General features: G+C 69.7%; 58 protein-coding genes and 1 pseudogene (2 of these 59 running past the window's edge). 27 read left to right on the top strand and 32 right to left on the bottom strand.

The features are described from left to right. A protein-coding gene (locus ACIQF0_RS38340; RefSeq protein ID WP_401038240.1) for a PadR family transcriptional regulator crosses the window boundary here: on the bottom strand, positions 1–414 show its 5' portion. The gene continues 174 nt to the left of window position 1, outside the view; 414 of the gene's 588 nt are visible here — the first part of the coding sequence; its start codon is at positions 412–414; the stop codon falls past the left edge of the window. 49 nt (positions 415–463) lie between these two features. Here ACIQF0_RS38340 and ACIQF0_RS38335 point away from each other — a divergent pair, with 49 nt between their 5' ends. Together ACIQF0_RS38335 and ACIQF0_RS38330 are read left to right on the top strand one after the other, a co-directional pair. Further along, positions 464–1,162, top strand: coding sequence for an SDR family oxidoreductase (locus ACIQF0_RS38335; protein WP_401038237.1), 699 nt, complete (start codon positions 464–466; stop codon positions 1,160–1,162). A gap of 57 nt (positions 1,163–1,219) precedes the next feature. Further along, positions 1,220–1,849: a class I SAM-dependent methyltransferase gene (locus ACIQF0_RS38330; RefSeq protein ID WP_401038234.1), complete on the top strand. Its 630-nt coding sequence runs from the start codon at positions 1,220–1,222 to the stop codon at positions 1,847–1,849. Here the strand turns inward: ACIQF0_RS38330 and ACIQF0_RS38325 are convergent. The 3 genes from ACIQF0_RS38325 to ACIQF0_RS38315 are packed head-to-tail and all read right to left on the bottom strand — an operon-like array spanning position 1,846 to position 4,651. Beyond that, positions 1,846–2,772, bottom strand: a complete 927-nt coding sequence (locus ACIQF0_RS38325) for an isopenicillin N synthase family dioxygenase (RefSeq protein ID WP_401038231.1) — start codon at positions 2,770–2,772, stop codon at positions 1,846–1,848. The two genes, ACIQF0_RS38330 and ACIQF0_RS38325, sit on opposite strands and share 4 nt — an antisense overlap. A gap of 41 nt (positions 2,773–2,813) precedes the next feature. Further along, positions 2,814–3,563 (bottom strand): ZIP family metal transporter, encoded by a 750-nt coding sequence (locus ACIQF0_RS38320; RefSeq protein WP_401038229.1) that lies wholly within the window; start codon positions 3,561–3,563, stop codon positions 2,814–2,816. 2 nt (positions 3,564–3,565) lie between these two features. Then, a complete protein-coding gene (locus ACIQF0_RS38315; protein WP_401038227.1) occupies positions 3,566–4,651 on the bottom strand; it encodes an epoxide hydrolase family protein in 1,086 nt (361 codons plus the stop codon). A 52-nt stretch (positions 4,652–4,703) separates the two neighbouring features. Between ACIQF0_RS38315 and ACIQF0_RS38310 the strand changes: the two genes are divergently transcribed. Further along, positions 4,704–5,648: a helix-turn-helix transcriptional regulator gene (locus ACIQF0_RS38310; RefSeq protein ID WP_401038225.1), complete on the top strand. Its 945-nt coding sequence runs from the start codon at positions 4,704–4,706 to the stop codon at positions 5,646–5,648. 2 nt (positions 5,649–5,650) lie between these two features. Beyond that, positions 5,651–5,917: a hypothetical protein gene (locus ACIQF0_RS38305; RefSeq protein WP_401038222.1), complete on the top strand. Its 267-nt coding sequence runs from the start codon at positions 5,651–5,653 to the stop codon at positions 5,915–5,917. Here the strand turns inward: ACIQF0_RS38305 and ACIQF0_RS38300 are convergent. Both ACIQF0_RS38300 and ACIQF0_RS38295 read right to left on the bottom strand, forming a co-directional pair. Then, positions 5,865–8,774 carry an NACHT domain-containing protein gene (locus ACIQF0_RS38300; RefSeq protein ID WP_401038219.1) on the bottom strand — a complete coding sequence of 970 codons (2,910 nt, stop codon included), beginning with the start codon at positions 8,772–8,774 and terminating at the stop codon, positions 5,865–5,867. The genes ACIQF0_RS38305 and ACIQF0_RS38300 overlap by 53 nt on opposite strands. Positions 8,775–8,802: 28 nt before the next feature. Next, positions 8,803–9,354, bottom strand: a complete 552-nt coding sequence (locus tag ACIQF0_RS38295) for a cadmium resistance transporter (protein WP_401038580.1) — start codon at positions 9,352–9,354, stop codon at positions 8,803–8,805. A gap of 94 nt (positions 9,355–9,448) precedes the next feature. Here ACIQF0_RS38295 and ACIQF0_RS38290 point away from each other — a divergent pair, with 94 nt between their 5' ends. Both ACIQF0_RS38290 and ACIQF0_RS38285 read left to right on the top strand, forming a co-directional pair. After that, the gene (locus ACIQF0_RS38290; RefSeq protein ID WP_401038216.1) at positions 9,449–10,315 is read left to right on the top strand and encodes an SDR family NAD(P)-dependent oxidoreductase; all 867 of its coding nucleotides are present in this window, start codon (positions 9,449–9,451) and stop codon (positions 10,313–10,315) included. A gap of 9 nt (positions 10,316–10,324) precedes the next feature. Then, positions 10,325–10,885 carry a TetR/AcrR family transcriptional regulator gene (locus tag ACIQF0_RS38285; protein WP_401038213.1) on the top strand — a complete coding sequence of 187 codons (561 nt, stop codon included), beginning with the start codon at positions 10,325–10,327 and terminating at the stop codon, positions 10,883–10,885. Here the strand turns inward: ACIQF0_RS38285 and ACIQF0_RS38280 are convergent. The 3 genes from ACIQF0_RS38280 to ACIQF0_RS38270 are packed head-to-tail and all read right to left on the bottom strand — an operon-like array spanning position 10,874 to position 13,031. Next, positions 10,874–11,671 (bottom strand): LLM class flavin-dependent oxidoreductase, encoded by a 798-nt coding sequence (locus tag ACIQF0_RS38280; protein WP_401038210.1) that lies wholly within the window; start codon positions 11,669–11,671, stop codon positions 10,874–10,876. The two genes, ACIQF0_RS38285 and ACIQF0_RS38280, sit on opposite strands and share 12 nt — an antisense overlap. Positions 11,672–11,708: 37 nt before the next feature. Beyond that, on the bottom strand, positions 11,709–12,509 hold the full coding sequence (locus ACIQF0_RS38275; RefSeq protein WP_401038208.1) for an LLM class flavin-dependent oxidoreductase: 801 nt from the start codon (positions 12,507–12,509) through the stop codon (positions 11,709–11,711). A 24-nt stretch (positions 12,510–12,533) separates the two neighbouring features. Further along, the gene (locus tag ACIQF0_RS38270; RefSeq protein WP_401038205.1) at positions 12,534–13,031 is read right to left on the bottom strand and encodes a DinB family protein; all 498 of its coding nucleotides are present in this window, start codon (positions 13,029–13,031) and stop codon (positions 12,534–12,536) included. A 616-nt stretch (positions 13,032–13,647) separates the two neighbouring features. On the opposite strand from ACIQF0_RS38270, the gene ACIQF0_RS38265 reads away from it, so the two are divergent. The 5 genes from ACIQF0_RS38265 (at position 13,648) to ACIQF0_RS38245 (ending at position 18,955) form a co-directional block, all read left to right on the top strand. After that, a complete protein-coding gene (locus tag ACIQF0_RS38265) occupies positions 13,648–14,625 on the top strand; it encodes a tyrosine-type recombinase/integrase (protein ID WP_401038577.1) in 978 nt (325 codons plus the stop codon). Positions 14,626–14,754: 129 nt separating this feature from the next. Beyond that, complete coding sequence (locus ACIQF0_RS38260; protein WP_401038202.1) at positions 14,755–15,576, top strand: Ku protein; 822 nt, start codon at positions 14,755–14,757, stop codon at positions 15,574–15,576. Next, positions 15,577–17,022 (top strand): non-homologous end-joining DNA ligase, encoded by a 1,446-nt coding sequence (gene ligD, locus ACIQF0_RS38255; protein ID WP_401038199.1) that lies wholly within the window; start codon positions 15,577–15,579, stop codon positions 17,020–17,022. Continuing rightward, positions 17,009–17,884: a non-homologous end-joining DNA ligase gene (gene ligD, locus ACIQF0_RS38250; protein ID WP_401038196.1), complete on the top strand. Its 876-nt coding sequence runs from the start codon at positions 17,009–17,011 to the stop codon at positions 17,882–17,884. The genes ligD (ACIQF0_RS38255) and ligD (ACIQF0_RS38250) overlap by 14 nt, the downstream gene beginning before the upstream one ends. Positions 17,885–17,917: 33 nt before the next feature. Beyond that, positions 17,918–18,955: a GrpB family protein gene (locus tag ACIQF0_RS38245; RefSeq protein ID WP_401038194.1), complete on the top strand. Its 1,038-nt coding sequence runs from the start codon at positions 17,918–17,920 to the stop codon at positions 18,953–18,955. Here ACIQF0_RS38245 and ACIQF0_RS38240 read toward each other — a convergent pair. After that, positions 18,933–19,904: a GlxA family transcriptional regulator gene (locus ACIQF0_RS38240; protein ID WP_401038191.1), complete on the bottom strand. Its 972-nt coding sequence runs from the start codon at positions 19,902–19,904 to the stop codon at positions 18,933–18,935. The two genes, ACIQF0_RS38245 and ACIQF0_RS38240, sit on opposite strands and share 23 nt — an antisense overlap. Positions 19,905–19,957: 53 nt before the next feature. On the opposite strand from ACIQF0_RS38240, the gene ACIQF0_RS38235 reads away from it, so the two are divergent. Further along, on the top strand, positions 19,958–20,347 hold the full coding sequence (locus ACIQF0_RS38235) for a cupin domain-containing protein (protein ID WP_401038188.1): 390 nt from the start codon (positions 19,958–19,960) through the stop codon (positions 20,345–20,347). Positions 20,348–20,389: 42 nt separating this feature from the next. Here ACIQF0_RS38235 and ACIQF0_RS38230 read toward each other — a convergent pair whose 3' ends face one another. After that, complete coding sequence (locus ACIQF0_RS38230) at positions 20,390–22,513, bottom strand: choice-of-anchor P family protein (protein ID WP_401038186.1); 2,124 nt, start codon at positions 22,511–22,513, stop codon at positions 20,390–20,392. Between the two features lie 157 nt (positions 22,514–22,670). On the opposite strand from ACIQF0_RS38230, the gene ACIQF0_RS38225 reads away from it, so the two are divergent. Beyond that, positions 22,671–25,394, top strand: coding sequence for a BTAD domain-containing putative transcriptional regulator (locus tag ACIQF0_RS38225; protein WP_401038183.1), 2,724 nt, complete (start codon positions 22,671–22,673; stop codon positions 25,392–25,394). 684 nt (positions 25,395–26,078) lie between these two features. Here ACIQF0_RS38225 and ACIQF0_RS38220 read toward each other — a convergent pair. The 4 genes from ACIQF0_RS38220 to ACIQF0_RS38205 are packed head-to-tail and all read right to left on the bottom strand — an operon-like array spanning position 26,079 to position 31,065. After that, on the bottom strand, positions 26,079–27,611 hold the full coding sequence (locus tag ACIQF0_RS38220) for an ATP-binding cassette domain-containing protein (RefSeq protein ID WP_401038180.1): 1,533 nt from the start codon (positions 27,609–27,611) through the stop codon (positions 26,079–26,081). After that, positions 27,608–28,441 carry an ABC transporter permease gene (locus tag ACIQF0_RS38215; protein WP_401038177.1) on the bottom strand — a complete coding sequence of 278 codons (834 nt, stop codon included), beginning with the start codon at positions 28,439–28,441 and terminating at the stop codon, positions 27,608–27,610. Before ACIQF0_RS38215 ends, ACIQF0_RS38220 begins: the two co-directional genes overlap by 4 nt. After that, positions 28,438–29,343 (bottom strand): ABC transporter permease, encoded by a 906-nt coding sequence (locus tag ACIQF0_RS38210; RefSeq protein ID WP_401038575.1) that lies wholly within the window; start codon positions 29,341–29,343, stop codon positions 28,438–28,440. Before ACIQF0_RS38210 ends, ACIQF0_RS38215 begins: the two co-directional genes overlap by 4 nt. 45 nt (positions 29,344–29,388) lie before the next feature. Next, the gene (locus tag ACIQF0_RS38205) at positions 29,389–31,065 is read right to left on the bottom strand and encodes an ABC transporter substrate-binding protein (RefSeq protein ID WP_401038175.1); all 1,677 of its coding nucleotides are present in this window, start codon (positions 31,063–31,065) and stop codon (positions 29,389–29,391) included. 125 nt (positions 31,066–31,190) lie between these two features. Here ACIQF0_RS38205 and ACIQF0_RS38200 point away from each other — a divergent pair, with 125 nt between their 5' ends. After that, positions 31,191–32,018: a M55 family metallopeptidase gene (locus tag ACIQF0_RS38200; protein WP_401038172.1), complete on the top strand. Its 828-nt coding sequence runs from the start codon at positions 31,191–31,193 to the stop codon at positions 32,016–32,018. A gap of 1 nt (position 32,019) precedes the next feature. Here ACIQF0_RS38200 and ACIQF0_RS38195 read toward each other — a convergent pair whose 3' ends face one another. After that, positions 32,020–32,169, bottom strand: coding sequence for a hypothetical protein (locus ACIQF0_RS38195; RefSeq protein ID WP_401038169.1), 150 nt, complete (start codon positions 32,167–32,169; stop codon positions 32,020–32,022). Between the two features lie 35 nt (positions 32,170–32,204). Between ACIQF0_RS38195 and ACIQF0_RS38190 the strand changes: the two genes are divergently transcribed. Next, complete coding sequence (locus ACIQF0_RS38190; protein ID WP_401038166.1) at positions 32,205–33,491, top strand: M20/M25/M40 family metallo-hydrolase; 1,287 nt, start codon at positions 32,205–32,207, stop codon at positions 33,489–33,491. Here the strand turns inward: ACIQF0_RS38190 and ACIQF0_RS38185 are convergent. The 3 genes from ACIQF0_RS38185 to ACIQF0_RS38175 all read right to left on the bottom strand — a co-directional run bounded on the left by ACIQF0_RS38185 (position 33,468) and on the right by ACIQF0_RS38175 (position 35,526). Further along, positions 33,468–33,968, bottom strand: coding sequence for a pyridoxamine 5'-phosphate oxidase family protein (locus ACIQF0_RS38185; RefSeq protein WP_401038573.1), 501 nt, complete (start codon positions 33,966–33,968; stop codon positions 33,468–33,470). The genes ACIQF0_RS38190 and ACIQF0_RS38185 overlap by 24 nt on opposite strands. Before the next feature lie 63 nt (positions 33,969–34,031). After that, the gene (locus tag ACIQF0_RS38180; protein ID WP_401038163.1) at positions 34,032–34,607 is read right to left on the bottom strand and encodes a pyridoxamine 5'-phosphate oxidase family protein; all 576 of its coding nucleotides are present in this window, start codon (positions 34,605–34,607) and stop codon (positions 34,032–34,034) included. Continuing rightward, positions 34,600–35,526 carry a helix-turn-helix transcriptional regulator gene (locus ACIQF0_RS38175; RefSeq protein WP_401038162.1) on the bottom strand — a complete coding sequence of 309 codons (927 nt, stop codon included), beginning with the start codon at positions 35,524–35,526 and terminating at the stop codon, positions 34,600–34,602. The genes ACIQF0_RS38180 and ACIQF0_RS38175 overlap by 8 nt, the downstream gene beginning before the upstream one ends. 63 nt (positions 35,527–35,589) lie before the next feature. Here ACIQF0_RS38175 and ACIQF0_RS38170 point away from each other — a divergent pair, with 63 nt between their 5' ends. Next, positions 35,590–36,675 carry an epoxide hydrolase family protein gene (locus ACIQF0_RS38170; protein ID WP_401038159.1) on the top strand — a complete coding sequence of 362 codons (1,086 nt, stop codon included), beginning with the start codon at positions 35,590–35,592 and terminating at the stop codon, positions 36,673–36,675. 4 nt (positions 36,676–36,679) lie between these two features. Here ACIQF0_RS38170 and ACIQF0_RS38165 read toward each other — a convergent pair whose 3' ends face one another. Together ACIQF0_RS38165 and ACIQF0_RS38160 are read right to left on the bottom strand one after the other, a co-directional pair. Then, positions 36,680–37,258, bottom strand: a complete 579-nt coding sequence (locus ACIQF0_RS38165) for a DinB family protein (protein WP_401038156.1) — start codon at positions 37,256–37,258, stop codon at positions 36,680–36,682. 5 nt (positions 37,259–37,263) lie between these two features. Continuing rightward, positions 37,264–37,863, bottom strand: a complete 600-nt coding sequence (locus ACIQF0_RS38160; RefSeq protein ID WP_401038153.1) for a DinB family protein — start codon at positions 37,861–37,863, stop codon at positions 37,264–37,266. Between the two features lie 131 nt (positions 37,864–37,994). Here ACIQF0_RS38160 and ACIQF0_RS38155 point away from each other — a divergent pair. Together ACIQF0_RS38155 and ACIQF0_RS38150 are read left to right on the top strand one after the other, a co-directional pair. Continuing rightward, positions 37,995–39,221, top strand: a pseudogene (locus ACIQF0_RS38155) (M14 family metallopeptidase); the annotation flags it as partial. Beyond that, complete coding sequence (locus tag ACIQF0_RS38150) at positions 39,198–39,626, top strand: proprotein convertase P-domain-containing protein (RefSeq protein WP_401038572.1); 429 nt, start codon at positions 39,198–39,200, stop codon at positions 39,624–39,626. The pseudogene ACIQF0_RS38155 and the gene ACIQF0_RS38150, both read left to right, overlap by 24 nt. Before the next feature lie 9 nt (positions 39,627–39,635). Here ACIQF0_RS38150 and ACIQF0_RS38145 read toward each other — a convergent pair whose 3' ends face one another. After that, positions 39,636–40,838, bottom strand: coding sequence for an FAD-dependent monooxygenase (locus tag ACIQF0_RS38145; RefSeq protein WP_401038150.1), 1,203 nt, complete (start codon positions 40,836–40,838; stop codon positions 39,636–39,638). A gap of 86 nt (positions 40,839–40,924) precedes the next feature. Between ACIQF0_RS38145 and ACIQF0_RS38140 the strand changes: the two genes are divergently transcribed. Then, positions 40,925–41,455 (top strand): TetR/AcrR family transcriptional regulator, encoded by a 531-nt coding sequence (locus tag ACIQF0_RS38140; RefSeq protein ID WP_401038147.1) that lies wholly within the window; start codon positions 40,925–40,927, stop codon positions 41,453–41,455. Here ACIQF0_RS38140 and ACIQF0_RS38135 read toward each other — a convergent pair. After that, complete coding sequence (locus ACIQF0_RS38135; protein WP_401038144.1) at positions 41,452–42,417, bottom strand: sulfite exporter TauE/SafE family protein; 966 nt, start codon at positions 42,415–42,417, stop codon at positions 41,452–41,454. The two genes, ACIQF0_RS38140 and ACIQF0_RS38135, sit on opposite strands and share 4 nt — an antisense overlap. A gap of 104 nt (positions 42,418–42,521) precedes the next feature. Here ACIQF0_RS38135 and ACIQF0_RS38130 point away from each other — a divergent pair, with 104 nt between their 5' ends. Both ACIQF0_RS38130 and ACIQF0_RS38125 read left to right on the top strand, forming a co-directional pair. After that, positions 42,522–42,671: a hypothetical protein gene (locus tag ACIQF0_RS38130; protein WP_401038141.1), complete on the top strand. Its 150-nt coding sequence runs from the start codon at positions 42,522–42,524 to the stop codon at positions 42,669–42,671. Positions 42,672–42,714: 43 nt separating this feature from the next. Continuing rightward, positions 42,715–43,479, top strand: a complete 765-nt coding sequence (locus ACIQF0_RS38125) for an alpha/beta hydrolase (RefSeq protein ID WP_319980564.1) — start codon at positions 42,715–42,717, stop codon at positions 43,477–43,479. A gap of 14 nt (positions 43,480–43,493) precedes the next feature. Here ACIQF0_RS38125 and ACIQF0_RS38120 read toward each other — a convergent pair whose 3' ends face one another. Next, positions 43,494–44,420, bottom strand: a complete 927-nt coding sequence (locus tag ACIQF0_RS38120; protein ID WP_401038138.1) for an SDR family NAD(P)-dependent oxidoreductase — start codon at positions 44,418–44,420, stop codon at positions 43,494–43,496. 62 nt (positions 44,421–44,482) lie between these two features. Here ACIQF0_RS38120 and ACIQF0_RS38115 point away from each other — a divergent pair, with 62 nt between their 5' ends. After that, positions 44,483–45,043: a TetR/AcrR family transcriptional regulator gene (locus ACIQF0_RS38115; RefSeq protein ID WP_401038135.1), complete on the top strand. Its 561-nt coding sequence runs from the start codon at positions 44,483–44,485 to the stop codon at positions 45,041–45,043. Here ACIQF0_RS38115 and ACIQF0_RS38110 read toward each other — a convergent pair. From ACIQF0_RS38110 to ACIQF0_RS38095, 4 genes are all read right to left on the bottom strand, one after another. Beyond that, entirely contained in the window at positions 45,040–45,585 is a 546-nt protein-coding gene (locus ACIQF0_RS38110; RefSeq protein ID WP_401038132.1) for a TetR/AcrR family transcriptional regulator, read from the bottom strand. The genes ACIQF0_RS38115 and ACIQF0_RS38110 overlap by 4 nt on opposite strands. 13 nt (positions 45,586–45,598) lie before the next feature. Continuing rightward, a complete protein-coding gene (locus ACIQF0_RS38105; protein WP_401038130.1) occupies positions 45,599–46,684 on the bottom strand; it encodes an agmatine/peptidylarginine deiminase in 1,086 nt (361 codons plus the stop codon). Between the two features lie 76 nt (positions 46,685–46,760). After that, the gene (locus ACIQF0_RS38100) at positions 46,761–47,549 is read right to left on the bottom strand and encodes a pentapeptide repeat-containing protein (protein WP_401038127.1); all 789 of its coding nucleotides are present in this window, start codon (positions 47,547–47,549) and stop codon (positions 46,761–46,763) included. A 7-nt stretch (positions 47,550–47,556) separates the two neighbouring features. Then, on the bottom strand, positions 47,557–47,961 hold the full coding sequence (locus tag ACIQF0_RS38095; RefSeq protein WP_401038125.1) for a helix-turn-helix domain-containing protein: 405 nt from the start codon (positions 47,959–47,961) through the stop codon (positions 47,557–47,559). A 47-nt stretch (positions 47,962–48,008) separates the two neighbouring features. Here ACIQF0_RS38095 and def point away from each other — a divergent pair, with 47 nt between their 5' ends. Further along, complete coding sequence (gene def, locus ACIQF0_RS38090; RefSeq protein WP_401038123.1) at positions 48,009–48,593, top strand: peptide deformylase; 585 nt, start codon at positions 48,009–48,011, stop codon at positions 48,591–48,593. Here def and ACIQF0_RS38085 read toward each other — a convergent pair. Next, on the bottom strand, positions 48,533–49,708 hold the full coding sequence (locus tag ACIQF0_RS38085) for a hypothetical protein (protein ID WP_401038121.1): 1,176 nt from the start codon (positions 49,706–49,708) through the stop codon (positions 48,533–48,535). The genes def and ACIQF0_RS38085 overlap by 61 nt on opposite strands. Before the next feature lie 302 nt (positions 49,709–50,010). On the opposite strand from ACIQF0_RS38085, the gene ACIQF0_RS38080 reads away from it, so the two are divergent. Next, positions 50,011–50,220 (top strand): hypothetical protein, encoded by a 210-nt coding sequence (locus ACIQF0_RS38080; RefSeq protein ID WP_401038119.1) that lies wholly within the window; start codon positions 50,011–50,013, stop codon positions 50,218–50,220. A 1-nt stretch (position 50,221) separates the two neighbouring features. Here ACIQF0_RS38080 and ACIQF0_RS38075 read toward each other — a convergent pair whose 3' ends face one another. Further along, on the bottom strand, positions 50,222–51,481 hold the full coding sequence (locus tag ACIQF0_RS38075) for an ArgE/DapE family deacylase (RefSeq protein WP_401038118.1): 1,260 nt from the start codon (positions 51,479–51,481) through the stop codon (positions 50,222–50,224). A 103-nt stretch (positions 51,482–51,584) separates the two neighbouring features. On the opposite strand from ACIQF0_RS38075, the gene ACIQF0_RS38070 reads away from it, so the two are divergent. Further along, complete coding sequence (locus tag ACIQF0_RS38070; protein ID WP_401038115.1) at positions 51,585–52,022, top strand: Lrp/AsnC family transcriptional regulator; 438 nt, start codon at positions 51,585–51,587, stop codon at positions 52,020–52,022. A 3-nt stretch (positions 52,023–52,025) separates the two neighbouring features. On the opposite strand, the gene ACIQF0_RS38065 is transcribed toward ACIQF0_RS38070, so the two are convergent. Then, complete coding sequence (locus ACIQF0_RS38065) at positions 52,026–52,517, bottom strand: MarR family transcriptional regulator (RefSeq protein ID WP_360036588.1); 492 nt, start codon at positions 52,515–52,517, stop codon at positions 52,026–52,028. A gap of 58 nt (positions 52,518–52,575) precedes the next feature. On the opposite strand from ACIQF0_RS38065, the gene ACIQF0_RS38060 reads away from it, so the two are divergent. Next, positions 52,576–53,769, top strand: a complete 1,194-nt coding sequence (locus ACIQF0_RS38060; protein ID WP_401038113.1) for an FAD-dependent oxidoreductase — start codon at positions 52,576–52,578, stop codon at positions 53,767–53,769. A 37-nt stretch (positions 53,770–53,806) separates the two neighbouring features. After that, a complete protein-coding gene (locus ACIQF0_RS38055; RefSeq protein ID WP_401038110.1) occupies positions 53,807–54,997 on the top strand; it encodes an epoxide hydrolase family protein in 1,191 nt (396 codons plus the stop codon). Here the strand turns inward: ACIQF0_RS38055 and ACIQF0_RS38050 are convergent. Further along, positions 54,975–55,107, bottom strand: the final stretch of a protein-coding gene (locus ACIQF0_RS38050) for a M15 family metallopeptidase (protein WP_401038108.1). The gene runs 602 nt beyond the window's last position; only the last 133 of its 735 coding nucleotides appear in the window; the start codon falls outside the window, past its right edge; it ends in the stop codon at positions 54,975–54,977. The genes ACIQF0_RS38055 and ACIQF0_RS38050 overlap by 23 nt on opposite strands.

Below are 55,107 nucleotides of genomic sequence, written 5' to 3'. Positions count from 1 at the left end.
CAGCGCGGTGAGCTGCTCGGCCACGGCGGCCTCACGGCGCTGCACGACCTCCAGCGCGTCCGCCGGCGGCAGCAGCCCGACCATCGAGATCCCGGCCTCGAAGCGCGGGTACTCCCTGACCGGTTCGGCGATCAGCGAGCGCAGCCAGTCGTGCAGTTCCGCCGTGCCCGCGTCGGTGACGGCGTAGACGGTGCGCTCGGGCCGGTTACCGGCCTTCTGCACGGCCGAGGCGGTGATCAGCTCGTGGCGGGTCAGGGACTCCACCACGGTGTAGAGCGAGCCGTAGTTGAGCTTGATGACCTCCTCCTGGTGGCGTTCCCGCATGGTCTGCGCCATCTCGTAGGGGTGCATGGGCCGCTCCGACAGCAGCGCCAGCACCGCGAGGGCCAGGGGGTTCGTGCGCTTGAACGTCATATCCGCTCCCGTATATCCGGCGCCGAGTATACGGGTTAGGGTGGGTGGCATGACAACGGTGATCACCGGGGGAAGCCGGGGTATCGGTGCCGCGACCGCGCGCAGGCTCGTGCGAGACGGGCACCGGGTCGTGATCAGCTACCGCCAGGCCGCCGACGAGGCCCAGGCGCTGGAGAAGGAACTAGGCGTGCTGGCCGTGCGGGCCGACACCGCCGACGAGGACGACGTGGCGCGTCTGTTCGACGCGGCCGGCGACGACATCACGGGCGTGGTCAACAACGCGGGCATCACCTCCCCGTCCGGCCCGCTGGCCGAGCTGCGCACCGAGGACCTGCGCCGCGTGGTCGACGTCAACGTCATCGGCGCGTTCTTCGTCGCACGGGAGGCGGCGCGGCGGATGACCGGCGGCTCGATCGTGAACGTGTCCTCGGGAGCGGCGACGCTGGGCAGTCCGGGGGAGTACGTGCACTACGCCGCCACCAAGGCCGCCGTCGACGCGCTCACGATCGGACTGGGCAAGGAACTCGCGCCGCGCGGGATCCGGGTCAACTGCGTGCAGCCCGGCACGATCCGCACCGACATCCACCAGCTCTCCGGTCAGCCCGACCGCCCCGACCGCGTCGCCTCCCGGATCCCGCTCGGCCGCCCCGGCGAGGCCGACGAGATCGCGAACGCCATCGCGTGGCTGCTCTCGGATGAGGCGTCCTACGCGACGGGCACGATCCTGCGGGTTGCCGGCGGCATGTGAAGGTGTGGCCTTTCGCCTCTGCGGGCGGTGTTCGCGCTGCCCGTAGGCTTCTCCGTCATGTCCGCGCCCACGCTCACCGACTTCGTGCTCGCCAACACGACGCTGGCCCCGGTGCCGCTGGTGCCCGAGGTGCTGCTGCACAGCGCGGCCGAGGCGATGGACCTGTGGGAACTGACCCACCACGACCAGCCGCCGTTCTGGGCGTTCCCGTGGGCCGGCGGCCAGGCCCTCGCCCGGCACGTGCTCGACCACTCCGGACTGGTGCGCGACAAGAAGGTGTTCGACCTGGCCTCCGGTTCCGGGCTGGTCGCGATCGCCGCCGCCATCGCCGGGGCGGAGGTCGTGACCGCGAACGACATCGATCCCCTGGCGCTCGCGGCCGTGGAGCTCAACGCGGTGGCCAACGTCGTCACGGTCAGCACCCTGGGCGGTGACCAGCTCGACAGCGACGCCCACGGCGCCGACGTGGTGCTGGCCGGCGACGTCTTCTACGACGCGGAGATCACCGCGCTGGTGTTGCCGTTCCTGACCAGGGCCGCCGCACGGGGCGCGCTCGTGCTGCTCGGCGACCCGGACCGCGCGCACCTGCCCCGCGACCTGTTCACCGCGCAGGCCCGCTACGAGGTGCCGGTGCCGTTGACGCTGGAGAGCACCGAGACCCGCAGCGCCACCGTCTGGCGGGTCTAGCCGATCGAGATGGCGTCGAGCTTGGCCCGCAGGTACTCGCCCCCGCCCACCTCGGGGTAGCGGCCGTCGAGTGACACGATCCGCGCGTCGTGGTCGGTGTTGTAGAAGAAGATCAGCGACACCAGGTCCTCGTCGGGCGCGGAGGCGTCGGGTGGCAGGACGCGGTGCGGGGTGGAACGCCACCGGTCGGAGGTCCAGCGGGCCATCAGGTCGCCGATGTTGACGGTGAAGGCGGCCGGGTCGAACGGCGCGTTCTCCCACACCCCGTCGAGGGTGCGGACCTGCAGGCCGCCCACGCCGTGCTGGCGGTCCAGGATCGTGACGGTGCCGAAGTCGGTGTGCTCGCCGATGCGGAACTGCCCCGGCCCGGCGGGCCCGACCTGCCGCAGCGGCGGGTAGTGGTTGACGTTGAGCGTGTACGAGGCGTTGCCGGTGTGGCGGGTGAACAGGGTCCCGGGATCGCCCAGGGCGACCGCGAAGATCGTCAGCAGCTCGTCGGACAGCGCCCGCATCCGCGCCACGTACTCCGTCACGGCCGCCTCGAGGCCGGGGACCTGGGTGGGGAAGACGTTGGGGCGGAAGAAGAACGGGTCACCGCCCGCCGGGTCGTCCGAGCCGAACGCCAGCGTCTCCTTCAGGTCCGGTGGTGCCATCGCCCCGTCGGCGCGTCCGGTCGCCTGCTCGTCGGGCGGCAACCAGCCTCGCCCGCCCGTGCGCACCGCGTAGGGCTGCTTGTCCGGGGTGGGCAGGGCGAAGAACTCCCGGGTCAGCGCTCGGGTCCGTGCGCGCAGGTCGTCCGGGACGCCGTGCCCGGTGATCAGCAGGAACCCCGACTCGCGCAGCGCCGCGTCGACGCGGCCCGCCACCTCGGCACGGCGCGTGCCGTCGAACCATCCGGACAAGTCCACCAGCGGAACACCCATGACCGCACTCCTACCGCCACTGCGGGCAGCGCGCCAGCCGGTCAGCCGAGCCGTTCCACCACGAACGCCGTCAGGAACCCGGCGGTGGTGCACAGCCCGGTGTAGAGGCGGGCGCGTTCGTAGGCCTCGGGGATCATGGTGTCCGCGATCATCGCCAGGATCGCTCCCGCCGCAACGGCCGTGATCACGGCGATGAGCTGCGGCGACGCGCCGTCGAGCAGCAGATTGCCGAGCGCGGCGGACAGCCCGCTGGCGACCGCGATCGCACCCCACACCCCGAACACGTACCGGGGTCCGCGCCCGGCCTGCTTCATGCCGGCGACACTGGAGAGGCCCTCGGGGACGTTCGAGATGACCACCGCCGCGAGCATCGCCACCCCGACCCCGCCGCCGCTGAGCAGGGACACGCCCAGCACGACCGACTCGGGAACGCCGTCGAGCAGCGCGCCCACGGCGATCGCGGTGCCGCTGCCGGCCTGGTCGGCCTCGGTCGGCTGGTTGCTGCTGCGCTTGCGATGCCGCCCACCACGCCGAGCCAGCAGCAGGTTCGCCAGCACGTAGCCGACCGCGCCGCCGAGGAACCCAGCGGAGGTGGCGAGCAGGCCGCCGGTCTTCTCCGCCTCGTCCATCAGCTCGAACGCCGCCGCCGCGGTCAGCACCCCGGCGCCGAACGCCATTACCACGGCCACGACGTCGCGGGGCACGCGCAGGAACCAGGCGACGAGCGCGCCCGCCACGAGCGCCCCGCCGCCTGCCAGTCCCCAGATCCCTGCTTCCACCCACTGCGGCACCGCTACATCTTGGCGAAGAACACCTTCAGGTCGCCCGCCAGCAGCTCCGGCGAGTCGTGCCCGGAGTAGTGCCCGCCCGTCTCGAACTCCGACCAGTGCACCAGGTTGTGGTGATCGCGCTCGGCGAAGCGGCGGATGGTCTGGAAGTCGTCGGGGAAGATCGCGACGCCCATCGGCACCGTCGTCGGCTCGGCCGGCTGGTCCTCGCGGTGCGCGTCCTCGAAGTACAGCCGCGCGCTCGACCCGGCGGTCGCGGTGAACCAGTAGATCGCCACGTTCGCGAGCAGGAAGTCCTTCGTGACGGCCGGTTCGCCCATCAGCTGCATCGTCCAGGCGAGCTGACCGACGGGGGAGTCCGCGAGCGCGAACGCCACGTTCTGCGGCCGCGCCTGCTGCAGCTTCGCGTACCCGGACATCGTCTCCCAGAAGTTCTGCAGCACGCCGAGCCGGCGGTGGTCGTCCTCGGTCAGGCCCTCCATCTCGGCCGGGTCACCCGAGGGGAACGAGAAGATCTGCGTCACGTGCACGCCCACGACGTGCTCGGGGTCGACCTGCCCGAGCTGCGGCGCGATGATCGCCCCCGCGTCGTTGCCGTGCACCCCGTAGCGCTGGTAGCCCAGCCGCGCCATCAGCTCCGCGAACGCCTTCGCGATCCGCCCGGAGTGCCAGCCCGTCTCGGTGGTCGGCCCGGAGAACCCGAAACCGGGGATCGAGGGGATGACCAGGTGGTGGTCCTCGCGCAGGTGCTCCACGACGTCCACGAACTCCATGACCGAGCCGGGCCAGCCGTGGATCAGCATGATCGGCAACGCGTCCGGGTTCGGGCTCGTGACGTGCAGGAAGTGAACGTTCGTGCCGTCGATCTCGGTGACGAACTGCGGGAAGGAGTTGAGCCGCGCCTCCACGGCCCGCCAGTCGAACTCCCCGGCCCAGTACCGCGCCATCTCCTTCACGTCCGCGACGTCGTCGCCGTAGAGCGACCCGGCCCCCGGCACCTGGTCGGTCCACCGCGTCCGCGTCAGACGAAGCCGCAACTCGTCGATGTCGGCGTCGTCGATCGCGATGTGGAATTCCCTGATCTCCGTCATAACCCAAGGCTAACGACGCTTGCGGCCAGCCTCTGTCCTAAAGTGTCCGTCCATGTTGGAAACCTCGGCGCGCCTGCTGCGCCTGCTCGCCCTGCTGCAGTCACGCCGCGACTGGCAGGGCAGCGAACTGGCCGACGAACTGCGCATCAGCCCCCGCACAGTCCGCCGCGACGTCGACCGCCTGCGCGAACTCGGCTACCCCGTCAACGCCACCACAGGTTCGTTCGGCGGCTACCGCCTCGGCGCCGGCGCCGAACTCCCACCCCTGCTGCTCGACGACAACGAGGCCGTAGCCGTAGCGGCCGCCCTGCGCACCAACGCCGTCACGGGCCTGGAGGAGGTCTCCCTGCGCGCGCTGCTCAAGCTCGAACAGGTCCTCCCGTCCCGCCTGCGCCACCGCGTCTCCGCCCTGGAACAGATCGAATCCGTCCCCCGAGACTCCCCAGCCCCGGCTCTCGATCCGGAGCTGCTGACGGTCCTGGCCGCGGCCTGCCGCGACAGCGACACCCTGCGCTTCGACTACCAGGCCCACGACGGCACCCCGACCCGCCGCCGAGTGGAACCCCACCGCCTCGTCAACTGGGGCCGCCGCTGGTACCTCGTCGCCTGGGACGCCGACAAACAGGACTGGCGCAGCTTCCGCGTGGACCGCATCACCCCACCCCAACCACCTTTCGGCCCGCGCTTCACCCCACGAGACTTCGACGCCACCACCTACGTCGCCTCCCGCGTGAACCAGGCCGCCTGGCGCTTCCAGGCCCGAGTCGTGGTCCGCGCCCCGGCCGACGTCGTGGCCGCCCGCATCAACGCCTACATCGGCACCGTCGAAGCCGTGGATGACGCGTCCTGCGTGCTCGTGACCGGCTCCGACTCCGTCGAAACGCTCGCCGTGTGGATCGGCGTGCTCGGCTTCGACTTCGAGGTCACCTCGCCACCGGAGCTGGTGGCACACGTTCGCTCTCTTGCGGCCCGCTACGCCCGAGCCGTACAAGACTGACCATGGCCATCACCGGACGGGACATCGAGCACCTGCTCTACACCGAGACGCCCGACCCGGTCCTGGTCGTGCACAACGGGGAGGCGGAGATCGTGTCCGCCGCGGACCTCGGGCAGCGGCCTGGGGCGATCGTCGTGTGCTCGCGGCGGGAGTTGCTGCGGCGGGTGGGGGAGCGCGACCTGAGCGAGCAGGAGCTTGAGGCGCTGGCCGCCGAGTTCACCACGTCAACGCGACCCCCAGTTCCTCCGCCGCCCGCCTGGCCCGCTTGACCAGATCAGGTCGCAGCTCCCGAACGGAATCCTGATTGAAACGTTCCAGGTTGCCCGCAAGACCGAACCGGGCGGGGTTGATGGCGCTCCCGTCCACCCCAAGATCGTGAAGCTTCAGCAGCCCTCCCACCGAGTCATTGATGTTCGCGACAAAGATTCCCTCCGCGAACTGCCGCATCAGCTCGACGTCATCGCCACCAGCGCCCAGCCTCGCGAAGAACTCACGCCAGAACAGCGACCTGCCGCCCGTGAGCGCGTAAAGCCGGTTGAGAGCGGGCAGGCACCTCTCGACCGGAGTCGACATCAAGTCGATCAGCGTTGCTGCCACGGCGATGCCGTGCTGGGACGTCAGTGGCATCACTGCGTCTCGCAGCGTCATGCTGACTTCGTCCAACGTCACGTACGGCTCCGACATCAGAAGCCACTCGGCGTGGATTTCACGTTCGTGCTTGCTCAGGCTCACCGCGAAGTGCCGGGTGGTGTCGCGATCGACCCAGAACCACAGCACCACGTTCGCCCACTCGCTCGACGACAGCCGCGATTTCCAGAACAGGGTCAGCCGCTGCCAGTCGTCCACGCTCACGCCCAGCTCGTCGGCGAAGAGCCGTTCCCGCAACGCCAATGCCAGCACCACGAGGTTGAGCGAGTACTTCGCGTCCCGCACTGAGTCGGGCAACGCCACCAGCGTGTAGTCGCCACGCGACTTCCTCGTCTCATCTCGGGCCGCGAACAAGCGCGAGACCAGGTCGAACAGCCCATCCCGGTCAGACGTCGCCGCAAACTCCCGCAGGAAGTCCAGCACCGGTTTGCTCGTCACGAGCGCCATGTAGGACAGCACGGCGTAGAGCTCGGTGTCGTCCGCCGAGGCCTTGCGCTTCGACCGGGCCCGGTCCTCCTCCCGCAGTTCCGTGAATCTGTTCCAGACGAATCGCGCCACGAGGTACTCGCCGAAGGTGGCGTGCAGGAACTCGTAGGTCCGCAACGTGGTCTTGTCCTCGCGAACGGCCTCGGTCTTCTGCACGAAGAAGAACCGGCCCAGCACCGTCTCACCGGCCGACAGGCGGGTGTGGGTTCCCACCAGCCTGTCCGGGGAGTCGATTCCGAGCAGCGCGACGAGGTCCGCCGTCACCTCCTGCTCGGCGATCCACTGCACACCGCGGTTGAACATCGCGAGCGCCACCACCGACAACCGGTCCAGCTCGAACTCGACGTCCCGGTCCAGATCGGCAGGGGAGCGGGACTCACCGCTCTTGGTCACCTCGCGCCGGGCGAACAGGTCGAGCAGGCGCTTGTACAGCTGCCCGCGGCTCAGGCTCAGGTGGTCGCGCTGGAAGGATGCGTCGACCGCGTCGTACAACGCCAGCATCAGCAACAACAACGGCTGCGCGGCGAGATCCCGGTAGCGCAACACGGTCTCGGCAGGCAGCGTGCGGTTGACCGCGTTCCACACGTCCAACCAGGAGCGGACCTGGCCGTCGTCGAACGGCAGCAGCCGCACGACCTGCGTGCCCAGCGGCATCTCCAGGCCCGCGCACACGCTCAACCGGCTCGTCACCACGAACACCGCCGGCCTGCCCATGTCCTCGAAGCGCTGCTGGAGCTCGGCGATCTTCGTCAGGTACTGGGTCTGGCTGACGCCGGTGGCCTGCAACAGTTCGTCAAACCCGTCCAGCAACACCAACGGCAACGCGCCACCGGTGTGGCGGGAGAAGTCCGCCCAGCTCACCGGTTCCTGTAGCAGCGTGTGCAGGCCGCACTCGATCTGGTGCACCAGATCGGCGTCCGAAGGTGTGCAGCGGAGCTCCACCCGCACGACGGCGAAGTCCGACTCCGGTAACCGCGCCGCGAGCATTTCGGTCAGCACCGACTTGCCCGAACCCGGATCACCCAGCACGAGCAGAGGAGCCGCCAACGCCTCCGGCGAGGTCAGGTACCCCGCCAGGTAGGCGTAGAGATCGTCACGGACGGGTACCTCGTCCCACCACGCGAGCACGGACGGCGCCAGGGCCCGGTCCGTGTCGGTCACGACCTGGAACCGGGGATCGACGTAGGCGTCGGACAGGCTCGGAATCCGCACGCCGTCGGGCACCTCGGTCGACTTCACCAACAGCCGCCGCAACGCGCCGCGATAGGCGCCGGCCAGCTCGGCCAGCCGCACCTCGGGCTTCAGGTCGGTGGTGGTCTCGCTGAGCACGTCCTCCAGTCGTGCCAATGCCTTGCGCGCCGATCGTGCGTCCTCGATCGCGCACCAGAACCTGATCTCGGGAAACTCGGCGGCGAGCTGCCCGAGCAACTCCTGGTACCGCTCCAGCGCCCGTCCCACGACGCGATAAACCGCGCTGTGCACTCGTGCCTGTTCGGTCCTGTCGAGGCCATCCCAGAACGCCAGACTCCTGACCACGGCGCACAGTTCAGAGGAGAGCATGTCGTAAGTGCGTTCCAGAACGACCAGGTTGTCTTCGTAGGAACGTCCCACCGATGGAAGCGGCAGTTCCAGCTCCCACGGGTTGAACTTCGCAACTAGGTCGCGGTCCTCTCTGGTGAGCTTCACGTGGGGCTGCTGTTCGTCGAACGCCTCGAAGTACGCCGTCATCACCAAGACCGCGTGCGCGGCGTGCAGCTGCTGTGTGCGGGTGTAGCGGCTCACGCCTCGACGCTTCTGGGAGACCTTGGAGATCAGCTCGTTGCTCAGGCGGAGGAAGTCCGGCTTGGCGTCGAAGAGGGACAGCACCTCCCACATGCCCAACGAACCCAGGAGCAGCAACCCGCCCAGGACCTTGTCCATGGCGGCGACGATCGGGTGCTCCTTGCCGCCGAGGATCTTGACGGCCTCGTTGTAGCTGTAGGTCTTTCGCACCCGAAATGTGTACCTGACCGCCGCTTGATCAGGCCGAGAACAACACCAAAAGACCAATGGCGATCAGTACGACCGGAAGAGCGATGTGGCCCCACTTGGCCAGGGCTCGTGCCACCACCTGACGGGAGGCCAGGAACCAGCCCGCCAGGCACCACACGCCGACCAGGAGCAGGAACACGGCGACGTAGACCCACAGCGAGTCCGCCACGGCGAAGACCGGGACGTAGATGCCGATGTTGTCGCCGCCGTTCGCGAGGGTCACGCCGGCCATCGCGAGGACGCCGGGAGCGGCGGCCGGTTCGTCATCGTCGTCGGAGCCTCGCCACAGGGACCAGGCGGCTTTGAGGCCCAGTGCCAGGGGGATCAGGCCCAGCCACGGGCGGAACTGGGCGGGGAGCAGGGACGCGCCCAGGGCGCCGATGACGGCTATCGCGAGGATGGCGGTGAAGCCCAGGTACTGGGCCGTCACGACCTGCCAGGCCGACTTCGCCCGCGCGAAGAACAGCGCGAGGAGCACCAGGTCGTCGACGTTCGTCACCGCGAACATGCCTGCCGCCTGGCCGATCACCCCAAGATCCACGGCGGCATTCTTGCTCACCTTGAAGCGGATAGCTCATCCGGATGTGTGCTAGCGTCGATCTCAAGCGGATCAGCTATCCGGATTGGGGATTGTCATGGCACGCAGAGCAGTGGTCACCGCGGGGACCGGCGGCATCGGGCTGGAGACGGCGCTCGGACTCGCTCAGGCGGGGTTCGCCGTCACCGTCGTCGGGCGCAACGCCGAACGTGGCGCGCGGGCCGTCGAGAAGATCAACGCCGGGGGAGGGGAGCCCGCGCGGTTCCTGCAGGCCGACCTCGCCTCGCTCGACGAGGTGCGTGCGCTCGCCACGCGGATCGCCGCGGAAGGGGAGGTGGAGGTGCTGGTCAACAACGTCGGCGCCATGTTCGCCGACCACACCGAGATCGACGGCCTCGAAGCGTCCTTCGTGGTCAACCACCTCTCGCCCTACCTGCTCACCGAACTGCTGCTGCCGACGCTGACCGGGCGAGTCGTCAACGTGACCTCCGGGTCGATCGCGACCGCCAAGAAGGTGTTCGACGAGGTCGAGCCGTCCGGCGGCTACTACGGGTTCCACTGGTACGGGCGCGCCAAGCTCGCGAACCTCGCCTACACCCTCGACCTCGCCCAGCGGCAGACCAAGGTGGCCGTGCTCGCGGCCGACCCCGGCGGCGCGGCCACCGACATGACCGACGGCACGTTGCGCACACCCAAGATCGTGTCACCTGGACTGCGGCTGCTGTGGCCGCTGGTCCGCCGCACCTTCGAACGGGCCACCTCCGGACCCGCCTCCGTCGCCGCCCGGCCCTCGATCCTCGCCGCCACCGACACGACGCTGGCCTCAGGCACCGTGATCGGACGACGCGCCACCCCCGTCTCACCCAACCGCGCGGCCACAGACCCACGCGTCCAACAGGCCGTGCGCAAGCTCAGCGAGAGGCACGCGCCACTCGTCCACGTTCCGGATGGCGTATCCAATTAAGCTGGAGACATGACGCCGCAGCGAAAGGACGCCGCCCGCAACTGGGAGCACATCCTCACCGTCGCCAGAGAACTCGTCGACGAAGGCACCCCGCTGCAGCTCAACGACGTCGCCCGCCGCGCAGGACTGGGCGTCGGCACGGTCTACCGGCACTTCCCGACCACCGAAGCGCTCCTCGAAACCGTCGCCACGCCCTGCCTCGAAGCACTCGCCGGCCACGGCGAACAAGCCCTCACCCACGACGACCCGTGGAAAGCCTTCGCCGACTTCCTCACCAGGCTCGTCGAAGGCCAGGTCACCGACCCCGCACTCGTCAAGGTCGCCGCCACCACCGAAGACGTGCTGCCACGCACCACCGAACTCAAAGCACAGATCCTGGCCACCGGCGCCAAACTGCTCGCCCGCGCCCGCGACGCCGGAACCGTCCGCCCCGACGTGCACGACGACGACCTCGTCCCGCTCATGTGCGGCATCTCCTACGCCACCTACGTGCACAGCGCCGGCCCAGCCGACCGGCTCGCCACCGCACGCCGCTACCTCGAAACCCTGCTCCGCGGCCTACACGCCTGACCGCGGCGGACCCGCCGCCACGAACGCCCGCAACTCATCAAGCCCCCGCGCGCCGCCATCGGTCAGCATCCACGTCACACCAGCGTCCGCGTACTCCTTCACCTCCTCCGGCAACACGCCGCCACCCCACAGCACGACATCACCGTCGGCACGGCCGCCCGACGCCACGAAGTCCGCCTTCAACCGAGCGGCGTCGTCAGGGGAGAGCACCACCAGGCCGTCAGGGCCGAACGTCGCCGGCACCACACCCGCCGCATGCTCCGCCGCACGAAACGGCGTCGAACGCGGCCAGTTCCCGCCGACCCAGATCGGCACCTCCACCGGCGCGAACCGCACACCCGACACCTCGAACAACGCACCCCGATGCTCCACCTCGGCACCCGACAACAACGCCCGCAGCAACTCGACGCCCTCCGACATCGCACCGGCACGCGACGCACGCTCGCCGAAGGGGGAGTAGTCCTGCGGCACACCCGCACCCACCCCGAGCACCAACCGCCCACCCGACAACCGCTGCAGGGTCGACGCCTCCAACGCCACCTTCCACGGCCGCCGACGCCCCAGCGACGTCACCAACGGCCCCAGCCGAAGCCTCGACGTCCGCGCCGCCACCGCCCCCAACGTCACCCAGACATCAGCCACCACAGGCTCCTCCGGCACCACCACGTGATCCCACAGGAAGAACCCGTCCCACCCTGCCTCCTCAGCCTCCACAGCCAGCGACACCAGCACCGAAGGATCACCGAGAGACGAACCGAACGAAGGAACATAGATCGCGTAATCCATGCCCCTCAGTGTGGCAAGCACCCCCGACAAGATCGTTCTAACGCGGCGGACCAGCGGAAACGTACGAACGCAGCTCCGAAAGCGACGCCTTCCACCCATCCAGCAACAACCACGTCGCCCCGGCATCCGCGAACTCCGACACCTGCGCCACCGACGGCCGCGCCCCACCACCCCAGATCGCCAAATCCCCGTCCACCGGCCCACCCGCGGCCACGAACTCAGCCTTCATCAACGCCGCCTGCTCAGCAGACGCCACCGCGAACCCACCCGACCCGTCCTGAATGATCGGAAACAACCCCGACGCCCGCGCCGCCGCCAGGAACGGCACCTTCCGCGGCCAGATCCCCGACGTCCACACCGGCACCTCCACCGGCGCCAACCGCACCCCGGACGCCTCGAACACACCACCCCGATGCTCCACCGGCTCACCCGAGAGCAACTCCTGCACCAACTCCACACCCTCGGTCAACCGCGCCGCACGCGACCGCGCATCCGACGCCTCACCGAACGACGTGTAATCCCGAGGCACACCCATCCCCACCCCGAGCACCAACCGCCCACCCGACAACCGCTGCAAGGTCGACGCCTCCACAGCCAGCTTCCACGGACGACGCCGGGGGACAGGCGTGATCATCGGCCCCAACGTGATCCGCGACGTCCGCGCCGCCACCGCCCCCAACGTCACCCACGGATCAGCCACCAACGGCTCCGCCACCAGGTGATCCCACATGAAGAACCCGTCCCAGCCGGCCGCCTCGGCCTCAACGGCCAGCGACACCAGAACAGACGGATCGCCATAGGTCTCGCCATAACAAGGCACGTAGATCGCAAAACGCATGCGGGGGAGTCTGCCCCAGCACCCTCACCAGCGCCCCTCACCGGTCGCGCCGTCGATCTGCTCCCGCAGGATGTCCGCGTGCCCCGCATGACGAGCCGTCTCCGTCAGCACGTGCACAAGAATGTTGAACAACATCACGTCCGGACGCGGCCACCACGGCACATGCCCAGGGGAGTCCACCGCAAGCGCAGAGATCGTCGCGTCCGAATGCGCCCACACGCGCCGATAACGCTCCACGATCTCCTCACGCGACTCAGACTCGGTCGCCCGCATGTCCAACCCACGCGCCGCCAAGTCGTCCCACCGCGGCATCGGCTCAGGAAACGGCCGCCCGAACACCTCACCGAAATACCGCGACTCCGACAACGTCAGATGCTTCACCAACCCCAGCAGGTTCGTCCCGGACGCCACGAGCGGACGCCGTACCTCCGACTCGGCCAACCCGTCCAGCTTCCACACCAGCGCCTCGCGCAACTCACGCAGATCGCTGTGCAGGTATTCCTTGGCGAACTCATCGATCATGACATCGAGGATGCCAGCCGAGCGCGGTCCGGTTCCCGCGAACCTTTATCGCCACGGTGACGTAAGACCGAACGCGGCGGAGCAGCAGAGCGGACCTTCAGGACGCTCCGCTGGTGTGTGCCCACAGGATCACCGCGAGCGCACCACCGACAGCAGCGTCGCCGAGCCGAGGCGCAACGGACGCGTGCGCCGGTCGTGAAGAGAAGAACAGATCCAAGCCACGACAGACCAAGGGACAGGGCGCGGGAGAGTCGCCGGAGCGGCCCAGATCTCCGTTACTTGACATAATGTAGATTATCGGCGAAACGGCGACCTGCGAAGATCGTCTCAGAAGGGGCTGAAACGCCCGTGTTGGCGCGTCTGCAAGTCACAGCCAACGGGCAGGCCGGCTGCGCTTGCAGACGCCACAACATCAGATCCACGGCGATGTCGGAGCGCGGTCGACACCGACGTGTCGTCAGTGAGACGTACGTGGCGGGGCGCCATTACGTTCGCGATCCCCACCAAGTGACGCCACCTGGTCCAGCGGCTTCCTCCGCCACGTCGAATCCCGGCGAAACGGACATTTCATGCATAATCGCCATTATCCAGCACAGTGCGCGGAATTGTCGGTGGTGTGCGGTACAAGATCCATATGCACGTGCTCGCCGCCCAGGACGCCTTCTTCCTCGCCCGCCGGACCCGCAAGGACTCCCCGCACACCACAGCGGCCTACCAGCGGGATCTCTCCGGCGTGAACACACTCCTGGCCGAGGCCCTCCTCTCCCCCGTCGAGGAACTAGTCATGGGCCAGCTCACCGGGGCGAACCTCCGTCAGGCTTTCGGGTTGTTCGCGGACACCCACGCCAAGAGTTCCGTGCTGCGGGCCTGGTCCACGTGGAATCAGTTCCTGACGTTCTGCGTGGCCGAGGACCTCATCGCCGGCAACCCGATGGGCGCTATCGCCCGGCCGAAGACGCCTCCGCTCGTGCCCAAGCCGCTGCGTGGTGAGGACACGCCCGAGCAGTTGCTCACGGCCGCGGCGGAGGGTGCGAGCAAGGGGCGTGATCCGTGGCCCGAGCGGGACGTGCTGGTCATCGCGCTGGGGCTGGTCGCGGGGCTGCGGAGTGCGGAGATGCGGACGCTGACGTTGGCGAGCGTGGTCGGGCGGGAGGGTGATCAGCGGTTGCACGTGAAGGGCAAGGGCAACCGGGACCGCAGTGTCCCCATCGAGCCGCCGATGGAGCGGATCGTGGACGCCTACCTCAAGAGCTGCAGGCAGCGTTTTCCTCAGGGGCGGTTCGATCGTGAGTCGGCGTTGCTGCGGGATCGCCACGGTGAGCCGATCGGGCGGGGTGGGCTGGAGTACCTGGTCAAGTCGTGTTTCCGGTGGGCGGGGTTGAACGACCGCGTGCCGACGGGCGCGAGTCTGCACGCGTTGAGGCACACGTTCGCGACGCGGCTGGCCGAGGACGGGGCGAACGCGAGCGAGATCATGGCGTTGCTGGGGCACGCGAGTCTGGCGACGAGTCAGAACTACATCGAGGCGACGGCGCGTGAGAGACGGGCCGCGGTGGCCAGCAACAGGACGTATCGGGCGCTCAAGGACATCTAGCGGTGCTCCACCGGGATGCGGCACGCTCGGCTATGACGCTTGTGCCGGGGGTCGCCCGGTTGCCGGATCGTTAGGCCAAGTGGGTGACCTGATAGTGCGAAAACCGCATTTCAGGGGTACCCAATGAGAATGAGATCCGTGTGGCGTGGGGCCATCTCCTTCGGGTTGGTGACGATCGCCGTGCGCCTCTACACGGCTGTCGAGGAGCACGACTTCCGTTTCAACCAGGTGCACCGGGAGGACGGCGGGCGCATCAAGTACAAGCGCGTCTGTTCGGTGTGCGGCGAAGAGGTCGAGTACGGCGACATCACCAAGGGCTATGAGTTGGACGACGGCCGGATGGTGATCATGGAGAACGAGGACTTCGACAAGTTGCCGGTGAAGACGGACAAGTCGATCGACGTTCTGGAGTTCGTGCCGGCGGAGGAGATCGATCCGATCTACTTCCAGAAGACGTACTACCTGGAGCCGGACAAGGCGGCGGCACGACCGTACGTGCTGTTGCGGGACGCTCTCGTCAAAACCGGTCAGTTGGCGGTCGTGAAGATCACGATCCGGCAGAAGGAGACGCTGGCGACGATCCGGGCGCGGGATGACGTGCTGGTGATGCACACGATGTTGTGGCCGGACGAGATCCGCAAGGCGGAGTTCGACTTCCTGGACCAGGACGTGGAGGTGCGGCCGCAGGAGTTGAAGATGGCGACGTCGCTGGTGGAGTCGATGGCGGGTGACTTCGATCCGGACACGTTCACCGACGACTACCGGGACGCGCTGGAGAAGGTGATCGCGGCGAAGGCGGAGGGTGCGGAGTTGCCCGAGCAGCCGGAGGCCGAGGACAAGGGCGATGTCATCGATCTGATGACGGCGCTGGAGCGCAGTGTGGAGAAGGCGAAGGCCGGGCGGAAGAGCGAGAAGAAGGCGCCGCCGAAGAAGAAGGCCTCGTCGGCGTAGATGGCCGGGCTCGACGAGTACCGGCGCAAGAGGGATCCGGCCAGGACGCCGGAGCCCGTTCCGAGCGCGGACGAGTTGCCGAAGGGTGACAACGACACGTTCGTGATTCAGGAGCATCACGCGAGCAGCCTGCATTGGGATGTGCGGTTGGAGCGTGATGGGGTTTTGGTGTCGTGGGCGGTGCCGAAGGGTTTGCCGTCCACGACTGATGTGGTGCGTCTGGCTGTGCACACCGAGGATCATCCGTTGGAGTACGCGCAGTTCTCCGGGGAGATTCCGAAGGGTGAGTACGGCGGCGGTGAGATGGTCATCTGGGACCGGGGCCGCTATGAGACGGTGAAGTGGTCGGACCGTGAGGTGGACGTTGTTCTGCACGGTCATCGGGTGCAGGGTCAGTTCGTGTTCTTCCGGTCGGGCAAGGACGAGAAGAACTGGATGATGAAGCGCCGGCACGCTGCGGCGCGTCCGGACTGGAAGACCTTGCCGGAGCAGCTGAAGCCGATGCTCGCTGTTCCCGGTCCCCTCCCCCAGGACGATGATGATCTTTGGGCTTACGAGTTCAAGTGGGACGGCGTCCGGGCGATCCTGAGGGTCGAGGGTGGCCGTGTGCAGGCGTGGTCGCGGCTGGGCAACGACATCACGGTCGCCTATCCGGAGCTGCAGGGCGTGGGTGAGCAGTTGGGGTCGACGGAGGCGCTGCTCGACGGGGAGATCGTGGCGTTGCAGAACGGCAGGCCGAGTTTCAGCGCGTTGCAGAACCGGATGCACGTGACGAAGTCGGAGGCCGCGCGGCGGGCGGCGAGGCAGTTTCCGGCCACGTTGCTGTTGTTCGACCTGCTGCACCTGGATGGCAGTTCCACGATGCCTCTCCCCTTCCGGCAACGTCGTGATCTGCTCCGAAGCCTGGAGTTGAAGGGCTCGAACTGGCTGACTCCCCCGTCCTACGACGAGGACGGTGCCGCGGTGCTGGCGGCGAGCCGTGAGCAGGGCTTGGAAGGCGTGGTGGCGAAGCGGCTGGATTCGGCGTATCAGCCGGGGACGCGCAGTCCGGTGTGGCGCAAGATCACGGACCTGCTGGCGCAGGAGGTGGTGATCGGCGGCTGGCGGATGGGTGAGGGCAAGCGTGCGGGTGTGGTGGGGGCGCTGTTGCTGGGTATCCCCCAGGACGGCGGGCTGGCGTTCGCCGGGTCGGTGGGCACGGGGTTCAACGACGCGGAGCTGGCGGTGTTGACGCCGCGGTTGAAGGCGTTGGCGCGCAAGGGTTCGCCGTTCGTGACGGAGATGCCGCGGGAACGGGCGAAGGGTGCGTTGTGGGTGGAGCCGGAGTTGGTGGCGGAGGTGGTGTTCCGGCAGTGGACGCCGGACGGGCGGATGCGGTTTCCGGCGTGGCGCGGGTTGCGGCCGGACAAGACGCCGGAGGAGGTGCGTCGGGTTGACCAGCAGTGACGCGACCGTGAGGGTCGAGGACCGGGTGTTGAAGCTGACGAACCTGGACAAGTTGTTGTATCCGGAGTTCGGGTTCACCAAGGGTGAGGTGATCGATTACTACACCCGGATCGCGCCGGTGCTGTTGCCGCATCTGAAGGACCGTCCGGTGACGTTGAAGCGTTATCCGAACGGGGTGGACGGGAAGTGGTTCTTCGAGAAGAACGCGCCGGAGCATCGTCCGGACTGGGTGCGGACGATGCGGCTGGAGTCGCCGGGCAGTTCGAAGGGCAACGAGACCGTCAACTACGTGATGGTGGACGAGCTGGCGACGTTGGTGTGGCTGGCGAACCTGGCGGCGCTGGAGTTGCACGTGCCGCAGTGGACGGTGGGGCCGCGCGGGGGCAAGCGGGATCCTGACCTGCTGGTGTTCGACCTGGATCCGGGTGCGCCGGCGTCGGTGGTGGAGTGTTGCCGGGTCGCGGAGCAGGTGCGGGTGGTGCTGGACGACGACGGCGTGGACTCGTGGGCGAAGACGTCGGGCAACAAGGGCATGCAGGTGTACGCGTACGCGCCGGCGAAGGACACGTCGGAGTACGCGAAGGCGGTGGCGCAGCGGTTGGCGCAGGAGCATCCGGAGCTGGTCGTGTCGACGATGGCGAAGGCGCAGCGGCCGGGGAAGGTGTTCATCGACTGGTCGCAGAACAACACGGCGAAGACCACCATCGCGCCGTATTCGTTGCGGGCTCGGGAGCGGCCGGCGGTGTCGGCGCCGGTGACGTGGGACGAGGTCGAGGACTGCGAGGTCGTGGAGGACCTGGTGTTCACGGCGGACGAGGTGCTGGAGCGGGTCGAGTCGGCGGGTGATCTGTTCGGGAGTTGATATTCTGGCCGACTGCCTATGTGGGGGTTTGCCGTGAACATCGAGCTTGCCGAGTACGACTCCGCCTGGCCTGGTCTGTACGAACGGGAACGGGCGCGGATCCTGGTGGCGTTGCCGGGTGCCGAGTTGGAGCACGTGGGGTCGACGTCGGTGCCGGGGTTGTGCGCGAAGCCGGTGATCGACCTGATGCTGGTGGTGGACGACCCGCTGGACGAGGTGTCGTACGTGCCGGCGTTGGAGTCGGCCGGGTATCGGGTGACGGTGCGGGAGGACGACTGGCACGACCACCGGATCCTCAAGGGCCCGGACACGAACATCAACCTGCACGTGTTCCCGCGTGGGTGTGCGCAGGTGCGGCGGCATCTGCTGTTCCGCGACTGGCTGCGTGACACCGCCGAGGACCGCGAGTTGTACGCGTCGACCAAGCGTGCGCTGGCGTCGCGTGCCTGGGACCGGGTGCAGGACTACGCCGACGCGAAGAACGAGGTCGTGCTGGACATCCTCGAACGCGCATACCTGGCGCGGCCGGTGGAGCCGGGTGAGGTGGAGTTCGTGACGGAGACGCCGCCGCACAACGCCCCGGTGGTGCTGGAGGACTACAACCCGGACTGGCCGCGGTGGTACGCCGTCGAGGAGGCGAAGATCCGGGCGGCGCTGGGCGGGAAGGTCGTGCGGGTGGAGCACGTGGGGTCGACGTCGGTGCCGGGGCTGGCGGCGAAGCCGTTGATCGACATCATGCTGATCGTGCCGGACTCGGCCGATGAGGACGCCTACGTGCCGGCGTTGGTGGAGGCGGGCTACTACCTGCGGCTGCGCGAGCCCGTGTGGCACGGGCACCGGTTGCTCAAGGGTGTGGAGCCGAACGTGAACCTGCACGTCTACTCCCCCAGGTGCGAGGAGCTCGATCGGATGCTGGCCTTCCGCGACCGGCTGCGCGACCACCCGGAGGATCGGGAGGAGTACGAGCGCACGAAGCGGGAGCTGGCGGGGCGGACCTGGAAGCGGGTGCAGGACTACGCCGACGCGAAGACGCGGGTGGTGGAGCGGATCATTCTGCGGGCTCTGGGCTGAAGCGGCGCCGGTAGTCCGACGGGGTGAGGCCGGTTTCGCGGCGCATCAGGGCGCGGAGGTTGGCGGCGGTGCCCAGGCCGGTGCGGCGGGCGACGACGTCGAAGCGCCGCTCCCCCAGTTCGATCAGCCGGCAGGCCAGCGTGACGCGTTCGCCGGTCAGCCACGCCAGCGGTGTGGTGCCGAGTTGTGCCTGGAAGCGGCGGTGCAGCGTGGCGGGGCTGACCGCGGCGCGGGCGGCCAGCGTGAGGACGGTCAGCGGGGTGTCGAGGTGTTGCTGGGCCCAGGCGAGGACGGGGGCGAGTGACTCGTCGGGCAGGTCGGGTACCGGGCGTTCGACGAACTGGCGCTGGCCGCCGTCGCGGTGGGCGGCGAAGACGAGGCGGCGGCTGACGGAGTTGGCGATCTCGGCGCCGTGGTCGCGGCGGACGAGGTGCAGGCCGAGGTCGAGGGCGGCGGCGCTGCCGGCGGAGGTGAGGATGTCGCCGTCGTCGACGAACAGGACGTCGGGTTCGAGGTGCACGGCGGGGAACCGGGTGCGGAAGTCGTCGGCCCACTGCCAGTGGGCGGTGGCGCGGCGGCCGTCGAGGACTCCGGCTTCGGCGAGGGTGAAGGCGCCGCTGCAGAAGCCGACGAGGCGGGCGCCGCGGGTGTGGGCTCGGCGGATGGCGTCGAGGACCTCGGGGCGTCTGGGGACCTCGACGTTGGGGCGGTTGGGGACGATGAGGGTGTCGGCGTGCTCGGCGGCTTGGAGGCCGTGCACGCCGGTGAGGGTGAAGAAGCCGTCGCGCATCGCCGTGTGCGGCTGTGGTGAGCAGAGGCGGAAGTCGTAGAGGTGGCCGCCGATCTCGGGGCGGTGCAGGCCGAAGATCTCGGTGGCGCAGCCGAGTTCGAACGGGTTGGAGTTCTCGTCCACGATGACGACGACGCGGTGCGAGGATTCTTGCGGCATGTGCGATTCCTAGCACTCACGCCCAGGTGCCGCCACCGGCCAGGCTCGACGGCATGAACGAACCCATCGCCCTGGACCAGGCTCTGGCCTCCTTCGACGCCCTGTGGAGCCCTCGGATCGTCACCCGCGTCAACGACTACGACGTGCGCGTCGCGAAGGTCGAGGGTGAGCACGTGTGGCACGTCCACGACGACACCGACGAGTTCTTCCTCGTGCTGGACGGCGAACTGCACATCGGGCTGCGTGAGTCCGGTGGCGAGCGCACGGTCGTGCTCGGCAAGGGCGAGGTGTTCACCGTGCCGCGCGGGACGTTCCACAAGCCGGTGGCCCCGCACGGTGCGCGGATTCTGTTGTTCGAGCCCTCCGGGACGTTGACCGTGGGTGATCGGCACGAGGAGGTGCCGGCGTATGTCGACGTGACGACCGGGCACGAGCTGGGGTGAGGCTGGGAGGGGGCGTGGTCCCTCCCAGCCTCACTCAGAAGGTCAGCCCAGGCGGCAGGCCGACACGATGATCTCCTGGCCGAGCAGCGTGCGGACCCGGACGGCGTTCTGGATCAGCTGGCCGTTCGGTCCGGTCGCGGTCTCGTTGAGGTGCACGGTCGCGACACCGGGGATGCCGATGGTGGCGGGGCCGGTGCCGATGGGCTGGCCGTTGAGCGTGCCGACCTTCGACGAGCCGGTGACGCCGTTGGCGTCACTCACGCACTTGGCCTCGATGGCGTTGAGCGTGATCGCTCCTCCCAGCAGTGAGGCTCCCTCCACCCGTGCCGACGCGACGGTGCGGCCGGTGTTCGCGTCGAGGGCGCAGTCGGCGTGCAGTGCGTTCACCGAGGCCAGGCCCAGGACGTTGACCGAGGCGACGGTCTTGTCCTCGTTGGGCGGGCACTGGGCGTGTGGCGTCTTGGCGACGGTGATCAGGCCGGTCGCGTTGAGCGCCCACGCCTCACCGCGCAGGTAGACGACGACCTTCACGACGGCGGTGGCCGAGGCGCCGTCGTCGTCGGTCACCTTCACCAGGACGTTGTGCGCGCCGAGCGCGGTGAACGTGCGTGAGGCGGTGCAGGTGCCGCTACCGGCTCCCTGGGCGACGGTGCCGTTGACGACCGGGCTGCCGTCGTCGAAGTCGAGGGTGCAGGTGTGCTTGTCGTTGGTGGCGATGTCGGTGAACGGCGCGGAGAAGTTCACGGTGGTGCCACGGGTGACGAGCGTCTTGTCGGCGTTCAGGGCGACCTGCGGGGCGACGTTGGACAGCGTCAGCGTCGTGGACACCGCGACGGGCGGGTTGACGCCGTCGTTGCCGGTCAGCGTCAGCTGCCACACGCCGTCATCGGTGCACTTGACCGTCGTGGTCTGGGCGGCGGCGTTGCCGAACGAGCAGGTCGCGCCCGCGTCGACGCCGGACTGCGGGGCCGCGGTCCACGCCGTGGTCAGCGACGGGCCGTCCGGGTCGGTCACCAGTCCCGCGAGATCGACGTCGGTGCCTTCCTGACCGGCGTACGGGCCGCCGGGCTTGACCACGGGCGGGGCGTTGACCTTGACGGTGACGCACTCGGTCACGCCACCGGCTCCGCCGCCATCGGTGCCGCGGGCGGTGACGCACAGCTCGTGCGTGCCCGCGGTCAGCGCCGGGGTGTTGACCGTGTAGTCGACCGTCGCGGGCCCGTCCTGCGGCAGCCCCGGCGTGATCGAGGTGATCGGGAGGTCCGCGCCGCCGTCGACCTTCAGCGTCAGCTCGGTGAGCTTGGAGGCGATGACGCCGGGCACGACGTCGGGCAGCTGGGAGACGTCCGGGACCTCGGTGCAGGTGCCGCCGGTGGTCTCGGCGATCTTGCGCAACGAGTTCGCGGCGTTCGCCGCGCCGCAGGCGACGCCGTTGGACACGGCGAAGGTGAAGATCTTGATGCCGGCGTTCACCGCCTGCTGCAGCTGGGCGTCGACGGAACCGGAACCGGCACCGTCGGACAGGAAGATCATCAGCTTGCGCTGCTGCGGCGCGGCGGTGGCCGAGGCGAGACCGGCGGTCAGGCCCGCGGTGTAGTTGGTGCCGGAGGCGAAGCTGTGCGGGGTGAAGAGCTGCACGTTGCCGATGTGGGCGCTGCCCAGTGCTTCGGAGATGTCGGGGGTGCCGTTGCCGTTGGCGTCGGTGGCGGGCCCGGTGACCTTCTGGTCACCGGCCGCCGGGCCGACGTCGACGGTCGCGCTGTCCGAGCCGAACACGGCGGCGCCGACGCTGCCGACGACGGTGTTGGGGACCGCGGCCTTGGCGTTGAGGGACCGGGCGGCGGCGATCTCGCAGTCGAGGATCGTCGCGGGGTTGCCGTCGCCGTTCTGGTCGCCGCCGCAGCCCGCGGTCACGGTGCCGCCGGTGGAACCGGACACGTCGAGCACATAGGTCAGGGCGGTGTCGACGACCGCGGCGCCGGTGCCGATCGAGGCCTTGCCGGTCACCGTGACCGGGCCGGGTACGACCACGGCGTTGTTCGCCGGGCCGGTGATGGTCACCCCGATGGAGGTGCCGCCGGGCAGGTTGCCGGTGGCCGCGTGCGCAGGGATGGCGAGTGCCACGGTGGCCGCTAGCGCGGCGCCGACCGTGATGCTGGGTCTCATGGTTCTCCGCTCGTTGGTTCGTCCCCGACCGAACGGAAGGAGACCGCACGTGGCGGAGCTGATACGCCCGGTCACCGAAATGCATCGATAGTCGACCTATTCGGACCAAGGCCGGTTCCGGTCTCGTGGATCTTGTGACTCGGGAAGAATCAGCCTGGTGACGTTCGGGGTGCTCGGTCCGGTGCTGGTCGACGGCGTGGAGGTCGCGGCGCCACGGCAGCGCGCCCTGCTGGCGATGCTCGTGCTCGACGCTGGGCGGATCGTGGGGCACGACCAGCTGATCGGCGGCTTGTACGCCGAGCCGCCCGCCGGTGCGGCCAACGCGCTGCAGTCGCAGGTCTCGCGGCTGCGCCGGGTCGTGCCGGGGCTGGTGATCGAGCACCACCCGGCCGGCTACCGGCTCGTCGCCGAGCCGTCGGACGTGGATCACCTGCGGTGCGTCGAACTGCTCGAGTCCGGTCGGGCCGCCGACGCGCTGGCGTTGTGGCGCGGACCGGCGTTGGCCGATGTCGACGCGCCGTTCGTGCCGGGGGCGAGGCAGCGGCTGACCGAGGTGCTCATCCGCTGCGTCGTCTCCGGCGGGAGCAGCGAGCAGTTGCGTGACCTGGTGGCGGAGCATCCGTTGCGCGAGGACGTGCGGGCGGCGTTGATGCGGTCGCTGCACCGCGAAGGCCGCCAGACCGAGGCTTTGGACGTGTTCGCGCAGGGCCGGGCGCTGCTGGCCGACGAGCTCGGTGTCGATCCCTCCCCCACGCTCGCGGCCGCGCATCTGGAGGTGCTGCGGGCCCAGGCGCCGCACCGGGGCGTGCCCGCGCAGCTCACCAGCTTCGTCGGCCGCGCCGAGGACCTGCGGCGCGTGTCGAAGTGGCTGCGCGACAACCGGCTGGTCACGCTGATCGGCCCCGGCGGGACCGGTAAGACGCGGCTGGCCGTCGAGGTCGCGCACCGCGAACCGGGCGAGGTGGCGTTCGTCGACCTCAGCGCCACCACCGACGTCGCCCGCGCCCTGCTCGACGGCCTCGGGATCCGCGAGGCCGGACTGCTGACGGCCGGGCCGCTCAGCGTCGAGGACCGGCTGCGCGCCGCGCTGGCGACACGGGAGGTCGTGCTCGTGGTGGACAACTGCGAACACGTCATCGACGACGCCGCCCGCGTGCTCGGCGGCATCCTCACCGCCTGCCCGGACGTACGCGTGCTCGCGACCAGCCGCGAACCGCTCGGCATCACCGGCGAGACCCTCAGCCCCGTCACCGCGCTGGACGCCGAGGCCGCCACCCGCCTGTTCCTCGACCGAGCCCAGGCCGTCAAACCGGGCTTCCACGCCGATCCGGCCGTCATCGCCGAGGTGTGCCGGCGACTGGACGGGATCGCGCTCGCCATCGAACTCGCCGCCGCCCGCGTCCGGTCGCTGCCCCTGGACGAGATCGCGGCCCGGCTCGACGACCGGTTCCGGTTGCTGTCCAAGGGCAGCCGCACCGCCGCACCCCGCCACCGCACGCTGCACGCCGTCGTCGAGTGGAGCTGGGACCTGCTCACCGACGCCGAACGCGACCTCGCCGCCCGCTTCACCGTGTTCAGCGGCGGCGCGGGACTCGACACCGCCACCGCCGTCTGCCAGTCCGATGTGGACACTCTGACGTCGTTGGTGGACAAGTCACTCGTCGAGGCGGCCGACGACCGCTACCGCATGCTCGACACCATCCGCGCGTTCTGCGCCACCCACGCGCCCGACCTCCGACGCGAGCACGCGCGGTGGTTCCTCGACCGCGCCCAGCAGGCCGAACCGCACCTGCGCGCCCACGACCAGATCCGGTGGCTCGCCAGGCTCGCCGCCGACCACGACAACCTCGTCGCCGCCGTCACCTGGGCCACCGCCCACGACCACGAACTCGCCCTGGAACTCGTCGCCGCGCTCGCCACCTACTACTGGTTCCGCGGCCTGCGCACCGAAGCCGCCCAGCAGGCCGACGCTGTGCTGCACGCGTGCGGCGAAACCCCGCCACACGGCCGCGAGCAGGAGTACGCGCTGTGCCTGCTGATCGCGTGGCCGGTCGCGACCGGGGACCAGAGCGCCCGCATCCGCCAGGCCGACACGTTGATGGACAAGCTCGTCGACCCGCCGCGCTACCCGATCATGACCATGATGTGGGGCATGGCGCTCGGCGCGCCCGAGGACGACTCACAGGTGTGGCACCGCCGCCACCGGCTGCTCGGCCACGACCCGTGGAGCGCCGCTCTCGCGTTGGTCGGCGACGCACTCGTCGCGCGCATGGGCGGCGACCCGGCCACGGGCGCCGAGCTGCTGCACCAGGCCGCGGCGGCGTTCACCGAGGTCGGCGACCGGTGGGGCGCGGCGCTCGCGTTCAACCAGCTCGGCGAGATCGCACTGGATCAGGGCGACGCCGCGAACGCCCTGATCCACATCGAACGCGGCCGGGGCCTGCTCGACGAGCTCGGCGCCACCGAGGACACCGCCGAGGCCGTCATCGCCCGCGCCCAGGCCACCCTGATGACCGGCGACCTCGACGGAGCGCGCACCGACTTCCTGCTCGCGCTGACCCTGTCGCGGCGTGCCGGAGCATTGGTGGTGCAGGCGGGCGCCCACCTGGGGCTGGCCGAACTCGCCCGCGTCACCGGGGACTACGCGACCGCCTACCGGGAGTGCGACCAGGCGTGGGAACGGTGTCCCGGCGGCTGGTACGGGCCGGATGAGATGCGCTGCCACATCGCCGTGCAACGCGGCCGCGTCGCGAAGGCCGAAGGCGATCCCGGCAAGGCCCGCCGGCACTTCGAGGAGGCGCTGCGCCGGGCCGTCGGACAGCGCAACCTCGTAACCGAGACCGCCGTGCGCGCGGAACTCGCCGCCCTGGCCGTGCCCTGAGCCGCCGCCACCACAACCACGCCGGCAGCCTGCGGTGCTCGATGAACGTCCACAGGTCGTCCTCGGCCACCTCGTCGGGGTGCCGGCGCAGCACCTCCAGGCACTCCCGCGACACCACCCCGTGGATCCGGGCCACGTGCGCCAGCGCCGTCGCGCCCTGCCGGCGCACCTCGATGCGGTTGTGGTCCAACGCGCGAGCGACGCGGCGTAAGGCGACCAACGGGTCCGGATGCGACATCGCCAGGCCGATCACCGCGACACCGACCATGTCCTCGCCGCGGTCGAACGCCGCGTCGACCTCCTCGGGGCGGCCGATGCCCATCAGGGCGGTGTAGTCGTGCCAGTTCACGCCCTCACCGCGCATCGCCCGGTCCAGCAGGAACCGCTGCCGGCCGTCGGAGCGTTCACCGGTGCGTTCCCAGTCCGCGGCCAGGTAGCGCCACACCGCGGCGGTGTCGGCACGCGAGGTCGAGGCCAGGATCCGGCACAGCTCCCGCACGTGCCCGGGTTCGCTGGCCTGCGCAAGCTCACCCAGCACACCGGCCGGGCAGCCCAGGTCGTGCCACGCCAGCCTCGCCAGCGTCGGCACCTCGTCGACGCCCACCCAGCCATCTGCCCCGCCCCGCCCGATCTCGGCAGGCGTCAGCGAGGCCCGATACCGGGCGTGTTCGATCGGGATCACTCTCAGACCTGCGGCACCGCGCGCAGCAACGCACGCGTGTAGTCGTGAGACGGGGTGAGCAGGACTTCTTCGACCGAGCCTTGTTCCACGATTTTCCCCTGATGCATCACCGCGACCCGGTCGGCGATCTGCCACGCCAGCCCTAGGTCGTGCGTGATGATCAATGAAGCAAGGCCCAGTTCGCGGCGCAACCGGAGCAACAGCGCCACGATCTCCCCGCGCACCGAGGCGTCCAGCGACGCGACGGGCTCGTCGGCCACCAGCAACCGGGGCTCCAGCACCAGCGCGCCGGCGATCACCACCCGCTGCTGCTGCCCCCCGGACAGCTCGTGCGGAAGCGACTCCAGGTACAGGCTCGCCGGACGCAGCTCAGCCCGTTCCACAGCGGCCGTGACCAGGGATTCCTCATCGCCGGGAATGCCGTGCACCCGCAGTCCCTCCGCCACCGCGTCGACGACCCTGTGGCGCGGGTTGAGGGCGCTGGAAGGATCTTGAAGCACCAGTTGCACCTGGCGCCGGAAGGCCTTGAGCGCCTTGCCGCCGCGACCCACCTCGGCGCCGTCGAAGATCACCCGACCGGAGGACGGCTTTCGCAGCCCCATTATGGTACGAGCCAGTGTCGTTTTGCCTGATCCGGACTGCCCGACCAGCGCCACGATCTCGCCCCGCCCGATCGTCAGGTCCACCCCGTCGACCGCGCGCGTCCGGCCGTAGTCCACGACCAGATCCCGCACTTCGAGCAACGGCTCCGGTGTCGGCGCGGGCTCGGCCCAGCGGTGCGCCGGGTCGCCGATCACCGGGAACGCCGCCGTCAGCGCCGCCGTGTGCGGGTGCTGAGGGTTCGCGATCACCTCACGGGTGCGGCCGCGTTCGACCAGCTCGCCGCGATGCATCACCGCGAGGTCGTCGCACGTCTCGGCCAGCACCGACAGGTCGTGGCTGATCATCAGCAACCCGAGGTCCTGCTCGCGGACCAGCCGCGTCATCAACGCCAGCACCTGGGCCTGCACCACCACGTCGAGCGCCGTGGTCGGCTCGTCCGCGACGACCAGCCGCGGCCCGCACGCCAGCGCCATCGCGATCATCACCCGCTGCTTCTGCCCGCCCGAGAGCTCGTGCGGATACGCCCGCGCCTTGTCCCGGGGCAGTTCGACCTGCTCCAGCAGATCGAGCGCGCTGCCGTCCACCCCGTGCAGCCGCATGGGTTCGGCGATCTGGTCCCCGACGCGCTGCACGGGGTTGAGCGAGTGCATCGCGCCCTGGAACACGATCGACGCCGCCGCCCACCGCACCGCCCGCAACCGGCCCCACGACATCGTCGCCACGTCGTCGCCGTCGAGCAGGACCTCGCCGGTCACGGTCGCGGACTTGGGCAGCAGCCGCAGCACCGACATCGCCACCGTCGACTTGCCCGAACCCGACTCACCGGCCAAACCCAGCGTCTGACCGGGCGCCAGGGCGAGGTTCACGTCGTTGACGACGCATTTCGGTCCGTAGTGGACGGTGAGGTTCTTCAACTCCAGCAACGGGTTCACCTCTTCGGCGTCACGACGGCTTCGAGGGCGCGCCCGACGAGCGTGAACGCCAGCACCACCGCCACGATCGCGAGACCGGGCGGCAGCAGGAACCACCACGCCCGCTGCGGCACCGCCCCGTGCAGCTGTGCCTGGTGCAGCATCGCGCCCCACGAGATCCGCGTCGGGTCACCCAGCCCCAGAAACGCCAGCGTCGACTCCGCCACGATCGCCGACGCCACCGCCAGCGTCGCGTTGACCAGCACCAACGGCACCACCGACGGCAACACGTGCCGTCCGATCACGTGCGTGTGGCCGCCACCGAGCGCCCGTGCGCGTTCCACGAACGGACGGGCCTCGATCGTCAGCGTCTGTGCCCGCACCATCCGTGCCGTCGCAGGCCAGCTCGTCAGCCCGATCGCCAGGATGATCGTGCCGATACCGCGCGGCAGCACCGTCGACAACGCGATCGCCAGCACCAGCGCCGGCAGCACCAGGAAGAAGTCCGTCACCCGCAGCAACGCCCCCGCCAGCAGACCGCCGAAGTGACCGCTCAGGATGCCGGCGAGCGTGCCGATGCCCACGGCGAGCACCGCCGCCGTCAGCCCGACGAACAACGACGTCCCCGTGCCCTGCGCCATCAGCAACGCCACCGAGCGTCCGGTGTGGTCGGTGCCCAGCCAGTGCCCCGAGCCCGGCGGCCGCCACGCGCCGTCGGTCACGCGCGTGACGTCGAGGGCGTCGGCGGGGATCAGCAGCGGCGCGAGCAGGGCGACCAGCGCGGCCACGGCCAGCACCGCCGCACCGGCCACCCCGGCGCGCTGCGCCAGGAACCCGTCCATCCTGCTCATACGACCTTCACCCGTGGATCCAGGACCCCGTGCAGCAGGTCCGCGAGCAGGTTCATCACCACGACCGCGCTCGCCGTCACCACCAGCAACCCCTGCAGCAGCAGGTAGTCCGGCCCGGTCAGCGCGTCGTAGAACAACAAGCCCAGGCCGGGCCAGGAGAACACCGTCTCCGTCGTGATCGCCCCGGCCACCGCCAGCCCGAACCGCAGGAACACCAGCGTGATCGCCGGCAGCACCGCGTTCGGCACGGCGTGACGGCGCCGCACCAGGTCGTCGCGCAGTCCCTTCGCACGCGCCGTCGTCAGGTAGGGGGCGTGCATCTCCTCCAGCAAGGACGACCGCATGACCAGCATGTACTCCGCGCACACCACCGCGACGAGCGTGATCGACGGCAGCACCAGGTGGTGGCCGACGTCGAGGGCCTGCGACACGAAGTCCGGCGCCGTGTCGGTGTCGCGCATGCCCCGCGACGGGAACAGGTCCCCGGTCACCATCATCAGCAGCATGCCGAGCCAGAACGTCGGCACCGCCCACAACGTCAGCGACACCCCCGTCGTGACCCGGTCGAAGGCCGAGTCACGACGCCACGCCGCCCGCACCCCGAGCCACAGCCCCAGACCGACCGCGATCAGCGTCGCCGTGCCGACCAGCAGCAACGTCGGCCCGAGGCGTTCGAGGATCACGTCGGAGACCGGCCGGCGGAACGTGAACGACGTGCCCAGGTCACCGTGCAGCAGCGAGGTGAGGTAGTTCCAGAACTGCTCGTGCAGCGGACGGTCCAGGCCGAACTGCGCACGCAGCTCGGCCTGCATCGCCGCCGTGGTCGGACGGCCGCGCGTCATCGAGACCACGGGGTCGCCGGGCACCACCCGGAACAGGAAGAACCCCAGCACCGCCACCATCACCAGGCTGAGCGCCGCACCACCGAACCGACCGGCCAGACGCACCTACTCGCGCTCCCCTGCCGTGGCGTTGCGCCGCCGGGCCATCACGACCACCGCCAGCGCCAGCGCGGCGATCACCGCACCCCCCAGCGCCAGCCCCGCCCACCGGCTGCCCTGCGCCTGCACGGCCCGGCCGGCCGGTTCGGCGCCGTAGTAGCCCCACATGCCGTTCTGGGCCATGATCACGCCGCCCTGCGCGGGCTGCGTCAGGAACTTCGCGAAGTGATCGGAGCGGTAGCCCTCCAGCGCGTTCTCGTACGACAGCACCACCGCGGGCACCTGGTCGTAGAAACGGGCCTGCATCTGCTTCACGATCTCCACGCGCTTGCCCTCGTCGAACTCCGAGAGCTGCTGGGCGTAGAGCTTGTCGTAGGTCTCGTCGCAGAAGTACGCGTCGGTCGTGCCGCCCTTGCCGTCCGCGCCCGGCCGCTGCGCGCAGGTGTGCAGGCTCAGGATGAAGTCCGGGTCGATGTTCGTCGCCCAGCCGGAGAACGCCAGGTCGTAGGTGGCGGCGGTGGTGGCCTCGTTGAGCTGGTTGTCCGACACCAGCCGCACGTCCAGCGGGATGCCGATGTCGCTCATCGACCGCTTGAGGTACTCCGACGCCTGCTCGTCATAGGCACGCCCGGCCCGTCCGACGAGCCGCAGCGGGAAGCGGGTGCCGTCGGCCCCGCGCGGGAAACCGGCGGCGTCGAGTGCCGCGTTCGCCGCGGCCGGATCGAACTTGCGCTGCTCCTGTGCACCCGGCTGCCAGTGCCACTTGCCGAACACCGGCGGCACCAGGCCCGAGCCCTTCTCCGCGTAACCGAGGTTCACCCGCGACACGAGCGCGTCGAGATCCACGGCCTGCGCGATCGCCCGCCGTACCCGCACGTCCTTGAGCGCCGGGTTGCCGTCCCCGATCGGCTCGCCGGTGCGGGTCTGCGCGCCGGGGTTGATCATCAGCTCGGTGAAGCGGCGGCCCTGCGCCTTGTTGCGGGTCACCCCGGCCTTGCCGTCGAGCGAGTCGAACTGGGCCGGCGCCATCCGGTTGACCAGGTCGACCTCGCCCTTGCCCAGCGCCTGCACCGCGGCGTCGGAGTTCTGGAAGTACACGAAGTGCAGCTCGTCGAACTTCGCCGCACCCCGCCAGTAGTTCTTGTTGGCCTTGAGCTTGATGAACTGCCCCGCCACGTGCTCGGTCAGCACGAACGGGCCCGAGCCCACGACCGGCATCTGGTCGTTGGCGTGGTCCTTGATGCTCGAGACCTTCTCCCACACGTGCTTCGGCACGATCGGGACGTCCAGCGCCAGCATCGTCACCTGCGGCGTCTTCGTCCGGATGACGACCGTGCGGTCGTCGGTCGCGGTGACGTCCTGGAAATTCGCGACGAAGCTGCCGTTCGCGGTCCTGGCGACCGAGTCGGTCAGCATCAGGTTGTAGGTGAACGCGACGTCGCGCGCGGTGATCGGCTCGCCGTCGGACCACTTCTTGCCCTCGGGGACCGTGAAGGTCCAGGTGAGCTTGTCGGGCGAGGGCTCCCATCTGTTCGCCAGGCCCTCGGTCACCGTCTGGTCGGCCGCCGTGTACGCGGTCAGGTAGTCGTACATCAACCGGCCGATCTCCGTGCTCGACTGGAACACCGCGAGGAACGGGTTCATCGAGTCGATCTGCTGCACGATCGCGACCTTCAAGATCACTGGTGCCTGCGCCGTCGCAGGAGGTGCCGAGAGCCCCACAGTCGTTGCTATGGCAAGCAACGCGCACAACTTCACCCGCACGAAAACCCCTCTTCCCCAGCAGCCCACCGCTAACTTACCGAGATGTGCGGATCATGATCTCGGCGGACATGGAAGGCGCCACCGGAGTCACCTGGACCGGGGACGTCCTCCCCGGCACCGAGCAGTGGCAACGGTTCCGGCGCCTGTCCACGGCAGACGTCAACGCCTGCGTCAGCGGCCTGGTCGCGGGCGGAGCGGAGCAGGTCATCGTCAACGAGGCCCATTCCTCGCAACGCAACCTCCTGCTCGAAGAACTCCACGACTCGGCGCGGATGCTCACCGGCCGGCACAAGCCGCTGTCGATGATGCAAGGTATCGACTCCGATGTGGACGGAGTGGTCTTTCTCGGCTACCACACGGGTGCGGGCTCCCGCGGCGTGCTCGCCCACACCTACATGGAGAACTCCATCACCGGCGTGTGGCTCGACGGCGTCCTCGCCTCCGAAGGGCGCCTCAACGCCGCGCTGGCCGCCGAGTACGGCGTTCCCGTGCTGCTCGTGACCGGTGACGACCTGACCTGTGAAGACGCCGCGTCCTACGCGGCGCCGGCGTGGACGGTGGCGGTCAAGGAGTGCGTGTCGCGCTATGCGGCCGTGTGCCTGCCACCGGCGGTGACTTCTTCACAGATCACAGAAGCCGCCACCGCCGCGATGGCCTTGGCCGGGCGTTCGGACGCTGTCGTGGAGCCGCATCGCATCGAGGTCGAGTTCGACGCCTCGCACCTGGCCGAAGCCGCCGCCGTCGTGCCGACCGTGGACCTGATCGGGGTGCGGCGCGTCGGGTTCGACGCGGTCTCCATGACCGAGGCGATGAAGGCGTTCAAGGTCGTCACCCACATCGCCGGGGCGGCGATCGAGGACGTCTACGGCTGAGTCACAGGCCGGCGAGCCGCAGCGGGTCAGCGGAGTCGTTGAACAACGCGGTCAACGCCTCCTCGGGCAGCACCGGGTTGAGCGCGAGGTCCTCCAGGGCCGTCTGCAGGTGCGCCGGTGTGCCCCAGCGCGATCGGCACAGGCCCGTCACAATTCCACACCCCGGCGGCGGATACGGTGGCGCTCATGACGCTGGACGTGGCGCAGCTGTGCGCACAGCTGATCCGGTTCGACACCACCAACCGCGGTGGCGGTGACAGTGCCGGTGAGCGGGAGGCCGCCGAGCACGTCGCGGCGATCCTGCAGGACAACGGCGTGCAGCCGACGCTGCTCGAACCGGCCCCGCGGCGCACCAACGTCCTCGCGCGCGTGCACGGCACCGACCCGTCGCTGCCCGCCGTGCTGGTCCAGTCGCACCTCGACGTCGTGCCGGCCGATCCCGCCGAATGGAGCTTCGACCCGTTCGCCGGAGACGTCCGCGACGGGTTCGTGCACGGCCGGGGCGCGGTGGACATGAAGGACATGGCCGCCATGACGCTGGCCGTGCTCAACCGCTGGCACGAAGAGGGCCGCCGTCCACGCCGTGACGTGGTGCTGGCGTTCGTGGCCGACGAGGAGGACCAGGGCGCCTACGGGGCGCATTGGCTCGTGGAGCACCACGCCGCCCATTTCGCGGGGGTGCAGGCGGCGATCAGCGAGTCCGGCGCGTTCTCCTACGACGTCGACGGCGTGCGGCTGTACCCGATCGGCACCGCCGAGCGCGGCACGTCGCACATGAAGCTCACCGCCACCGGCCGCGCCGGGCACGGGTCGCGGCGCAACGACCAGAACGCGGTGACCGCGCTGGTCACGTCACTGGCGCGGATCGCGGCGTTCGAACACCCCGTGCGGCTCACGCCGACCGTCGAGGCGTTCCTCGTGGGCGCGGGCAAGGCACTGGGGGTGGAGGTCGACCTGGACGACGTCGACGGCACGCTGACCCGCCTCGGGCCCGCCGCGAAACTGGCCGAGAACACCGTGCGCTGCTCGGCCACCCCGACGATGCTGCAGGCCGGGTACAAGGTCAACGTCATCCCCGGCACCGCCACCGCACAGCTCGACGTCCGCACGCTGCCCGGCACCGTCGACGAACTCGCCGCCACCATCGACTCGCTGCTCTCGCCCGGCGTGACCCGCGAGGTCCTCGAGCACCAGCCGCCCGTCGAGGCACCCGTCGACACGGCGTGGTTCGCCGCCATGGCCGACGCCCTGCGCGACGAGGACCCCGCCGCGGCCGTCGTGCCGTACTGCCTGGGCGGCGGCACCGACGCCAAGGCGTTCAGCCAGCTCGGCATCCACTGCTACGGCTTCTCGCCGCTGCAACTGCCCGTGGGCTTCGACTACCGCGCGATGGCGCACGGCGTCGACGAACGCGTGCCCGTCGCCGGCCTGGAGTTCGGGGTGCGCGTCCTAGACCGGTTCCTGTCGAGCTGACCGCCGCTCGATGAGCTCCTGCACCGCGCTGGGCAGCGTCGTCTCGAAGTCGATCAGCTTCGCCCACGTCGGCGTCACCACGATCCGCACCATGCCGTCGTAGAGCGAGCGCACCTCGCGCTCCCACTCCACCCGCTGCTCCGGCGACATGTCGTAGCTGCCGTTCATCTGCAGGTACTCCTCCGGGATGCCCGCGACCTCGTCCAGCTCGACCGTGCCGCGGATCAGCAGGATCTTCGGCGGGTGCACCTCGGTGTCGATCGTCAGCGCCACGGTCGGGTTCGCCCGCAGCGCGTGCAGCTTCGGCGCGTTCGTCGAGGTGCACAGCACGATGTGCTCGCCGTTCCAGGTGTGCGCGATCGGAACCACGCGCGGCGTGCCGTCCTTGGCCACGTACGCCATCCGCAGCATGTCGCGGTGCAGCAGCTCCTTGCTGTACGGCCGGTTCAGAACCTCGGTGATCTCGCTCTGCGTCATCGTCGTCATGCCCAGGGGACGGAGCCGTGACGACGTTCTCGACATCCCCGCCCAAGATTTTTTCTACCGGGGTGGCAGCGGCAGCTCCACCGCGGGCAGACCGTCGATGCTCGCGATGTTGTAGGGCTTCTTGTTCGTGTACTCGCGGAACTCCTCGTCGCTCTTGCGGGCGAAGTAGTCCGCGTGCAGGTCCCGCTCCGAGCGGTAGTCCATGAACGGCACCGCGAACCCGCAGGTGTCGCTGACCAGCTCGGCGGTCACCACGATCACCGCCCGCAGCGCCGGCCCGTCCGCCTCCCCGAACCCCGCCACCAGCTCGGCGAAACGCGGGTCGTCGCGGAACACCGGCTCACCGCGGCCGTGCACGCGCACGATGTTCGGCGGCCCCTCGAACGCACACCACATCAACGTGATGCGCCCGTTCTCCCGCAGATGCGCGATAGTCTCGGCGTGACTGCCGCCGAAGTCGAGGTAGGCCACGGTGCGGTCGTCCAGGATCCGCAGCGTGCCCTGCCGGCCCTTGGGCGAGAGGTTGACGTGCCCGTCACCCGCCAGCGGAGCACTCGCCACGAAGAACACCTTCTGGTTCTCGATGAACTCCTGCAGCCGCGGCTCGATCCGCTCGTATTCCTTACCCATGCGAAGCAGTATCGATCGCCTCGCGGAACCTGTCAGCCACCTTTCCCAGGTGGTGAACGAGCTCCGGCGGCCCGTCGACGGAGAACCCGCACCCCAGCATGCCCAGGTACACCGCCAGCATCTCCACCGTGTCCGCGCCCGCCGTCAACCGGCACGACGACTCGCCCGTCGCCTCCACCAGCGCCGCCGGGACCTTCGCCGCCACCTCCGCGGCCGGCGCGTGGACCGTCACCGTCGCCCGGAACCGCCACGCCGCCGTCGCCAGCCCCTTCGCCAGATGCGCCTCCAGATCCGGCAGGGCACGCGGGGTGAACCTCGGGCCGGTCGGCACGCGCGGACGCACCCGGTCGGCCCGGAACGTGCGCCAGTCCTGCCTGCCGACGTCCCACCCGACCAGGTACCAGCGGCCCCGGATGTGCACGAGCCGGTACGGCTCCACCTCGCGGCGGTCCTGCTCGCCGTCGAACTTCACGTAGTCGAACCGCAGCCGCTCCCGGGCCCGGCAGGCGTTGACGATCTGCACCGTCACCTCGGCGTCGAGCTCCGAGGCCGTGCCGACCGTGTACTCCTGCAACGAGCTGACCCGATGCCGCAGCCTGCTCGGCAGCACCTGCTCGAGCTTGCGCAGCGCCCGGTCCGCTGTCTCGGAGTCCTGCGTGCTCAGACTCAGCGCGACCGCCACCGCCTCGTCGTCATCGAGCAGCAACGGCGGCAGCTTCGCCCCCGCGCCCAGCCGGTACCCGCCGGCCACACCGGACGTCGCGTGCACCGGATAGCCCAGGTTGCGCAGCCGCTCCACGTCGTTGCGCACGGTCCGCGTCGTCACCTCGAGCCGTCGCGCCAGCTCCGGACCGGTCCAGTCGCGGGCGGCCTGCAACAACGACAGCAGCTTCAGCAACCGCGCCGACGTCTCCAGCATGCGCACCATCCTCGCCGCGATCGAGGAACGAACCGTTCCGCGATCGCGGCGAGGATGGCATCCATGAACCCATTCCGCGTGGACATCCCCGACGCCGACCTCGCCGACCTGCGCCACCGCCTCGCCGCGACGCGCTGGCCCGCCCAGTCCGGCACCGGCGGCTGGACCAGAGGCGTCCCCGTCGCCGAGCTGCAGGCCCTGGCCGCCTACTGGGCCGACGACTTCGACTGGCGCGCGATCGAGGCCGGCCTCAACGCCTTCCCGCAGTTCGTCACCGAGATCGACGGCCAGCCGATCCACTTCGTCCACGTCCGCAGCGCCCGCGAGGACGCCCTGCCGCTGCTGCTCATCCACGGCTGGCCCTCGACGTTCGCCGACTTCACCGCCGTGATCGCCGAACTCGCCCGCGACCACCACGTCGTCGTGCCGTCCATCCCCGGCTTCGGCTTCTCCACCCCGGTCACCGGCGCCTGGGACGTCTCCCGCACCGCCGCCGCGTTCACCACCCTGATGGACAGCCTCGGCTACGGCCGCTACGGCATCCAGTCCGGCGACGTCGGCGCGGGCATCGCCGGCGCCATGAGCCGCCTGACCCCGGCCGTGGCCGCGCTGCACGTCAACGGCCCCAGCTCCCACCCGTTCGGCGGCCCGCTGCCGCTCGACGGCCTGACCGGCGTCGAACTCGTGCGCGCCGAACGGTTCAACGACGCCGTCGCCACCGGTCTGGGCTACCTGCAGCTGATGTCCACCAAGCCCTGGACGATCGGCTTCTCCCTGACCGACTCACCAGCCGGCCTGCTGGCGTGGATCTTCGAGAAGTTCCAGGCCTGGAGCACGGAGGTCGACCGCGACGCCCTGCTCACCGCCGTGTCGATCCACTGGTTCACCGGCACCGGCGCCACCTCGGCCGAGTTCGTCTACGAGTCGATGAACGCGCCCGGCACCTGGGCGGCCGCGACCGCGCCCACCGGGTTCGCGACCTTCGGCGCCGACAACGGCATCCGCTCGCTGCTCGACCCCGGCCACGAGGTCGAGCACTGGACCGAGTACGACCGCGGCGGCCACTTCCCGGCCTCCGAGGTGCCCGACCTGTACGTGGCCGACGTCCGCGAGTACTTCTCGGCCTACCAGCAGGCCGAGTTCCACTGACCGATCACGCCTGGCCCGAGGCCTTGCGCGCCTCCAGCTCGACGCGGTCCCAGTGGGCCTGCCAGTCCTGCTGCGGCAGGTTCGAGTTGTTCGCGCGCAGGCCCGCGACCCCGTCGAGTCCCTCGCGCAGGATGTCGGCGTGCCCGGCGTGCCGGTTGACCTCGGCGATCTCGTGGACGAGCAGCAGGTGCAGCGTCACGTACTTGCGCTCCTCCGGCCACCACGGCACCACACCGGGCGCGTCGAGCGGCAGTTCCTCGATGCTGGTGTCGGCGAAGGCCGTCGCCCGCGCGAACAACGCCAGCACGTCCTCACGGGACTCCTCCGCCGTGGCGAACATGTCCGAGTTCGGGTCCGCGTCGACGTCGAACGGCAGCTTCTCGGGGAACGGCCGGCCCAGGCAGTCACCGAAGTAGCCCGCCTCGACCCCGGCCAGGTGCTTGACCAGGCCCAGCAGGTTCGTACCCGTCGGCGTCAACGGGCGGCGCACGTCGTACTCCGACAGGCCGTCGAGCTTCCACAGCAACGCCTCACGGGCGACCTTCAGATAGCGGTGCAGGTCGGCTTTCGGATCAGAGGCCATGCCCCTCACCCTCGCAGAGTCGCGTCGGCGGTGGCGGCGATTTCCTCCAGCCGGGCGCGGTGCCCGTCCCACCACCCGGCGGGCACCGGCGGCATGTTCGTGTTGCCGTCCTGCATGCCCGTCGCGCCGTCGATCAGCTCCCGCACCACGTCCGCGTGCCCGGCGTGCCGGTGCAGCTCGATCGACACCTGCACCAGGACCTGCCGCAACGTCACCTCCCGCCGCCCCTCCGACCACCACGACACCCGGCCCGGCGCGTCCAGAGGCAGCGCGGCGATCGTCGCGTCGGCGAACTCCCGCACCCGCCCGTAGAAGGCGACGACCGAGTTCCGCGACTCGCCGGTGTCGGCGAACATGTCCGACGCGGGCAGGGCGTCCGCCGTCGACCAGAGCGGCGGGTCGGGGAACGGCCGGTCGAACACGCGCCCGAAGTAGTTGAGCTCCACCCCGGCCGCGTGCTTCACCAGCCCCAGCAGATTGGTGCCCGTCGGCGTCAACGGGCGGCGCGCGTCGTACTCCGACAGGCCGTCGAGCTTCCACAGCAACGCCTCACGCGCCGCGGTCAGATACCGGTGCAGCAGAGCTTTTTCATCCACACGGCCCATCTCACCAGGTAACCCCATACGGATGGCGGGATGACAGCGTGCCTTCACACGCACTACACATTGCGGAGCCATGTCCCTGCCGTGGTACGAAAGGGTTGCCCTGCATGCGAAAGAGCCATCTCAGACCCCTGATCGGGGTCACCGTCGCCGCGAGCGTCGTGTTCGCCATGGGAGGCGTGCCCACCGGCGCGGCCCCCGGTGCCGAGGAAACGTCGACGAACTACCAGGTCAGCAACGTTCGCAGCGCTGAGCAGCGCAGCAAGCTCGCCAAGTCCGGTGCCGCGATCGACTCGGTCGAGGAGCACGGCATCGTCGTGATCACCGCGACCGCGCGCGAGGCGAAGAGCCTGAAGGCACAGGGGTTCGAGGTCACCGAGCTGCCCAAGCGGATGGAGGCGAACGCGGCGGTCGGGCCGTTCGACTTCCCCGCGGCGGACTCGAAATACCACAACTACGCCGAGATGACGACGGAGATCAACAACGCCGTCGCCGCGTACCCGAACCTGATCAGCAAGCAGGTCATCGGCAAGTCCTACGAGAACCGCGACATCGTCGCCCTCAAGATCAGCGACAACGTCGGCGTCGACGAGAACGAGCCGGAGGTGCTGTTCACGCACCACCAGCACGCCCGTGAGCACCTCACCGTCGAGATGGCGCTGTACCTGGTCAACCAGTTCACGACCCAGTACGCGTCCGACGCGCGCATCAAGGGCCTCGTGGACACCCGCGAGATCTGGATCATCCCGGACGTCAACCCCGACGGCGGCGAGTACGACATCGCGACCGGCAGCTACCGGTCCTGGCGCAAGAACCGGCAGCCCAACGCCGGTTCGTCCAACGTCGGCACCGACCTCAACCGCAACTGGGACTACAAGTGGGGCTGCTGCGGCGGTTCCAGCGGCAGCACCGGTTCCGAGACCTACCGCGGCCCGAGCGCGGCGTCCGCGCCCGAGGTCAAGGTCGTGTCCGACTTCGTGCGCGGCCGCAACGTCGGTGGCAAGCAGCAGATCGGCGCGTCCATCGACTTCCACACCTACAGCGAGCTCATCCTGTGGCCGTGGGGCTGGACCTACGACGACGTCGCGCCCGGCCTGACCCAGGACCAGCGCGACACGTTCGCCACCATCGGCCAGTCCATGGCGCAGAGCAACGGCTACACGCCCGAGCAGTCCAGCGACCTGTACATCACCGACGGTTCGATCCCCGACTGGCTGTGGGGCACGCAGGGCATCTTCGCCTACACCTTCGAGATGTACCCCGGCAGCGCCGGCGGCGGCGGCTTCTACCCGCCCGACGAGGTCATCCCGGCGCAGACCTCCCGCAACAAGGAGGCCGTGCTGCAGCTGCTGGAACGCGCCGACTGCCCGTACGAGGCCATCGGCAAGGAAGCGCAGTACTGCGGCGTCACCCCGCCCGGCCCGGGCAAGTTCTTCGAGAACGCCGCGGACTTCCAGATCGGGGACAACACCACGATCAACTCCCCGATCACGGTGTCCGAGGTGACCGGCAACGCGCCGTCGACCCTCAAGGTCGCGGTGGACATCAAGCACACCTACCAGGGCGACCTGAAGGTGGACCTGGTGGCACCGGACGGCACCGTCTACGTCCTGCACAACCGCGCGGGCGGCGGCACGGACAACATCAACACCACCTACACCGTCAACGCCTCCAGCGAGGTCGCCAACGGCACCTGGCAGCTGAGGGTCAACGACAACGCCAACCAGGACACCGGGTTCCTCGACAAGTGGAGCCTGCAGTTCTAGTGCGGTGAGTCAGGGCGCCGGTACGCCGGCGCCCTGACGCCCGTAGTCCTTCACGTGCATCGAGTCGTGCATTCGCACGCCCTTCGAGTTCAGCTTCGCCAGCGGCCGCACCGCCCACGACGGCAACGACGTCAGCAACTGCGCGCCTCGAACGAGCGCCGTCACCCCCAGTCGCGTGGACGGGATCAACGTCTTCGCCACACCGAGCGCGAACGCCCTGCTGCGGTGCACGATGTCGCGCATCTCGTTCTCGTACCGCGCGAACGCGGCCTCGTGGTCCGAACCTGTTGAGAGTTCGCCCGCCAGCACGTACGCGCCCAGCACCGCGAGACTCGTGCTGCCACCGACCGCCGGACCGGGGCAGTAGGCCGCGTCGCCGACCAGCGCCACCCGCCCGCGCGACCACGTGTCCTCGCGCAGCTGGGTGATCGAGTCGAAGTAGAACGCCCCGCCGTCCAGTCGCTCCAGCCACGAGTCGACCTCGGGGTGCATCCCCGCGAACGCCTCCCGCAGCAGCTGCTTCTGCCGCGCCACGTCCCGGTGGTGGTAGGAGAGTTCGGGCGAGCGGAACAGGAACACCGCGCGTGCGTCGTCCAGGTGCCGTGCGCCGTACACCGCCGCCGTACGTCCAGGCCCGATGTGCCCGGTCATCTCACCCGGCAGGCCCAATTCCTTCGGCACGGACAACACGGCCAGGTACGCGCCCACGAACGTCTTCTCGACTTCACCGAACACGAGCCGACGCACGTTCGAATGCAGCCCGTCCGCGCCGATGACCAGGTCGAACCGCCTCGGCGCACCGGTCTCGAAGCTCACCTCGTCACCGATGGACGTGATCGAGTCGCCGAACACGTACTCGACGTCGGCGCGCGTGGCGTCGTAGTAGATCTCGCTCAGGTCGTCGCGCATGACCTCCACGTGCCGGTCCGACGCGGCCGCGAACAGCTTCGTCACGTCGGCGCTGATCGGCTTGCGCGTGCCCTCCCGCAGGTACGTCAGCCGCGTGGTCCCGGTCGCCAGCGCCTCGATGCGCGGCAGCACCCCCATGCGTTCGGAGATGTCCATCGCCGGCTTGAACAGGTCCACCGCGTGCCCGCCGGTCTTGCGCAGCACCGGCGACCGCTCGACCACCGTCACCTCGTGCCCGTACCGCGTGAGCCAGTACGCCAGCACCGGACCAGCGACACTCGCCCCGGAAACGAGAACTCGCACGTCAACGCTCCTTACTTAACGGTCGGTAAGTGAACTGGCGCGAGCCTACACCCGCGACTTACCGATCGTTAAGTAAGATTCGGCGCGTGGCCAAGTCCGACACCAAGCAGCGGATCCTGCAGACCGCGCGGGAGCTGTTCGCTTCCCAGGGCGTGCAGCAGACCAGCCTGCAGGAGATCGCCGACCGCCTCGGCATCACCAAACCCGCGCTCTACTACCACTTCGCCTCACGCGAAGAGCTCATCCGCAGCATCGTCACCCCGCTGCTCGACGACGGCGAGGGGTTCCTCGCGCGCATGGAACAACGCCACGACGTGGCGGCGGTCGAGCTGATCGAGGGCTTCTTCGACTTCCACCACCGCCACCGCAAGGACATGATGCTGCTGCTCACCGAGCTGACCACGCTCGCGGAGCTGGGCCTGATCGACGTCGTGCTGTCCTGGCGCGCCCGGCTCACCCACCTCGTGTTCGGGCCGGAGGCGACGCTGGAACAGCAGACCAGGGCGGTGCTGGCGTTCGGCGGCATGCAGGACTGCACCATGCAGTTCCCCGACACCCCCGTCGACGAGCTGCGCGCGGCGACCGTCGCGGCCGCCCGCGCGGCCCTGGGCGTCTAGACCTTCTCCGTCGCGGGCTCCACGTCGCGGTTCGCCCGGTGCTGCTGGATCGAGTAGGCCAGCGCCGCCGCCCACACCACGTAGATCAGGCCGTAGATCGGCCACTTCACCGCGTCGCTCGCGTCGATCCAGTCGCTGCGCAGCAACGTGCGGACGTTGGTCAGGATGATCACGCCACCGACCGCGGAGCCGAGCACGCGCGGCGGGATGTGCCGCACCAGCCAGGCCGCGACCGGCGCGGCGATCAGGCCACCGGCCAGCAGCGCGAGCACCCACGTGAAGTTGACGCCCTCGTTGCCGATGCCCACGAAGAACCCGACGCTCGCGGCCACCGCGACGAGGAACTCGCTGGTGTCGATCGACCCGATCGTCTTGCGCGGCTCCAACCGGCCGCTGGCGAGGATCGCGGGCGTGCCGACCGGGCCCCAGCCACCGCCGCCGGTCGAGTCCACGAACCCGGCCACCAGGCCCAGCGGGGCCAGGAACCTCTTGCGCAGCGGCTTGCCCAGGTTCGTGCGCGGCAGCCCGAACGTCGTGAACCGGATCAGCACGTACAGACCCAGCACCAGCAGCACCAGCGACATCACCGGCGCGGCCACCTCGGTGGACAGGCTCGACAGGAACGTCGCCCCGGCGAACGCGCCCACGGCACCCGGGATGCCGATCTTCGCGACGACCTTCCAGTCCACGTTGCCGAACCGCCAGTGCGAGAACCCGGACGCCAGCGTCGTGCCGATCTCGGCCAGGTGCACCGTCGCCGACGCCGCGGCGGGGTTGGTGCCGATCGCGAGCAACAGGGTCGTCGAGGTCACGCCGTACGCCATGCCGAGGCTGCCGTCGACGAGCTGCGCGCCGAGGCCCACCAGCGCGAGGAGGATCAGTTGTCGCATGCCGGCCGTCCAATCAGTCGGGTCACACGCCATGATCCGGACGTCGGCAAGATCGGCCAACGGCGCCCACATGCCGGAACCCTTGGTGGCCAAGGGGTTGCCGATTCGCCCCGACGCGGCTAAAAGCCGCCGTTCGGTCGCTGTCGTCCAGCGTTCATGTGGACGAACATCACGCGATGGCCTTGCCAGGGAGCGCGATCACCCACCTGCGCGCCGCCATAGGATTCGGCTACACCTTCGTGCTCACGCTGCTGTCCGCAGTGGCGTCCGCGCGGCTCGCTGACCAGATGAGAACGGACTCTCGAAACCGCGTTCGGCTCGGCTGAGCGCGGGGTAGGGTCCGGACACCGATACACCGCCGGGAGAGACATGCGCGCCGTCGAGATCAGACCTGGGGTCCGGATCCGCTGGGTCGAAGTGCCGGGCGCCTCGCCCGCACGCGTCTACCTGCACGGACTGGGCGCCTCGTCGGCTCCCTACTACGCAGAAGCCGTCGCGCACCCGCTGCTGGCAGGGCGCCGCAGCCTGATGATGGACCTGCTCGGGTTCGGCATCAGCGACCGGCCCAGCGGCTTCGCCTACTCACTGGAAGGCCACGCCGACGCCCTCGCCGTGGCACTGGCCAAGATCGGGCTGCGCCGCAGCGAGATCATCGGCCACAGCATGGGCGGCGCCGTCGCCATCGTGCTCGCCGCGCGCCACCCCGAGATGGTGCGTTCCCTCGTGCTCGTCGACCCCCACATCGACCCGCACACCCCCTCGCTCGGCGCACCCGGCAGCCGGGGCATCGCCGCCTACGGGGAAGCCGACTTCCTGAGCCACGGCTTCGACCGCGTGCTGCGCGACGTCGGCCCGCACTGGGCCGCCACCATGCGCATGGCCGGCCGCGAAGCCCTCTACCGCAGCGCCGTCGACCTCGTCCGCGGCACCTCGCCCACGATGCGCAAGTTGTTGCTGGAACTGGAGATCCCGCGCGTCTTCCTGCACCCCGAGGACGCACCGCCCAGCGGCGGCCGCGAGCTCGCCGCGTCCGGTGTCCAGCTCGTCTCCGTGCCGAACACCGGCCACAACATCATGATCGACAACGTCGAGGGCTTCGCGCGCGCCGTCGCCCAGCAGCGCCTGTCGGTCTAGGGCGCGTCCGTCGGTCAGGCCCGGATCAGGTCTGCCGAGACCTGCCACAGGCGGTGTGCGACGGCCGGGTCCAGTGCCCATGCCTTCACCCCGTGCGGGTGGTCGGCAAGCGCGGAGTCGTCCGGCACCGTGTACGCCTCCTGGCCGTCATCGAGGTAATGGCCGCCTGTGCGAGCGAACTGCGGCGCCACCGCGGCGACGACGCTCGTCGCCGCGCCCTGCTCCACCGTCTTGTAGGTGAAGATGCCCGCGGCTTCGGCCGCGTCCAGCGATGCCTTCTGCTGTGGGGTGAAGTTGCGCTGCAGCCCGGTTGCGACGCCGCCGGGGTTGACGGTGTTCGTGTAGATCCCGTCGCCGGCCCAGCGGCGGGTCGCTTCCACCGAGAAGAGCGAGTTGGCCGTCTTCGACTGCGCGTAGGCGATCTGCGGGTCATACGGGCGGCGCTCGAAATGCAGGTCGTCGAAGTCGATGCCGGCGCGCATGTGCGCGGTCGAGCTGACCGAGACGATCCGCGTCTCGCCGCGTTGCGCCGCGCCGAGGGCCAGCGCCCGGTGCAGACCGGTGGCCAGGGCGAAATGACCGAGGTGGTTGGTCGCGAACTGCAGCTCCCAGCCTTGCGGGGTGCGGTCCAGTCCTGCGGTGACGACGCCCGCGTTGTTCACCAGCAGGTGAAGCGGTCCGTCCCAGCCCTCGACGAACCGGCGAACGGAGCCCAGATCAGCGAGGTCGAGCCGGGCGCCGGCAGCCGTGGTGGACGGGGTGCGGACAGCGAGTGTCACCTCCGCGCCGGCGGCGATCAGGGCGCGGGCGGTTTCAGCGCCGATGCCCGACGATGCCCCGGTCACGATCGCGCGGACGCCGTGGAGGTCCATGCCGGCGAGAACCTCGTCGGCGGTGCTGGCCGCGGTGAACGGCGTGGTGATCAGTTTGCTCGTGGCCATGCATCGACTATACAAACTAGACGGAACTTGTAAAGCGTGCTCAGCCCCAGTAGGGTCGCCGTGTGGTCGCCTCCGAACCTTCGAACGTCGCCGACACCGCCAGGCGGGATGCGGTGCTCGAGTCCGCGCTGCTGACGTTCGCCCGGCACGGTTACCGCAAGACCTCGATGGACGAGGTGGCCAGAGCGGCCCAGATCTCGCGCCCCGGTCTGTACTTCCTGTTCTCGTCCAAGCAGGACCTGTTCCGCGCCGCGGTCACCCGAGCGCTCGAAGAGGACCTCGTCGCGGTGGAGAAGATCCTCACCGACAGCGCAGAACCGCTGCGGGACAGGCTGATCGGCGCGTTCGACCAGTGGGCGGGCCGCTACGTGGGGCCGATGAGCAAAGACGTCCCCGAGGTGATCGAACAGAACCCCGACCTCCTCGGGCCGATCATCCACACAGCACCGAAGCGGTTCGAGGAGCTCGTCCTGACGGCATTGGGCGGAGCGGCCGAGACGGACGTCGCGCAGACGTTGATCAGCGCGTCCATCGGCGTGAAGCACCAGGTCGAGAGCCGGGAGTCGTACGTGTCCCGCATGACCACCGCGATCAGGCTCCTCGTTCCATCAGGGCGCGTCTAGTCCAGCTCGCGGCCGATCGCGCCGGCCAGCAGGTCCCGCGCGCGGTGCAGGGTGAGCGAGCCGCTGTGCCAGCGCTCGCTCAAGCCCTCGACCATCGCGGTGAGCCGTTCGGCTGCCGCCGCCGCGTCGAGGGCCGGATTCGCCTGGCGGACAAGGGTTTCGACGTCGGAGTTCCACGCCTCGGTGGCCGCGCGCAACGTGGCGCGCAGCTCCGGTTCGAACGCCGCGCTGGCCCGCAGCTCACCCCACGCGACGCTCGTCTCCCGCACGACCGAGTCGTCCTGCAGTTCGGCCAGCAGCATCTGCTCGACCTGCGCGCGCGGATCATCGGACTCCACGCCGCCGGTGTAGGACCGCGCCCGGTCGTTCACGTGCTCCAGCGCGGCCCGCAGGATCCCGGCGCGGTCCTTGAAGTGGTAGTAGATCAACGCCGTGGACACCCCGGCCTGCGCCGCGAGCTTCTCGACCCGCAACCCGCGCACGCCGTCCTGCGCGATCACCCGCACCGCGGCCTCGAGCATCTGGGTCCTGCGCTCCGACAAGACGACGTCCTTCCTAGCTGGGTTCCTGCTGCGTGGTGCAGTGGACACCACCACCGCCCGACGCGATGCCGTCGATGTTGATCTGCACCACCGTACGTCCGGGAAACAACCGCTCGAGCGTCGCCTTCGCCGCGGCGTCGGCCCGCCGGTCACCGAACTCCGGCCCGATCACCGCGCCGTTGCAGACGTAGAAGTTGATGTACCCGGCCGCGAAGTCCTCGTCACGCACCCGCACCGTCTCCGGCCCCTCCAGCACCTCGACCCGCAACGGCCGTCCTGCCGCGTCGTTGGCTGCCCTGAGGATCTCCAGGTGGCGGCGCGTCACGTCGTAGTCGAACGACTCGGGGTCGTTGTCCAGCCCCGCCACCACCACACCCGGCCCGGCGAACCGCGCGTAGAAATCGGTGTGCCCGTCGGTGATGTCGCGCCCGGCGATGCCCGGCAGCCAGATCACCTTCCGGATCCCGAGCAGGTGAGCGAGCTCCTGCTCGACGTCGGTCTTCTTCCAACCCCGGTTGCGGTTGCCATTGAGCACGCAGCTCTCGGTGATGATCGCCGTGCCCTCACCGTCGACCTCCAGCGCGCCACCCTCGAGCACCAGATCCGTGCGCACCCGCTCCGCACCGGCCTGGCCGGCGACGAACCCCGCCACCCGCGCGTCGCGGCGATGCTCCTGCTTGCCACCCCAGCCGTTGAAGTTGAAGTCGACCGCGCCACCGCCGCGCACGAACACCGGACCGGTGTCCCGCATCCACAGGTCGTCGAGCTCCGCGGTCACCAGCTCGACACCCGGCATCAGCGACCGCGCCAGCTCCAGGTCTTCGGCCCGCACCAGCATCGACACCGGCTCGAAGCGCGCGATCGTGGTCGCGATCGTCGCCTGGTCACGACGCACCTGGGGCAGCAGGTCCCGGCCCCAGATCCGGTCGCTGGCCGCGAACGCCATCCACGTCCGCCGATGCGGCTCGCCCTCCTCGGGCATCACCCACGACTTCTCCCCGGCCCCACTCGTGGTGGCACCACCGGTCTCGCTCCCGCAGCCGACGAGCAGACCGCTGATGGCCGCTGCCGCCGACTGCACGAAGTTGCGCCTGTTCATGCCTCCACGGTAAACCTGACTGAAATTTCAGTCAAACCGAAACCGCTGGTAGCAGCCGTGAAGGTGCATACAGAGGTCAGCGACGCCGGGAAGGTTCCGGCGTCCAGTGCGACGGCCGGGAGAGCGCATCGGGGAGCTTCGTCTTCGCGTTGCCGCGCGCGGCGTTGACCTGCGGCTGGGTCAGGAACAGGCACGTGCTCAGATCGGTGCCCGAAAGCTCCGCGCCCCGCAGGTCGGCGCCGATCATGTCCGCCCGTGACAGGTCGGAGTTCGTGAGATCCGCGCCGATCAGGTACGCGCCGCGGAAGTCCGCGCTGCTCAGGTTCTTGTTCCGCAGCCGCGCGCCGATCAGGTCCGCGCCCCGGTAGGACTTGGCGCTGGACCGCAGCCGTTCGCTGGTGCGCAGCAGCAGGACGTTGACCTTCGCCCGGATCTCCGCGACGTCGAGCGCCAGGACCTCGTCCGGTGCGGCAACGGTGTGCCGTTCGACCTCGGCGAACGCGGCGGCCAGGTCGTCGTGCGGGTCGAGACGGGCGGCCTCGGCGAGGTACCAGAGCAGTTCGTGCAACTGCCGGACCACGGGGAACACCACGAACATCTTCTCGCGCTCGGCGACGCGCCAGTCGACGCCGGCGAACACCGTCTGCGACACCCGCTGGCCGGCGCCGAAGCAGTCGTAGACCGTGCAGCCGGCATAACCCTTGGGCCGCAACTGGTCGTGGATGCCGCACCGGTGATCGGCCAGCAGGTTCCGGCACGGCGTGCCCGCGTCCTTGGTGGCCGCGAAGTCCGCCGACTTCGCGAACGGCAGCGCGACGCAGCACAACCCGAAGCAGTTGGCGCAGTCGCCTTTCAGCTCTTCCATCGCCTGGTCAGCCTACTGGGTCCCCGGTGAGCAACCGGACCTCCGCGGTCACGGCCACCGCGTCCGCCGGACGCGTGCCCCGGTCGCGGTAGCGGAACAGCAGCCGCCGGATCGACGCGCCGATCTCCGTCATCTCCTGCGGCGTCACGTGGATGAGCGCGCTGAACGACTCGTCCGGCGCAGGCTCGTCCTCGGTCTCCCACCGCAGCTGCCACGGCCGTGCCTTGCCGCCCTGGTGCGGCGCCTCCTCGATCAACCCCAACTCGGCGAGCCGGCGCAGGTGGAACGAGCACAACCCGGAGCTCTGCCCGAGCCGTGCGGCGGCCTGGGTGGAGGTCAGCGTTCCGTGCTCGGCCAGCAGGTCCAGCAAGGCGATGCGCACGGGATGGTCCGGAAGCGGCCGTCGAGACATGAACGCACCCTACCGAATGCTTTGCAAAGACTGCTACTTTGCAAAGCATGTCCGAGATCCACCGAGGCGCACCGCGCCGCATCACCGTCGTCGGCGAAGAGATCCTGACCCGCCGCTGCCGCGAGGCCACCGAGTTCGGCACACCGGAGCTCGCCCGGCTGATCGAGGACATGTTCGCCACCAATCACGTAGCCGAGGGCGCCGCCATCGCCGCGAACCAGGTCGGCGTCGACCTGCAGCTGTTCGTGTGGGACATGCGCGACGAACGGGGCACCCGCCACACCGGCCACGTCCTCAACCCCGTGCTCGACGACCTCCCCGCCAACCAGCGCACGTTGCTCGAGGAACCAGAAGGCTGCCTGTCCGTGCCGGGCCCGTACCGCGTGGTCGCCCGCCCCGACCGCGCCGTCGTGCGCGGCCAGGACCAGGACGGCGCCCCGATCGTGGTCGAGGGCAGGGGCTACTTCGCCCGCTGCCTGCAACACGAGACCGACCACCTGCACGGCAGGCTCTACCTGGACCGCCTCACCCAGCGCGAACGCAAGTCCGCACTGCGCGAGATGGCCGCCTCTCAGGACGAGGTCTTCGCCCGCCGCGCCGCCCGAAGCTCCTCCGCCGCCTCGTCCAGCTGACGCTCGGCCCGTTCAGCGCGCGTCAACGTCTGAGCACGCGCGTCCTCCACGACGGCGAGCGTCTGCCTCACCGCCGCCACCTGTTCCGCGCTCTCCTGCCGGACCTGCGCGAACCGCGTCTCGAACTCCGCGCGTGACCGCTCCAACTCCGTGCGGGCGTCCGCCGCGGCCTGCTCGGCCCGTTCCGCGCGCACCAGCGCCTGGTCACGAGCCTTGGCAGCCCGGCTGACGGTCTCCGTTGCCTCGGTGCGCGCCTTCTCCACCTGCGCCGCCGCGTCACCGCGCACCTGGTCAGCGGCCTGACTAGCGGCGAGCACGTCGGCCTTGGCCTGCTGCACCAGCGCCTGCGCCTCCGCGCGAGCCCGGTCCACCTCGCCCTGCGCCTCGGCACGAACCCGCTCGACCTCGGCCTGGGCTTCGGCGCGTGCCTGTTCGATCTCCTTGGCCGCCTGCCGCCGAGCCTGCTCGGCGTGCTTCACCGCGTCGGCCTTGGCCTGCTCCGCCTCGCCCCGGATCTCCTCGATCAGCGCCGCCGCCTGCACCCGAACCTCGGCGACCTCCGCCTCGGCCCGCTCACCGGCAGCCCGCGCGGCCTCCCGGGCCTCGTCCCGTTCCGTCACGGCGGTGTCCACGGCGTCGTCGGCTTCCTCCGCCGCCCGGACCGCCTGCTCGGTGGTCTCCTCAGCTGCCTTGCGCGCCCGTTCCGCGTCGTGCCGGCGACGTTCGGCGGAGGCCAGTTCGGACTGCGCCTCCGCGACCCGCCGCGCGGCCTCGGCCTCGGCGGCCTGGATCTGACTCTCGGCGACGCTGGGGTCCGCCATGGCGTTCAGCTCGCCGACGGCCCGCCCGAGGGTCTGCGTCATCTGCTCCGACAGCACCCGGAACCGGTCGAGAAGCTCTTCAGCTCTGATCTTGGCGGTACCGGAGACCCTCGGGAGATTCGTCACGGTGACGACCTCCAGGTTTTGCTCGGGGGTTTCCGCCAGCCGCTGCCGCTCCCGCCACGCCCTCCAGCGCGTGTGCTCGGGCAGGTCGCAGTACTCCGAAGGCCTGCCGGGCCCGCCACCTCGAAAAACGGGGCGCTCACAGCCGGGAAAGTTACAGCTCGTCTCCACGGCAATATCGTAGCAGAATAACGTGTGCACTAACGTTAACCAACGCAACGCTACTCAATTGGGCATGAGAAGTCTGGCCGCCGATAAGTGAACATTATCGGCGGCCAGGATCCGACGGGATTGGATCGCGGACGGGACCGGCCCCGCTGGCTTCGCGATCTGATTCGCCCATGAAAAACTGGTAGGTGCCGCTTGTGGGGTCACGACGGCGGTCAGCACGTCCAGTCCAGTCGCCGACACCTACCTCGCTGCCCGCGGCCACCGGAGCCAGACTCACCCTGAACTCGGTCGGCAACGGCTCTGTGACCTTGGCTTTCTCGCCGACCGCCATCAACTTCTCGACCGACTGCGACCCGATCAACGCCTGCCTCAACAGCGGCACGCTGGTCGATGGAACCCAGGGCATCGTGATGACCATTCGGGTCGGTGCGAAGGCGACCTTCAACAAGGTGACCGTGGTGGTCGTCGCCGTGGTGGGTGCTTCGGCCGTGCTGCGGATCTCGCCCGCATAGATCAGCCGGTGCCGACCGCACGCAAGGTCGCGAGAACCAGCGCACGGGCGACGGTGACGACCTCGCTCAGCAGAACCTGCTCCCGGGGACCGTGGGCCAGCCGCACGTCACCGGGCCCGTACTGCAGAGTGGGGATCCCCGCACCCGCGTACAACCGCAGATCGCTGCCGTACGGAGCGCCCTGTTCGGCGGGACGCGAGGCTCGGGTGACGTTGGCGTGCGCGGTACCGACCAGCCCGGCGAGGGGGTGCCCCACCGGCAACCGGCCGCTGGCGAACTGTCCGCCAGGCCACGTCACGACGGCAGGGTGCGCCCGCAACCACGGGTCGTCCGCACAAGCCTCGGCCACGCACGCCTCAAGATCAGCGCGAGCACGAGCGGGGTCCTCCCCCAGCGCCACGCCCAGCCGCCCCTCGGCCACCAGCAGGTCCGGCACGCTGCTCGCCCAGTCCCCTGCCTGGACGGTGCCGACCGACAGCGGGTACGGGATCGGGTACGCCGACATGAGCGGGTCGGCGTCGACGTTGCGGCGCGTCTCCAGCCGGGCGAGTGCGGCGTGGATCGGCAGGTAGGCGTCGAAGGCGCTGACCCCGGCGTACCGGGTGCTGCCGTGCGTGGCCTGGCCGGGTACTTCGATGCGGAACGTGAGCGCACCACCGTTGGCGACCATCAAGGCGCCGCCGGTCGGTTCGGTGATGATGCACGCGTCGCCGGTGTGGCCACGCTGGAGCGTGCCGAACGCACCGAGTCCGCCGTCCTCCTCGCTGACCACGAAGTGCACGGCGACCTGGCCGCGCAACCGAGTCGCCCGGATCGCGGACACCGCGGCGAGGATCGCGACCACGCCCGCTTTCATGTCGCACGCGCCGCGCCCGTGCACGACGTCGCCCACCACCCGCGGGCGGAACGGATCCCCGTCCCACTGAGCCAGGTCACCGGGCGGGACGACGTCGACGTGCCCCTGCAGGATCAGCGTCGGACCATCGTTCTTCCCGGTACCTCCGACCAGGCCCCATGCCTCGGTGCGCGATGCCTCGCCGCCGGGGAAGTCCGCGTGGGCGCGCAGTTCGGGCAGGTTCATCGACCACAGGTCGACGTCCAGGTCCAGCTGTTCCAGGTGCCCGGCCAGCACGTGCTGCAACTCGGACTCGGCGGCGGTGCCGGTCACGCTCGGCACCGCGAGAAGGTCCAGCAGGAGCCGGCCGATCGCCGTCTCGTCCACGGCCGCCAGTGCGGCCGCCTCGACATCGTTGATGGTCACAGGCCGGAGGTTAGGGTCGCTCACCTGCGCAAACAATCGGCAGAAGCAGCGTTCGGCGGTGCATCCTTTGCAAAGAACAGGGCTCTGTGGCAATTCTTTGCGCATGGACGACATCGACCAGGCGATCATCCGGTGCGTGCTGCGCGACGCCCGTGCCACGTACGCGGAGATCGGCAAGGCGGCCGGACTGTCCCCGTCCGCCGCCAAGAGACGTCTCGACCGCCTGGTCGCCACCGGCGCGATCCGCGGCTTCAGCGCGTTGGTGGATCCGCAGGCGATGGCGTGGCACACCGAGGCGTTCGTGGAGGTGTACTGCAAGGGCAACCCGACGCCGGCCGAACTGACCAAGGCGCTGCACGACATTCCCGAGGTCATCGAGGCGTGCACGGTCTCCGGCGCCGCCGACGCGATGCTCTACATGCTCGCGAGGGACATCCCGCACCTGGAACAGGCCATCCAGCGCGTGCGCGCGACCGCACCCGTGGACCGCACCGAGAGCGCGATAGTGCTGTCGCGACTGCTGACCCGGCCACGTCTGTAGTGGTCAACTCCGGCCAAGACGCAGGTTCGCCTCGTCCGCGGCCGCGGTCATCCGGGCCAGGAACGTCGCGACGGTGCGGAGTTCGGCCGGCGGTGTCGTGTGCAGGACGTTCGCGATCTCGGCGCCGGCGAGGCCGAGGAACTCGCGGGCGCGATCCCGGGCGGCCGGCGTGGGGCGCAGGGTGACGCGGCGGCGGTCGGTGCTCTCCCGCGTGCGGTGGACGTGACCTGCGGCTTCGAGCCGGTTGAGCAGGATGGTGGTCGCGCCCGTCGTCATGCCGATCTGCCGGGACAGTCGCGCCGGGGACAGCGGGGCGTTCGTCTCGGCCGCCCAGATGATCTGGCCCAGCGCGTTGGCGTCGGCTCCCGGCAGTCGCATCCAGGTGGCGAGGTGCTGGTTGAGCTCACCGAAGTCGATCACCCAGTCGCGCAGGCGATGCATCACCTCGATCTGTGCCGGCGTCCAGTCCGCGGTCAGCGGATCGCTCTCTGTCATGCACGCGCCTTAGCTCCGAAGTAGCTTTGCAGCAAAGCTACTGACAGGGGAGTTTCAGATGGCTGCACGACACGCGGTGATCTCCGGTGCGAGCATCGCCGGCCTCTCGGCCGCGTTCTGGCTGCGGCGCACGGGATGGCAGGTGACCGTGCTGGAACGGGCCGCGGAGTTCCGCGACGGCGGGCAGAACGTCGACGTCCGCGGCGTCGGACGTGAGGTGCTCGCCAGGATGGAACTGGCCGAGGCCGTGAAGGCGCAGAACACCACCGAGACGGGCACGGTCTTCGTCGACACGAACGGCCGCGTGCTCGCCGAGCTGCCCTCCACCGGACCGGACAGCGCCACCGCCGAGTTCGAGGTCCTGCGCGGCGACTTCGCCCGCACGATCCTGGAGCACCTGCCGGAAGGTGTCGAGATCACCTACGGCGACACCATCACCGAGGTGGCCGACGGCGCCGACGCGGTCACCGTCACCACCGCCTCGGGCCGCGTCCTGAGCGCTGACCTGCTGGTTGTCGCCGAGGGAGTCCGCTCGGCCACCCGCGACAAGCTCTTCGGCGACCTGGTCGACCGCCGCGACCTCGGCATCTCCATGGTCTTCGGCACGATCCCGCGCACGGCCTCCGACGACAGCCGGTGGCGCTGGTACACCACCACGGAGGGACGTCAGGTCCACCTGCGCCCGGACAACCACGGCACCACCCGCGCCATGCTCGCCCACGCCCGATCCGCGGACGTCACCCGGCTCGATCGCGCGGACGCCCTGGCCGAGTTCCGGCACCACTTCGCCGACGCGGGCTGGGAGGCTCGTCGCGTGCTCGACGGGTTCGACACCTCCGCCGACGTCTACGTCGACCACCTCACCCAGATCCGCATGCCCGTGTGGCACCGCGGGCGGGTGTGCCTGACCGGTGACGCGGCCTGGTGCGTGACCCCGATGGGCGGAGGTGGCGCCTCGCTCGCGCTCGTGAGCGGATACGTGCTGGCAGCGTGCCTGTCCACGTCGGGAGACCGGCTCGAGGAAGGGCTCGCGGCCTACGACGAGTGGATGCGGCCGCTCGTCGACGACGTCCAGACCCTCCCGCGCTGGATCGTGCCGATCGCCTACCCCCGCACCCGGCTCGGGCTGGCCCTGCGCCGCCTGGCGGACAAGGCCATGACCTCGTCGCTGCTGTCTCCCCTGACGGCGAAGTTCACCCAGGTCGCCGACACCCCCAGGGCTCTTCCGCCCATCGGGGCGGCGCACTCCTAGGACTCGGTCGGACACGTGTGATCACTATCGTCGAGGCGTGACCTTCCCACTGGAGCCCACGCCGATCCACGTGTCCGACGAGGTCCTCGACGACCTGCGCGCCCGCCTCGCGCTGACCCGTTCACCGCTGGACGAGGGCAACGAGGACTGGTCCTACGGCGTTCCAGCGAGCTACCTGCGCGAACTGGTCGACCACTGGCGAGACGGCTTCGACTGGCGCCAGGCCGAGGCCGCCATCAACACCTACGAGCACTACGAGGTGACGGTCGCCGGCGTCCCGATCCACTTCATGCGCAAGCCCGGCCGCGGCGCGCGCCCGATCCCGTTGATCCTCACGCACGGCTGGCCGTGGACGTTCTGGCACTGGTCGAAGGTGGTCGACGCGCTCGCCGACGACTTCGAGGTCATCGTGCCGTCGTTGCCGGGCTTCGGTTTCCCCGGTCCGCTCACCGGCTTCCCGGACGTCAACTTCTGGAAGGTCGCCGACCTCTGGCACACCCTGATGACCGAGACCCTCGGCCACGAGAAGTACGCGGCCGGCGGCTGCGACATCGGCGGGATCATCTCCAGCCAGCTCGGCCACAAGTACGCCGACTCGTTGCACGGCATCCACATCGGCTCAGGGCTGCCGCTCGACTTCTTCACCGGCGACCGGGCCTGGGACTTCGCCCGCAACCGCCCGCTGCCCGACGACCCGGATGCCCGCGCCCGCACCATCGAACTCGACCACCGCTGGGCACCGCACCTCACCGCGCACATGCTGGACGGCGCGACCCTCGCCCACGGCCTGAGCGACTCGCCGGCGGGCCTGCTCGCCTGGCTGCTGGAACGCTGGAACTCGTGGAGCGACAACGGCGGCGACGTCGAGTCGGTCTTCACCAGGGACGACCTGCTCACCCACGCCACGATCTTCTGGGCGAACAACTCCATCGCCACGTCGATGCGCTACTACGCCAACGCCAACCGCTACCCGTGGACGCCGTCGCACGACCACAGGCCGGTCGTGCAGGCGCCGACCGGCCTCACCTTCGTCACCTACGAGAACCCGCCCGGCATCCACACCGCCGCCGAACGCGTTCAGGCGTTCAAGTCCGGACCGCTGGCCGGCTACTTCAACCACGTCAACGTGAACGCCCACGAGCACGGCGGCCACTTCATCCCGTGGGAGAACCCGGACGCGTGGGTCAGCGACCTGCGCCGCACGTTCAGCGCGCTACGGGGAAGTTGAAGTACGTGTCGGGGAACGGCTCGTCGTTGAGCGTGAAGTGCCACCACTCCTCGGCCAGGTTGCGGAACCCGGCGCCGACCATCGCCGACTTGAGCAGCTGCCGGTTCTCC

This window comes from Lentzea sp. NPDC092896, from assembly GCF_044754905.1.
GTDB lineage: Bacteria > Actinomycetota > Actinomycetes > Mycobacteriales > Pseudonocardiaceae > Lentzea.
Note: the sequence above shows the minus strand (reverse complement) of the source record. Positions and strands in the feature narration are given on the sequence as shown.

Bases quoted from the DNA above. Each gene is read 5' to 3' on its own strand.
- ACIQF0_RS38260 (WP_401038202.1), top strand. From the start codon at position 14,755: ATGAGATCCGTGTGGCGTGGGGCCATCTCCTTCGGGTTGGTGACGATC.
- ACIQF0_RS38065 (WP_360036588.1), bottom strand. From the start codon at position 52,517: ATGACAGAGAGCGATCCGCTGACCGCGGACTGGACGCCGGCACAGATC.
- ACIQF0_RS38190 (WP_401038166.1), top strand. From the start codon at position 32,205: ATGACGCTGGACGTGGCGCAGCTGTGCGCACAGCTGATCCGGTTCGAC.
- ACIQF0_RS38185 (WP_401038573.1), bottom strand. From the start codon at position 33,968: ATGACGCAGAGCGAGATCACCGAGGTTCTGAACCGGCCGTACAGCAAG.
- ACIQF0_RS38175 (WP_401038162.1), bottom strand. From the start codon at position 35,526: ATGCTGGAGACGTCGGCGCGGTTGCTGAAGCTGCTGTCGTTGTTGCAG.
- ACIQF0_RS38105 (WP_401038130.1), bottom strand. From the start codon at position 46,684: ATGAACAGGCGCAACTTCGTGCAGTCGGCGGCAGCGGCCATCAGCGGT.
- ACIQF0_RS38290 (WP_401038216.1), top strand. From the start codon at position 9,449: ATGGCACGCAGAGCAGTGGTCACCGCGGGGACCGGCGGCATCGGGCTG.
- ACIQF0_RS38210 (WP_401038575.1), bottom strand. From the start codon at position 29,343: ATGGTGGCGGTGCTGGGGTTCTTCCTGTTCCGGGTGGTGCCCGGCGAC.
- ACIQF0_RS38120 (WP_401038138.1), bottom strand. From the start codon at position 44,420: ATGGCCACGAGCAAACTGATCACCACGCCGTTCACCGCGGCCAGCACC.
- ACIQF0_RS38315 (WP_401038227.1), bottom strand. From the start codon at position 4,651: ATGACGGAGATCAGGGAATTCCACATCGCGATCGACGACGCCGACATC.
- ACIQF0_RS38060 (WP_401038113.1), top strand. From the start codon at position 52,576: ATGGCTGCACGACACGCGGTGATCTCCGGTGCGAGCATCGCCGGCCTC.
- ACIQF0_RS38285 (WP_401038213.1), top strand. From the start codon at position 10,325: ATGACGCCGCAGCGAAAGGACGCCGCCCGCAACTGGGAGCACATCCTC.
- ACIQF0_RS38180 (WP_401038163.1), bottom strand. From the start codon at position 34,607: ATGGGTAAGGAATACGAGCGGATCGAGCCGCGGCTGCAGGAGTTCATC.
- ACIQF0_RS38240 (WP_401038191.1), bottom strand. From the start codon at position 19,904: ATGCCGCAAGAATCCTCGCACCGCGTCGTCGTCATCGTGGACGAGAAC.
- ACIQF0_RS38215 (WP_401038177.1), bottom strand. From the start codon at position 28,441: ATGAGCAGGATGGACGGGTTCCTGGCGCAGCGCGCCGGGGTGGCCGGT.
- ACIQF0_RS38130 (WP_401038141.1), top strand. From the start codon at position 42,522: ATGGCCTTGCCAGGGAGCGCGATCACCCACCTGCGCGCCGCCATAGGA.
- ACIQF0_RS38280 (WP_401038210.1), bottom strand. From the start codon at position 11,671: ATGGATTACGCGATCTATGTTCCTTCGTTCGGTTCGTCTCTCGGTGAT.
- ACIQF0_RS38160 (WP_401038153.1), bottom strand. From the start codon at position 37,863: ATGGGCCGTGTGGATGAAAAAGCTCTGCTGCACCGGTATCTGACCGCG.
- ligD (WP_401038199.1), top strand. From the start codon at position 15,577: ATGGCCGGGCTCGACGAGTACCGGCGCAAGAGGGATCCGGCCAGGACG.
- ACIQF0_RS38330 (WP_401038234.1), top strand. From the start codon at position 1,220: ATGTCCGCGCCCACGCTCACCGACTTCGTGCTCGCCAACACGACGCTG.
- ACIQF0_RS38170 (WP_401038159.1), top strand. From the start codon at position 35,590: ATGAACCCATTCCGCGTGGACATCCCCGACGCCGACCTCGCCGACCTG.
- ACIQF0_RS38070 (WP_401038115.1), top strand. From the start codon at position 51,585: ATGGACGACATCGACCAGGCGATCATCCGGTGCGTGCTGCGCGACGCC.
- ACIQF0_RS38165 (WP_401038156.1), bottom strand. From the start codon at position 37,258: ATGGCCTCTGATCCGAAAGCCGACCTGCACCGCTATCTGAAGGTCGCC.
- ACIQF0_RS38125 (WP_319980564.1), top strand. From the start codon at position 42,715: ATGCGCGCCGTCGAGATCAGACCTGGGGTCCGGATCCGCTGGGTCGAA.
- ACIQF0_RS38135 (WP_401038144.1), bottom strand. From the start codon at position 42,417: ATGTGGGCGCCGTTGGCCGATCTTGCCGACGTCCGGATCATGGCGTGT.
- ACIQF0_RS38275 (WP_401038208.1), bottom strand. From the start codon at position 12,509: ATGCGTTTTGCGATCTACGTGCCTTGTTATGGCGAGACCTATGGCGAT.
- ACIQF0_RS38325 (WP_401038231.1), bottom strand. From the start codon at position 2,772: ATGGGTGTTCCGCTGGTGGACTTGTCCGGATGGTTCGACGGCACGCGC.
- ACIQF0_RS38305 (WP_401038222.1), top strand. From the start codon at position 5,651: ATGGCCATCACCGGACGGGACATCGAGCACCTGCTCTACACCGAGACG.
- ACIQF0_RS38095 (WP_401038125.1), bottom strand. From the start codon at position 47,961: ATGTCTCGACGGCCGCTTCCGGACCATCCCGTGCGCATCGCCTTGCTG.
- ACIQF0_RS38335 (WP_401038237.1), top strand. From the start codon at position 464: ATGACAACGGTGATCACCGGGGGAAGCCGGGGTATCGGTGCCGCGACC.
- ACIQF0_RS38310 (WP_401038225.1), top strand. From the start codon at position 4,704: ATGTTGGAAACCTCGGCGCGCCTGCTGCGCCTGCTCGCCCTGCTGCAG.
- ACIQF0_RS38235 (WP_401038188.1), top strand. From the start codon at position 19,958: ATGAACGAACCCATCGCCCTGGACCAGGCTCTGGCCTCCTTCGACGCC.
- ACIQF0_RS38230 (WP_401038186.1), bottom strand. From the start codon at position 22,513: ATGAGACCCAGCATCACGGTCGGCGCCGCGCTAGCGGCCACCGTGGCA.
- ACIQF0_RS38270 (WP_401038205.1), bottom strand. From the start codon at position 13,031: ATGATCGATGAGTTCGCCAAGGAATACCTGCACAGCGATCTGCGTGAG.
- ACIQF0_RS38100 (WP_401038127.1), bottom strand. From the start codon at position 47,549: ATGGAAGAGCTGAAAGGCGACTGCGCCAACTGCTTCGGGTTGTGCTGC.
- def (WP_401038123.1), top strand. From the start codon at position 48,009: ATGTCCGAGATCCACCGAGGCGCACCGCGCCGCATCACCGTCGTCGGC.